This is a genomic window from Aquabacterium sp. (assembly GCF_036279655.1).
Lineage (GTDB): Bacteria > Pseudomonadota > Gammaproteobacteria > Burkholderiales > Burkholderiaceae_C > Aquabacterium.
Genome location: NZ_DASUIT010000017.1, coordinates 1 through 57,671, shown reverse-complemented (window position 1 = coordinate 57,671; position 57,671 = coordinate 1). Strand labels below are relative to the sequence as shown.

48 protein-coding genes and 1 tRNA gene (1 of these 49 running past the window's edge) are annotated in these 57,671 nt (G+C 65.4%); 16 read left to right on the top strand and 33 right to left on the bottom strand.

What is annotated here, in order from left to right:
• Positions 1–405 carry the 5' portion of a response regulator gene (locus VFW84_RS02005; protein ID WP_329678757.1) on the bottom strand. The gene continues 3,630 nt to the left of window position 1, outside the view, so only the first 405 of its 4,035 coding nucleotides appear in the window; its start codon is at positions 403–405; the stop codon falls past the left edge of the window.
• A 295-nt stretch (positions 406–700) separates the two neighbouring features.
• Between VFW84_RS02005 and VFW84_RS02000 the strand changes: the two genes are divergently transcribed.
• On the top strand, positions 701–2,014 hold the full coding sequence (locus VFW84_RS02000) for a sensor histidine kinase (RefSeq protein ID WP_329678756.1): 1,314 nt from the start codon (positions 701–703) through the stop codon (positions 2,012–2,014).
• Here VFW84_RS02000 and VFW84_RS01995 read toward each other — a convergent pair.
• The 3 genes from VFW84_RS01995 to apbC all read right to left on the bottom strand — a co-directional run bounded on the left by VFW84_RS01995 (position 2,008) and on the right by apbC (position 6,119).
• Positions 2,008–2,631 (bottom strand): response regulator, encoded by a 624-nt coding sequence (locus tag VFW84_RS01995; RefSeq protein WP_329678755.1) that lies wholly within the window; start codon positions 2,629–2,631, stop codon positions 2,008–2,010. The two genes, VFW84_RS02000 and VFW84_RS01995, sit on opposite strands and share 7 nt — an antisense overlap.
• A gap of 95 nt (positions 2,632–2,726) precedes the next feature.
• Positions 2,727–4,949 (bottom strand): sensor histidine kinase, encoded by a 2,223-nt coding sequence (locus VFW84_RS01990; protein WP_329678754.1) that lies wholly within the window; start codon positions 4,947–4,949, stop codon positions 2,727–2,729.
• Between the two features lie 42 nt (positions 4,950–4,991).
• Complete coding sequence (apbC, locus tag VFW84_RS01985) at positions 4,992–6,119, bottom strand: iron-sulfur cluster carrier protein ApbC (protein WP_329678753.1); 1,128 nt, start codon at positions 6,117–6,119, stop codon at positions 4,992–4,994.
• Between the two features lie 145 nt (positions 6,120–6,264).
• On the opposite strand from apbC, the gene metG reads away from it, so the two are divergent.
• A complete protein-coding gene (gene metG / locus VFW84_RS01980) occupies positions 6,265–8,364 on the top strand; it encodes a methionine--tRNA ligase (RefSeq protein ID WP_329678752.1) in 2,100 nt (699 codons plus the stop codon).
• A gap of 54 nt (positions 8,365–8,418) precedes the next feature.
• On the top strand, positions 8,419–10,188 hold the full coding sequence (locus tag VFW84_RS01975) for a SulP family inorganic anion transporter (protein WP_329678751.1): 1,770 nt from the start codon (positions 8,419–8,421) through the stop codon (positions 10,186–10,188).
• A 2-nt stretch (positions 10,189–10,190) separates the two neighbouring features.
• Here the strand turns inward: VFW84_RS01975 and VFW84_RS01970 are convergent, their stop codons facing one another.
• On the bottom strand, positions 10,191–11,231 hold the full coding sequence (locus VFW84_RS01970) for a CYTH domain-containing protein (RefSeq protein WP_329678750.1): 1,041 nt from the start codon (positions 11,229–11,231) through the stop codon (positions 10,191–10,193).
• Between the two features lie 86 nt (positions 11,232–11,317).
• Between VFW84_RS01970 and VFW84_RS01965 the strand changes: the two genes are divergently transcribed.
• The 5 genes from VFW84_RS01965 to panC all read left to right on the top strand — a co-directional run bounded on the left by VFW84_RS01965 (position 11,318) and on the right by panC (position 14,961).
• Positions 11,318–11,992 carry a hypothetical protein gene (locus VFW84_RS01965; RefSeq protein ID WP_329678749.1) on the top strand — a complete coding sequence of 225 codons (675 nt, stop codon included), beginning with the start codon at positions 11,318–11,320 and terminating at the stop codon, positions 11,990–11,992.
• A 58-nt stretch (positions 11,993–12,050) separates the two neighbouring features.
• Entirely contained in the window at positions 12,051–12,251 is a 201-nt protein-coding gene (locus VFW84_RS01960) for a DUF3460 family protein (RefSeq protein WP_329678748.1), read from the top strand.
• A gap of 47 nt (positions 12,252–12,298) precedes the next feature.
• Positions 12,299–13,147: a ScpA family protein gene (locus VFW84_RS01955; protein WP_329678763.1), complete on the top strand. Its 849-nt coding sequence runs from the start codon at positions 12,299–12,301 to the stop codon at positions 13,145–13,147.
• Positions 13,148–13,236: 89 nt separating this feature from the next.
• Positions 13,237–14,076, top strand: a complete 840-nt coding sequence (gene panB, locus VFW84_RS01950; RefSeq protein WP_329678747.1) for a 3-methyl-2-oxobutanoate hydroxymethyltransferase — start codon at positions 13,237–13,239, stop codon at positions 14,074–14,076.
• A 9-nt stretch (positions 14,077–14,085) separates the two neighbouring features.
• Positions 14,086–14,961 carry a pantoate--beta-alanine ligase gene (gene panC / locus VFW84_RS01945; RefSeq protein WP_329678746.1) on the top strand — a complete coding sequence of 292 codons (876 nt, stop codon included), beginning with the start codon at positions 14,086–14,088 and terminating at the stop codon, positions 14,959–14,961.
• A gap of 6 nt (positions 14,962–14,967) precedes the next feature.
• Here the strand turns inward: panC and VFW84_RS01940 are convergent, their stop codons facing one another.
• The 19 genes from VFW84_RS01940 to VFW84_RS01850 form a co-directional block, all read right to left on the bottom strand.
• Complete coding sequence (locus tag VFW84_RS01940; protein ID WP_329678745.1) at positions 14,968–16,227, bottom strand: putative Na+/H+ antiporter; 1,260 nt, start codon at positions 16,225–16,227, stop codon at positions 14,968–14,970.
• A 140-nt stretch (positions 16,228–16,367) separates the two neighbouring features.
• Entirely contained in the window at positions 16,368–17,102 is a 735-nt protein-coding gene (locus VFW84_RS01935; RefSeq protein ID WP_329678744.1) for a glutamine amidotransferase, read from the bottom strand.
• Complete coding sequence (locus tag VFW84_RS01930) at positions 17,099–19,165, bottom strand: ATP-dependent DNA helicase (RefSeq protein ID WP_329678743.1); 2,067 nt, start codon at positions 19,163–19,165, stop codon at positions 17,099–17,101. The genes VFW84_RS01935 and VFW84_RS01930 overlap by 4 nt, the downstream gene beginning before the upstream one ends.
• Positions 19,166–19,174: 9 nt before the next feature.
• Positions 19,175–21,910: a zinc-dependent metalloprotease gene (locus VFW84_RS01925; RefSeq protein WP_329678742.1), complete on the bottom strand. Its 2,736-nt coding sequence runs from the start codon at positions 21,908–21,910 to the stop codon at positions 19,175–19,177.
• Between the two features lie 128 nt (positions 21,911–22,038).
• Positions 22,039–24,192, bottom strand: coding sequence for a TRAP transporter large permease subunit (locus VFW84_RS01920; protein WP_329678741.1), 2,154 nt, complete (start codon positions 24,190–24,192; stop codon positions 22,039–22,041).
• 115 nt (positions 24,193–24,307) lie between these two features.
• Entirely contained in the window at positions 24,308–25,363 is a 1,056-nt protein-coding gene (locus VFW84_RS01915; RefSeq protein WP_329678740.1) for a putative solute-binding protein, read from the bottom strand.
• A 182-nt stretch (positions 25,364–25,545) separates the two neighbouring features.
• Positions 25,546–26,562, bottom strand: coding sequence for a hypothetical protein (locus VFW84_RS01910; RefSeq protein WP_329678739.1), 1,017 nt, complete (start codon positions 26,560–26,562; stop codon positions 25,546–25,548).
• A gap of 531 nt (positions 26,563–27,093) precedes the next feature.
• The gene (ettA, locus tag VFW84_RS01905; protein WP_329678738.1) at positions 27,094–28,758 is read right to left on the bottom strand and encodes an energy-dependent translational throttle protein EttA; all 1,665 of its coding nucleotides are present in this window, start codon (positions 28,756–28,758) and stop codon (positions 27,094–27,096) included.
• A gap of 100 nt (positions 28,759–28,858) precedes the next feature.
• A complete protein-coding gene (locus VFW84_RS01900; protein WP_329678737.1) occupies positions 28,859–30,646 on the bottom strand; it encodes a long-chain-acyl-CoA synthetase in 1,788 nt (595 codons plus the stop codon).
• Between the two features lie 147 nt (positions 30,647–30,793).
• On the bottom strand, positions 30,794–30,997 hold the full coding sequence (locus VFW84_RS01895) for a hypothetical protein (protein ID WP_329678736.1): 204 nt from the start codon (positions 30,995–30,997) through the stop codon (positions 30,794–30,796).
• A 174-nt stretch (positions 30,998–31,171) separates the two neighbouring features.
• Positions 31,172–31,510 carry a DUF167 domain-containing protein gene (locus VFW84_RS01890; RefSeq protein ID WP_329678735.1) on the bottom strand — a complete coding sequence of 113 codons (339 nt, stop codon included), beginning with the start codon at positions 31,508–31,510 and terminating at the stop codon, positions 31,172–31,174.
• A gap of 76 nt (positions 31,511–31,586) precedes the next feature.
• Positions 31,587–32,099 carry a histone gene (locus VFW84_RS01885; protein ID WP_329678734.1) on the bottom strand — a complete coding sequence of 171 codons (513 nt, stop codon included), beginning with the start codon at positions 32,097–32,099 and terminating at the stop codon, positions 31,587–31,589.
• A gap of 163 nt (positions 32,100–32,262) precedes the next feature.
• The gene (locus VFW84_RS01880) at positions 32,263–33,444 is read right to left on the bottom strand and encodes a ribonucleotide-diphosphate reductase subunit beta (protein WP_329678733.1); all 1,182 of its coding nucleotides are present in this window, start codon (positions 33,442–33,444) and stop codon (positions 32,263–32,265) included.
• A 192-nt stretch (positions 33,445–33,636) separates the two neighbouring features.
• Positions 33,637–36,531, bottom strand: a complete 2,895-nt coding sequence (locus tag VFW84_RS01875) for a ribonucleoside-diphosphate reductase subunit alpha (RefSeq protein WP_329678732.1) — start codon at positions 36,529–36,531, stop codon at positions 33,637–33,639.
• 270 nt (positions 36,532–36,801) lie between these two features.
• Positions 36,802–37,395: a 1,6-anhydro-N-acetylmuramyl-L-alanine amidase AmpD gene (gene ampD, locus VFW84_RS01870; RefSeq protein WP_329678731.1), complete on the bottom strand. Its 594-nt coding sequence runs from the start codon at positions 37,393–37,395 to the stop codon at positions 36,802–36,804.
• Positions 37,392–39,035, bottom strand: a complete 1,644-nt coding sequence (locus VFW84_RS01865) for a sigma-54 dependent transcriptional regulator (protein WP_329678730.1) — start codon at positions 39,033–39,035, stop codon at positions 37,392–37,394. Before VFW84_RS01865 ends, ampD begins: the two co-directional genes overlap by 4 nt.
• Positions 39,032–40,882, bottom strand: coding sequence for a sensor histidine kinase (locus VFW84_RS01860; protein ID WP_329678729.1), 1,851 nt, complete (start codon positions 40,880–40,882; stop codon positions 39,032–39,034). Before VFW84_RS01860 ends, VFW84_RS01865 begins: the two co-directional genes overlap by 4 nt.
• Before the next feature lie 6 nt (positions 40,883–40,888).
• On the bottom strand, positions 40,889–41,155 hold the full coding sequence (locus tag VFW84_RS01855) for a PP0621 family protein (RefSeq protein WP_329678728.1): 267 nt from the start codon (positions 41,153–41,155) through the stop codon (positions 40,889–40,891).
• Positions 41,156–41,173: 18 nt separating this feature from the next.
• On the bottom strand, positions 41,174–42,040 hold the full coding sequence (locus VFW84_RS01850; RefSeq protein WP_329678727.1) for a cytochrome C assembly family protein: 867 nt from the start codon (positions 42,038–42,040) through the stop codon (positions 41,174–41,176).
• Between the two features lie 64 nt (positions 42,041–42,104).
• Between VFW84_RS01850 and ffh the strand changes: the two genes are divergently transcribed.
• Positions 42,105–43,469, top strand: coding sequence for a signal recognition particle protein (gene ffh, locus VFW84_RS01845; RefSeq protein ID WP_329678726.1), 1,365 nt, complete (start codon positions 42,105–42,107; stop codon positions 43,467–43,469).
• 57 nt (positions 43,470–43,526) lie between these two features.
• The gene (locus VFW84_RS01840; protein WP_329678725.1) at positions 43,527–44,321 is read left to right on the top strand and encodes a DUF2726 domain-containing protein; all 795 of its coding nucleotides are present in this window, start codon (positions 43,527–43,529) and stop codon (positions 44,319–44,321) included.
• 22 nt (positions 44,322–44,343) lie between these two features.
• Here VFW84_RS01840 and ftsY read toward each other — a convergent pair whose 3' ends face one another.
• The gene (gene ftsY, locus VFW84_RS01835; protein WP_329678724.1) at positions 44,344–45,474 is read right to left on the bottom strand and encodes a signal recognition particle-docking protein FtsY; all 1,131 of its coding nucleotides are present in this window, start codon (positions 45,472–45,474) and stop codon (positions 44,344–44,346) included.
• A 61-nt stretch (positions 45,475–45,535) separates the two neighbouring features.
• Here ftsY and rsmD point away from each other — a divergent pair, with 61 nt between their 5' ends.
• From rsmD to VFW84_RS01820, 3 genes are read left to right on the top strand one after another with little or no spacing between them, the layout of a single operon-like run.
• Positions 45,536–46,231, top strand: coding sequence for a 16S rRNA (guanine(966)-N(2))-methyltransferase RsmD (gene rsmD, locus VFW84_RS01830; RefSeq protein ID WP_329678723.1), 696 nt, complete (start codon positions 45,536–45,538; stop codon positions 46,229–46,231).
• A 51-nt stretch (positions 46,232–46,282) separates the two neighbouring features.
• Positions 46,283–46,780, top strand: a complete 498-nt coding sequence (gene coaD / locus VFW84_RS01825) for a pantetheine-phosphate adenylyltransferase (protein ID WP_329678722.1) — start codon at positions 46,283–46,285, stop codon at positions 46,778–46,780.
• 10 nt (positions 46,781–46,790) lie between these two features.
• Positions 46,791–47,084: a YfhL family 4Fe-4S dicluster ferredoxin gene (locus VFW84_RS01820; protein ID WP_329678721.1), complete on the top strand. Its 294-nt coding sequence runs from the start codon at positions 46,791–46,793 to the stop codon at positions 47,082–47,084.
• On the opposite strand, the gene VFW84_RS01815 is transcribed toward VFW84_RS01820, so the two are convergent.
• From VFW84_RS01815 to VFW84_RS01780, 8 genes are all read right to left on the bottom strand, one after another.
• The gene (locus tag VFW84_RS01815) at positions 47,051–47,533 is read right to left on the bottom strand and encodes a hypothetical protein (RefSeq protein WP_329678720.1); all 483 of its coding nucleotides are present in this window, start codon (positions 47,531–47,533) and stop codon (positions 47,051–47,053) included. The genes VFW84_RS01820 and VFW84_RS01815 overlap by 34 nt on opposite strands.
• 83 nt (positions 47,534–47,616) lie before the next feature.
• Complete coding sequence (pth, locus tag VFW84_RS01810) at positions 47,617–48,252, bottom strand: aminoacyl-tRNA hydrolase (protein WP_329678719.1); 636 nt, start codon at positions 48,250–48,252, stop codon at positions 47,617–47,619.
• 99 nt (positions 48,253–48,351) lie between these two features.
• A complete protein-coding gene (locus VFW84_RS01805) occupies positions 48,352–48,972 on the bottom strand; it encodes a 50S ribosomal protein L25/general stress protein Ctc (protein WP_329678718.1) in 621 nt (206 codons plus the stop codon).
• An 81-nt stretch (positions 48,973–49,053) separates the two neighbouring features.
• A complete protein-coding gene (locus VFW84_RS01800) occupies positions 49,054–50,016 on the bottom strand; it encodes a ribose-phosphate pyrophosphokinase (RefSeq protein ID WP_329678717.1) in 963 nt (320 codons plus the stop codon).
• A gap of 123 nt (positions 50,017–50,139) precedes the next feature.
• Positions 50,140–50,216, bottom strand: a tRNA-Gln gene (locus tag VFW84_RS01795).
• Positions 50,217–50,323: 107 nt separating this feature from the next.
• Positions 50,324–51,202, bottom strand: coding sequence for a 4-(cytidine 5'-diphospho)-2-C-methyl-D-erythritol kinase (gene ispE / locus VFW84_RS01790; protein WP_329678716.1), 879 nt, complete (start codon positions 51,200–51,202; stop codon positions 50,324–50,326).
• A 29-nt stretch (positions 51,203–51,231) separates the two neighbouring features.
• Positions 51,232–51,822 carry an outer membrane lipoprotein LolB gene (locus VFW84_RS01785; protein WP_329678715.1) on the bottom strand — a complete coding sequence of 197 codons (591 nt, stop codon included), beginning with the start codon at positions 51,820–51,822 and terminating at the stop codon, positions 51,232–51,234.
• The gene (locus VFW84_RS01780) at positions 51,819–53,660 is read right to left on the bottom strand and encodes a tetratricopeptide repeat protein (protein ID WP_329678714.1); all 1,842 of its coding nucleotides are present in this window, start codon (positions 53,658–53,660) and stop codon (positions 51,819–51,821) included. Before VFW84_RS01780 ends, VFW84_RS01785 begins: the two co-directional genes overlap by 4 nt.
• 152 nt (positions 53,661–53,812) lie before the next feature.
• On the opposite strand from VFW84_RS01780, the gene mutM reads away from it, so the two are divergent.
• The 3 genes from mutM to mutY form a co-directional block, all read left to right on the top strand.
• Positions 53,813–54,655 (top strand): bifunctional DNA-formamidopyrimidine glycosylase/DNA-(apurinic or apyrimidinic site) lyase, encoded by an 843-nt coding sequence (gene mutM / locus VFW84_RS01775; protein ID WP_329678713.1) that lies wholly within the window; start codon positions 53,813–53,815, stop codon positions 54,653–54,655.
• A gap of 85 nt (positions 54,656–54,740) precedes the next feature.
• Positions 54,741–56,801, top strand: coding sequence for a dynamin family protein (locus VFW84_RS01770; protein WP_329678712.1), 2,061 nt, complete (start codon positions 54,741–54,743; stop codon positions 56,799–56,801).
• Between the two features lie 23 nt (positions 56,802–56,824).
• The coding region (mutY, locus tag VFW84_RS01765) for an A/G-specific adenine glycosylase (RefSeq protein WP_329678711.1) at positions 56,825–57,671 on the top strand (847 nt) is incomplete at its 3' end.

The following is a 57,671-nucleotide window of genomic DNA, read 5'->3' as shown; positions in this document are numbered from 1 at the left end:
CGAGCCCAGGTGTTCATGGAGCATCTGCCCCACATCGTTGAGGGCCTGGGGCAGGGAGCCGGCCTGACGGGCTTTCTCGGCGATGTCGCGCGAGAGATACAGCCAGCGCTGTGTCGGGTGCCTGGGGTCGGGCAGGGTGCTGGGGGGGGCTGTGTCCGGGGCGCTGGGGTCGGGCACTTCGGTGTCCGGCGGCTGGGTGGCGTCCGAGCGGGTGGCCAGCACGGTGGTGCTGAGTTCCTGGGGTGGGAGGTCGTCAACGGCGTCGTTCTGAGGCAGACCATGGCGCACCATGAAGCCAACGCCTGCGGCTGCCCACAGCACAAGTGCCAGGCCCAGACCGCTCCAACCCAGGGGCCATGCCAGTGCGCAGGTGAGCAGCACTCCGAAGATGGCGGCCAGGGTCAACCAAGTTTTTCGCGTCGAATTCTCTGCCTGCGACATCGTGAACCCACGAGTGGGGATTTACACCCCTTTACCCCCGATGAACACGGGGCATACTTCACACCATCTGTCCAAGCGTAGCAATGTAAGGCCTATTGCGGATTTCATACAGTCGAAGAAACCCCGTCCTGCCCTTCTTACAATCAATTTGATGCAGGAAATCCAAGCTCCCGGCAAACCCCCCTCTGAACTGCGCTCTGCGGGCAGGGGGATGGCGTGGCTGATCGTTGTTTCATGCGGCTTGGCGGCCGGTGCGGGGATGTTTCTGCTGAGTTCCATCTGGATTGGCGTTGTATTTTTGCTGCTGTGTGGCGTGGCGCTGCATCAGGCGCTGAGGGTTTCTCCCGCAAAGCCCCATCCGGCATATTCGGCGTCCGTGTCGCCTGGATATTGGCAGGACTGGTTGGCGGGGTGGTACTGGCAAACCGATGCCATGCATCGGCTCGTGGTGCTCAAACCCGATCAGGACACGGCAGAGCACTGGTTGCGGGCGCAAAAACTCACCCAGGACCCACAGCCGCTGTGGTCCTGTTGGACGGGTTCGGTGGGGGCTGCGCCGCCTGAGGGTGTGCAGGCGGCGTTGGCCATGCTGCAGACGCGGCTCAAGGCCGGCCTGCCCATCGACATCATCGGTCTGCCTTGGCCGCTGGGAGGGGGCGCCGACAGCGCTCAGGCGACAATGAACTGCCACCTCCAGGGCATGCCTCGGTTGCAGGCCGACGGCACTTTCATGGGTTTTCATGGCGTCTTGCGCCCTGTTGTGCAAGACAGTGTGTGCGAGTCGCCCTCCGAGACCACCGCACCCGATGCGGCCGAGCAGGCCTCTCTCAACGCCATGACAGAGTCTGAGCAGGAAGTGCTGCGTTACGCCCTGTCGCATGATCTGAGGGCGCCCTTGCGGGTCGTGGACGGCTTCTCTCGCATCCTCAAGGAGGATTACGGCCGCACGCTCGATCGCCTGGGCAACGACCACCTCGATCGGGTGCTGGCTGCCACGGCACGCATGAACGGCATGATCGACGCCATCCTGGCGCAGGCGCAGCTGTCACAGACACCCATCGAGCGCTGCACCATCGACCTCAGTGCGCTGGCCAAAGAAGTGGCGCAGGAGCAACAGGCGGCACGCCACTCCAGCCTGGAGGCCAGCGGGCAGAACCTGGCCGTGGAGTGGGTGATCGCGGAGGGCTTGACCGCTCTGGGCGATCCGCCCCTGGTGCGACGGGTGCTCGACAACCTGATCGGCAATGCCCTGAAGTACAGCGGCAAGGTGGCGCATCCGCGCATCGAGATCGGCATGGTGCCGGCCACCGATCCCACGGTGTACTTCGTGCGCGACAACGGCGCGGGCTTCGACATGCAGCATGCCGACAAGCTGTTCGGGCTGTTCCAGCGTCTGCACAGCACCAAGGAGTTCCCTGGCACCGGCGTGGGCCTGGCGGGCGTGCAGAACATCGTGCGCCGCCATGGCGGTCGGGTCTGGGCGGAGGCCGTGCCCGGCGAAGGTGCCTGCTTCTACTTCACGCTGGCGGGCTCAGGTGCCGTGCAAGCCAAAGGGACGGCGCCGCGTCAGTGAAGCGGGCCCAGTCCCGAGAGCACTTCCTGGGCATCGAGCAGACGCAGGCTGACGGCCTCCAGGGTGCGCCCATCATGCAGGGCCTGGGCCTTGAGCCGCTCCAGCGCAGCGATGCGCGAGAGCGAATGACGATGCATCACGATGCCCACCGCCAATGCCACGGTCTGCTCCAGCGGGTTGTCGTCGTCCAGCGGCAGTGCCGATGCCGTGGTGGATGCGGCGGCCGCGGCGGCAAGGGCCTGCGGACGATTGGCAAAAGCCGCTTCCACCGCCGGCACGATCTGCTGGATGTCCAGCGGCTTGATCAGATAGGTCAGGGCGCCGAGCGCCTTGACCTGGTTGATGGTCGCCTCGTCGGCGAAGGCCGACAGGAACATGAAGGGAATCTGGCAGTACTCGCGCAGGTAGGCCGCCACGTCAAAGCCGGTCTTGCCTTCCATGCGGATGTCCAGCAGCGCCAGATCCGGCTTGTGCTGTCGGGCCAGGAGGATCGCGTCATCACCGTTGTCGGCATCGATCACTTCATACCCGGCCTGGGAAAGCCCGTGCGTGACCGTGGCCAGCACCAGCCGGTCATCATCCACCACCAGGACTTTGCCTTTTGTCGTCGGATTCATCGTGTCAGTCGAACTGCCCCGGCTGCTTTTGTCTCGTAGCCAACCGGATATTTTTGATGTCGTTTAATGATTCGCGTTAACGAATCCCCAAGTCTCTATTGTGGCCAAAGTGCGTACTGTTGACCAGCGGGTTCACCTAGAGTGGGGGGGGGAGCTGACAAACTGATACCAGGAGGCGTCAGTTGCAACTGCGTTAATACCTGCTCACCGGCCTGGGTGATGGTGATGCTGGAGCTGCGCCGAGGCAGCAGGGCGCGCACCAGGCCCAGACCCGACACCCCGCCCCGGATGCGGTCCATGCTGAAGCCCTCGGGCAATTGCGCCGTGTTGTCGATCAGGATGTTGACCGCCTGGTCGTCGCTGCGCAGGGTGCAGTGGATCTCCCTGCCGGGAACGCCGTGCTTGTGGGCATTGGTCAGCAATTCATTGAGGCTCAGGGCGATCGGGATGGATTCGGCTTCGGGCAATCGCCACTCCTGGGCGTGTTCGCCCTCCATCTTCAGGCTGATGGGCCGCCCGAAGGTGCGTTGCACTGACGAGGCAATGGCTTCCACCACGCTGTGCAGCTTGAGCGGGCCGCCGGCGCCGACCTGCAGGCCATAGACCTGGGCGATCGCCTGTACCTGCCCGACCACCTCGGAAATCGCCGAGGCCACTTCGGGCTTGCGCGCAGCGATCTGCTGCAGCAGGCCAGCCACCCCCTGCAGATTGTTCTTGATGCGGTGATGCACTTCGCGCACCAACATCTCGCGCTGGGCGATGGCCGCGTCCAGGCGGGCCTTTTCCGCCGCCCGTTGCTCGGTGACATCCGAGGCGACCATCAGCAACTGATCGGTGGGCTGGCCATCGCTGCTCAAGGGCAGGTAGTTGACATCCCAGATCTGGTCGGAGCCGTTGGCCTGCTCGACGCGGTGCTCGCGGTGCAGGGGTTTGTGGGTGTCCAGCGCGGTCATCATGGCTGCGCGCAGCAGTCGGGCCTGTGGCGCGGGGAAGATGTCTTCGAGCGATTCGCCCAGCGGCAGTTGCAGGTCACGCTGCATGAAGGCGGAGGCGTTCTTGTTGGCCTGCAGCACACGCAGGGTGGGGGCCTCGTGCACGCTGATGGCCATGGGGGCCATCTCGATGATGCGCTTGAGGGTGGCCTCGGCCTCGGCCAGGCGGGATTCGGCCTGGCGGCGGCGGTCGATGTCCAGCAGGGCGTAGGTGAGCTGGCGATGCTTGCCCTCGCCCATGGTGACCACGGCGTTGCCCACCACCCAGAACACCCGGCCATCACGCCCCATGACCTGGCATTCGAAGGTGTGCGACTGCCCATCCTCGAGGTCGTCCAGGTAGTCCGTCATGCGGAAGGGGTGGTCCAGATCCTGGGTGGCCACGGTCGACAGGGGCTGGCCGACGAAGTCGGGCAGATCGCCGCCGAACATGCGGCGAGCCGACCGGTTCATCCAGGAAATGCCGTTGTCATCCAGGGTGACGATGCCCACGAAGACCGAATCGAGGATGGCGCGGGTGCGGTCGGACTGCTGGGCCAGGTGTCGCCCCATGGCCTCCAACTGCGCTTTCTGGGCACGGGTGCGGCTGATGTTGGAGAGCACGGCGATGGCCTCCAGCGGCTTGGTGCTGGAGCCGATGCGCTTGATCGACAGGGCGTACCACATGGAGCGCTGCCCGGGAGAGACGACCTCCAGCTCGCTTTCGTAGTGGCCCTCGTTCTGCAGGCGGGCGATGGATTCGGTGGCCACCTGCTTGATGCGGGGGTCATGCGCTTGCAGGATGTCCAGGCGCTGGCCGGTCAGGGCGCCTGCGGACAGGCCCAGCATGCGCTCGAAGCGGTGGTTGCAGCGCACCAGGGTGTCTCCGCGCAAGTAGGCGATGCCCGCCGGTGAGCTCTCCAGGATGGTGCTGAGTTCGCGCAGCAGGGATTCGCGCAGGCCGCCGTCAGCGTGCGTGGGCCCCTCTGCGGCAGAGGGTGCCGCGATGACGCACAGCAGGCGGCGTGACCCATCGGGGTGGGCCGTGCTGGTGTGAACCTGAGCGCTCAGCAGTCCGGGAGCCGGCCCCGAGGCGCTCGGGAGGGTGGCGCACGTGGGTTGAGGTCCTTCGTCAGGGTGTCGGCCCAGCAAGGCCAGCGGGGAGTCCCAGCCCAGCAGTTGCTGCACATGGGGCGGCAAGGTCGACAGCGACTGCCCTGCCTGTGGGGCCACCTGCAGCAGCGTCTCGAACGCGCGGTTGTGCCTGAGCCAGCGGCCTTGTTCGTCGAACTCGGCCATCGGGGTGGGAACCAGATCAAACCAGGCGTCTGAGGGGCTCGAATCCATGGGGCAGCGTTGCTTGGGCAGATGAACAACAGGGGTGGACACTCAGGCCTGGGGGGGCGTGTTCACCACGGACACGGAGGGGATCTTCGATGAGTAGTCCTTGGGCAACAAGGATAAACGCGCCGCCATGCGTCGGGCGATGTCCTTGTACAGGGCGGCAGGCCGGCTGTCGGGGTCGCTCACCAGGGTGGGGCGACCGCTGTCGGCCTGTTCGCGGATCTTGAGGTCCAGGGGCAGGGCGCCCAGCAGGCTGACGCCACCTTCCTGGGCCAGGCGTTCACCGCCGTGCTCGCCGAAGATGTGGGCCTCGTGTCCGCACTGGGGGCAGTGGTAGACAGCCATGTTCTCGATCACGCCCAGCACCGGCACGCTGACTTTCTCGAACATGCGCAGGCCCTTGCGGGCATCCAGCAAGGCGATGTCCTGTGGCGTGGTGACGACCACGGCGGCGGTGAGCGGGGCGCGCTGGCTGATGGACAGGTGGATGTCGCCCGTGCCCGGGGGCATGTCGACGATCAGGTAGTCCAGGGGCTCGCTGGCGTCGCCCCAGTTGGTCAGGCGCAGCAACTGGTCCAGCGCCTGGGTGGCCATGGGGCCGCGCCAGATGGTGGGGGCCTCGTCGGCCACCAGCAGGCCGATGGACATCATCTGCAGGCCGTGGTTGACCGGCGGGTTGATGGTTTTGCCGTCGGGGCTCTCGGGTTTGCCGCTCAGGCCCAGCATCAGGGGCTGGCTGGGGCCATAAATGTCGGCGTCGAGCATGCCCACGCTGGCCCCTTCGGCGGCCAGGGCCAGGGCCAGGTTGACGGCGGTGGTGCTCTTGCCGACGCCGCCCTTGCCCGAGGCCACGGCGATCAGGTTGCGCACGCCCGGCAAGGGGGCGATGCCCCGGGGGGCGGCATGCGTGAGGATGTGGGTGGACCAGTTCACCTGCACCTCGCGCACGCCCGGCAGGTCGATCAGGGCCTGGCGCACCCGTTCGGTGTAGGCGGGCCACTGGCTGCGGGCCGGGTAGCCCAGGGTGATGTCCAGCGTGGCGAGGCCATCGTGGAGCGACAGGGCCTTGAGTGCTCGGGTGCTGACCCAGTCCCGTTCGGTCAGGGGATCCTGGACGCCCTGGAGGGCATCGATCAAGGCTTGTTCGGCGGGGGAGGGAGAGGTCAGGCTCATGCGAAAAGGGGACTGCGGTTCGGTCTGCGAGATCGGGGTCGGGTGCCTGATGCACCCACTTTGCCAGTCTAGCGCCCTAAAATGGAAGGATTTTCCCTGTACCTGCCTTTACCTCCTGTAAAGAAGGTCAACCCAGACTCGCACCATGCCACGCCAGCTCTTCGTCACCACCGCGCTACCCTATGCCAATGGCCATTTTCACATCGGCCACATCATGGAGTACATCCAGGCCGACATCTGGGTGCGATTCCAGCGCCAGCAGGGGCATCAGGTGCACTTCGTGGGGGCGGACGACGCCCATGGTGCGCCTATCATGATCGCCGCCGAGAAGGCGGGCAAGACGCCGCAGCAGTTCGTGGCGGACATTGCGGCGGGCCGCAAGCCCTATCTGGACGGCTTTCACATCGCCTTTGACCACTGGTCCTCGACCGACAGTCCCGAGAACCACGCCCTGGCGCAGGACATCTACCGTGCCTTGCGCGAGCAGGGGCTGATCGAGGTGCGCGCCATCGAGCAGTTCTTTGATCCGGACAAGGGCATGTTCCTGCCCGATCGCTTCATCAAGGGCGAGTGTCCCAAGTGCGGCGCCAAGGACCAGTACGGCGACTCCTGCGAGGTCTGTGGTGCCGTGTACACGCCCACCGAGCTCAAGAACCCCTACTCGGCCCTGTCGGGTGCCACGCCGGTCATGAAGACCAGCGACCATTACTTCTTCAAACTGTCCGACCCGCGCTGCGCCCAGTTCCTGGAGGCCTGGACCCAGGATGGCAAGCTGCAAAGCGAGGTGGCCAACAAGATCAAGGAGTGGTTCACCAAGGACGAGAACGGTCAGGGCGGCCTGGGCGACTGGGACATCAGCCGCGATGCGCCTTACTTTGGCATCGAGATCCCCGACGCGCCGGGCAAGTACTTCTATGTCTGGCTGGATGCGCCCATCGGCTACCTGGCCTCGCTCAAGAGCTATTTTGCCCATGGCGGCCCCCAGGCCCGCTACGGCGAGACGCGCAGTTTCGACGAGTTCATGGCCGATCCGGCCGTGGAACAGGTGCACTTCATCGGCAAGGACATCACCTACTTCCACACCCTGTTCTGGCCCGCCATGCTCAAGTTCAGTGGCCGCAAGCTGCCCAACCAGGTCCATGTGCATGGATTCATGACCGTCAACAATGGCGAGAAGATGAGCAAGAGCCGCGGCACGGGCCTGGATCCGCTCAAGTACCTTCAGTTGGGCATGAACCCCGAGTGGCTGCGCTACTACATTGCCGCCAAGCTCAACAGCCGCGTCGAGGATGTCGACTTCAACCCCGAGGATTTCACGGCGCGTGTCAACAGCGATCTGGTGGGCAAGTACGTCAACATCGCCAGCCGTTGTTCCAACTTCATCCACAAGTACTTCGAGGGCGCGCTGGTATCCGTGGGCCCGGCCGACGAGGCCCAGTTCCTGGAGATGATCCCGCTGCAGGCGGTGACCAGCCGCGAGGCATCGATTGCCGATGCGCTGGACAAGCGCGAGTTCGGCAAGGCCCTGCGCGAGATCATGGCGGCCGCCGACGAGATCAACCAGTACTTCGACACGGCCAAGCCCTGGGAGCTGGCCAAGGACAGCAGCCAGCATGTGAATGGCAGCGCCCTGCACGAGGTGTTGTCGGCCTGCCTGGAGGGCTTCAAGTACCTGACGCTCTTCCTCAGCCCCATCCTGCCCGATGTCACCCGCCGCGCCTTTGATTTCCTGGGCTTCGATGGCCCTCTGAGCTGGCCTGAGCGCGCCAGCCGTGTGAGCACCATCCGCAAGTACGAGCACCTGATGACCCGCGTCGATCCCAAGTTGCTCGACGCCCTGTTCGAGGCGCCCCCAGCGCCAGTGGCTGAGGCCGCTCCGCTGCCCGGCGGCGAGGCGATCGCCCCCACCATCACCATCGACGACTTCGTCAAGGTGGACCTGCGCATAGCCAAGATCGTCAATGCCGAGCACGTGGAGGGCAGCACCAAGCTGCTGCGCCTGACCCTGGATGTGGGTGAGGGCCGCACGCGCAATGTCTTCAGCGGCATCAAAGAGGCCTACCAGCCGGCAGACCTGATCGGCAAGCACACCGTGATGGTGGCCAATCTGGCGCCGCGCAAGATGAAGTTCGGCGTCAGCGAGGGCATGGTGCTGGCCGCCTCGCATGCCGATGAAAAGGGCACGCCCGGCATCTATGTGCTGGAGCCCGTGGCGGGCGCTCAGCCCGGCATGCGCGTGCGCTGAGTCAGGGGCATGCCAGCTTGACCTGGCATCCCCCTTGCTGTGCAATGGTCACTCATGGCGCAGCATCCCATTCCACCGAACGATCCCGGTGCCTCCCAGGGCCGCTCATCCATCGGGCGCAAGCCTGCCTGGCTTGCCGCCCTGGATCTCGCGCCGTTTCGTCCCCGTTTGCTGGATGCGCTTCGCGGCTACAACCGCGAGCGCTGCCTGAGCGACGTCGGTGCCGGCCTGACCGTGGGCATCGTGGCCCTGCCACTGGCCATGGCCTTTGCCATCGCCTCCGGGGTCAAGCCTGAAGCGGGGCTCTTCACGGCCATCATCGCGGGCTTCCTGATCTCCGCCCTGGGCGGCTCGGCCGTGCAGATCGGTGGGCCGGCGGGGGCCTTCATCGTCATCGTCTACGGCATCATCGAGCGCTATGGCCTGGCCAATCTGCTGATCTCGACCGCGCTGGCCGGTGGGCTGATGTTTCTGCTCGGCCTGTTCCGTCTGGGCGCCCTGGTGCGCTACATCCCCGTCAGCATCGTCATCGGCTTCACCAATGGCATCGCCGTGCTGATCGCCCTGTCGCAACTCAAGGACCTGCTGGGCCTGAGCCCGCCGCGGATGCCGGCCGATTTTGTCGGCCAGATCCGCACCTTGTGGGCCTACCAGGATCAGTTCAATCCCCATGCCCTGGCGCTGGGGGCACTCACGGTCCTGGGCCTGATCCTCTGGCCCCGGCTGGCGGCCATGCACCGGCGTCTGCCCATGCCCTTGCGAGACAGCTGGCCGGTGCGTGTCGCCGCGCGTCTGCCGGGGGCCATCGTCACCCTGATCACCCTGGGCATGCTGACCGCGCTGCTGGAGCTGCCTGTGGCGACCATCGGCACGCGCTTTGGCGGTGTCCCTCAGGCCTTGCCCAGCCTGGCCTGGCCGGACTTCACCTGGGATGGCGTGCGTCAATTGTTCATCCCCACGGTGACGATCGCGTTGCTGGGCGCCATCGAGTCGCTGCTGTGCGCCCGTGTCGCCGACAACATGACGGATCTGCCCCGCCATGACCCCAATCAGGAACTGATGGCCCAGGGTGTGGCCAATATGGTCACGCCCTTCTTTGGTGGCATCCCGGCCACCGGCACCATCGCGCGCACGGTGACCAATGTGCGCTCGGGCGCCACCAGTCCGGTGGCAGGCATCGTGCACGCCCTGGCGCTGCTGCTGGTCGTCTTGCTGGCGGCGCCCTGGGCCTCGCATGTGCCCTTGCCCGTGTTGTCAGGGGTGCTGCTGTATGTGGCCTGGAACATGGGCGAGTGGCACGAGTTCGCCAAGCTGCGGCAGTTCAACTACACCTATCGCATCATCCTGCTGGGCACCTTCTTTCTGACAGTGGTGTTCGATCTGACGGTGGCCGTCGAGGTGGGGCTGGTGCTGGCCTGCCTGTTCTTCATCTACCGCATGAGCCACCTGTTCACGATCGAGGCCATTGATCTGGGGGATCGGTCGTTGCACTCGGGCGTGTGTGCCTGGCGGCTTTATGGGTCGCTCTTTTTCGGTGCCGTGGGCAAGGTGGAGCAACTGGAAGAGCAGTTGCACCAAGACACCAGGGTGGTGGTGCTGGCGCTGGATCGCCTCATTTCGCTGGACACCTCGGGCCTGGATGCGCTGGTGCAACTGCGTCGCACGCTGGAGCGGCGGGATGCCGTCCTGATCCTGTGCGAGCTCAACCATCAGCCCCTGAGCCTGATCCAGCGCAGCCGGCAGGACGTGCTGTTTGGCCTGAGCAATCTGCAGCCCACGCTGGAGGCGGCCCTGTCGCAGGCCCGGCGGGTGGCCGAGCGCTGAACTCAGGCGGCCGGGTGGGCCGTGTTCAGCCGGGTGCCGACCAGCGCTGACAGCACATCCAGACTCCACTGCGTGGTCTGCGGATCGCGGGCCAGAGCCTGGGCGCCCTGGAGGTCGCCGCTCGCGACCAGGGTGTTCAGGCGGTGGGCCAGGTGGCGGGTGTCCTCTGCAAAGTGAGGTGGCAGGGCCTCACTCAGGAGCGGTGAGGAGTTCAGTGCGTCCAGCAGTTGAGCGATGCACTGGCGCCAGGCCGTCAGGACCGCCGCACCGCCGGGGCGCTCCGTGGCCAGTTCGGCCCCATGGCCAGCGCAGGCATCGAGCATGGCCGAGAGCCATGCACGCCAGCCAGCGGGATCGTCCTGCTCGGGCACCGTGCCCGGGGCCGGCACCACCTGGGCAGCCACGATGTGCCCCGAGGCGGCCTGAGCGGACAGGCGTGTGCCCTTCATGGCCTTGGACTGCACGTCCAGCCACAGATCGTGGCGCGCCACCCAGGTGCGTGCCTGAGCGATGACCGCCAGGGGGTGGCCCGACAGCAGTTCCAGCTCCAGCTCGGCCAGGGGCTCGCGCAGGACCCCGGCGCGGATCTCACCACGGTCCAGGCAGACCTGGACCCGGCCCTCGGCGCTGTCGCGGTCGGCCTGCCAGCGATCGAAACAGGTCTCATACAGGGCGCCCAGGCCCACCTGCAGCCCCTGCGGATCGGTGGCTGGAGACCACTGAGGCAAGACACGCTGCAGGGCCGCCTGCACCTCGGCGCCATGGCGGGACAGGTCGGGCCGAGGGCGGCCATCCGCCGGGGGGGGCACCGGCACGTTCTCTTCCAGGCGCGTCATGGCATCGGCGCCTGCGCCCTTGAACGTCTGCACCCAGGCATCGCCTTCCCGCCGCACGCGCAGGGCCATGCGGTGGCGGGCCAGCCGGTGCTCGCCGGTGTCGAAATAGGCAGCATGCAAAGGCAGGGCCTGTGCGGCACCGATGTCGGCATGGATGGCCTTCACCTGCGCAGCCGGGATCTGGAATTTCAGCTCGATTTCATTCATGTGTGCATTGTGGCGCCAGCAGGATGCGTTGCCAGGGCAGGCTTGCGTTATGCTGAAAGCTGTCAATCATTCATGCGAGAGACAACGTGGGACTTCTTGATGATCTGAAAAAGCAGGCCGAGCAACTGCGTGTGAACCAGGGCCAGGACAGCGCCGCCCTGAAGGCCAATATCGAGACCACCGAGGTGGCCTGCCAGATGGTCTTCAATTACTGGGTGGAGCTGGCCAAGCAGCTCAGCGTGATCAAGCCGACCTCCAAGGGCCGCTACACCTTCGACGCCCGGCTGGCCACCTTCGAAGGTCTGACCTTCACCAATTTCCGCTCGGACATCCGCATGCGGGATTTGAACAGCCGCCAGGTCACCGATCACATCACGCTGTTTTTCGATCTGCGCACGGGCCAGGATGTTCGCCTGACGGTGGATTTCCCCCCCGAGATGGAGCGTCTGGAGGCCCGCATCCGCCAGTCCGGCGTACGCTGCATCCCCGATGTGGTCCGCAACCACGAGACCAGCAAGATCGTCGAGGTGCATTACGAGTTCAGGGCCGACATGCAGGGCCAGGTGTGCATGCGCGCCTACCACGAGGAGGCCCGGGTCGAGTTCATCGTCGACAACGTCGATGGCCTGGTGCACTGGGTGATTGGTTTCCATGCGGCCGACATCCACACCGAACTGCTGGATGAGCTGGCCAAGTGGCTGCTGGGACAGCCGCACCACTTCCGTGACAAAGGCAAGGTCCTCGAGATCCGCGAGTTGTGATCCCCACGCCCGGCATCGTAAAATGCCGGTTTCCCATCGTCCTTGACGCACGACCACCATGCCGCTGTTCTGGAAACCCTACAAGTCCGATGCCACGCAGTTCATCGAGAGCCTCAAGCAGCGTGACCCTCAACTGGAGTCGCGGCAGCGTGAAGGCCGCGGCCTGCTGTGGGACCAGGAGATCGACCGCCAGGCGCAGGCCGAGTGGCGTGATGCCCGTGTGGCCCAGAAGCCCTACGTTTATCACAACAAGGGCTGAGGCCCGCCTCGACACCTCCTTCCCAAGCTGGCGTGAGCGAAAACGTTCTGGCCCCGGAAGCGGGCGACACACCGCCGCCACCGCTGGACGATCTGGGTCAGCCGGAGGTGGTTGATCACGTCGCCGTGGCCCGCCTGTATGGCGAGCCGCTGTTCGCACTGCCCACGGATCTTTACATCCCGCCCGATGCGCTGGAGGTCTTCCTCGACTCCTTCGAGGGGCCGCTCGATCTGCTGCTCTACCTGATTCGCAAGCAGAACTTCAACATCCTGGACATCCCGCTGGCCGACGTCACGCGCCAGTACCTGACCTACGTCGAGCAGATCCGCAAGACCAATCTGGAACTGGCCTCCGAGTATCTGCTGATGGCGGCGATGCTCATCGAGATCAAGTCCCGGATGCTGCTGCCACCCAAGAAGGTGGAGGGCGCCGACGAGCCGGAGGATCCGCGTGCCGAGCTGGTGCGCCGCCTGATCGAATACGAGCAGATGAAGCTGGCCGCCGCAGGCCTGGATCGGTTACCGCTGCTGGGCCGCGATTTTTTGCGCGTGCAAGTGCACCACGATCCTTCCGCCCGTGTGCGCCACCCCGATGTGGCACTGCCCGAGCTGCGCGAGGCCTGGATGGAGATCCTCAAGCGCGCCAAACTCCATACCCACCACACCATCACGCGCGAGGAGCTGTCTGTGCGCGAGCACATGAGCATGGTGTTGCGCACCCTGCAGGGGCGGCGCTTCGTCGAGTTCGAAGAGCTGTTCGACCCGTCGCGCGGGTCTCAGGTGCTGGTGGTGACCTTCATCGCCATGCTGGAGCTGGCGCGTGAGCGTCTGCTCGAAGTCACCCAGGCGGAGGCCTTTGCGCCCATCTACGTGCGTCTGGCTTACCAGCCGGCCTAGAATCAGGTCAAACCCGAGGCCATGCATCTTGTGGATGCGATGCCCGCCCAGGGGCGCCCCAGGTGCTCAACGCTGAGGACAAGCAGGACATGACAACCGCCACTCCCACCCCTCCGGGCGCCCCCGTGCGCAAGCCCATGACCCTGCATCGCCTGCGGGAGATGCACACCCAGGGCGAGAAGATCACCATGCTGACCAGCTACGACGCCATGTTCACCCGCCTGGTGGACGAGTGCGGCGTCGACTGCATCCTGGTCGGTGATTCACTGGGCATGCTGGTGCAAGGTCACAGCAGCACCGTGCCGGTCAGCATGGACGACATGGTCTATCACACCCGCTGCGTGGCCCGAGGCAACCGCTGCGCGTGGATCGTGGGGGATCTGCCTTTTGGCAGCTACCAGGAAAACCGCGAGCAGGCCCTGCGCTCCAGCGTGGCCCTGATGCAGGCCGGCGCCCACATGGTCAAGCTCGAAGGTGGCGGCTGGACGGCCGAGACCGTGCACTTCCTGACCGAGCGCGGCATCCCCGTGTGCGCCCACCTGGGTCTGACCCCGCAGAGCGTGCACGCGCTGGGGGGCTTTCGCATCCAGGGCCGTGACCAGGCTGGAGCCGATACCCTGCGCCGCCATGCCAGCGAGCTGGCCCAGGCCGGCGCCGCCATGATGGTGCTGGAGTTGATGCCCTCGGCCGTGGCCGCCCAGGTGCAGGCCGACAACCCCGGCGTGATCACCATCGGCATCGGGGCGGGGGCCTCCACGGCCGGTCAGGTGCTGGTGCTGCACGACATGCTGCACGTCACGCGGGGCAAGCTGCCACGCTTCGTGCGCAATTTCATGGCCGAAGGCGGCTCCATTGAGGACGCCATCCGCCGCTATGTGGCCGAGGTCAAGGGCGGGCGCTTCCCCGACGAGACCCTCCACGGATACTGAGTGAGCCCCATGCACATCACCCACACCATCGCTGACTTGCGCGAGCGTCTGGCCGCCGCGCCGGCCCGTCCCGTCTTCGTGCCCACCATGGGCAATCTGCATGCCGGGCACCTGGACCTGATCCGTCGCGCCCGCGAGATCGCCGCCCCCACGGGCGCCCCCGTGGTGGCCAGCATCTTCGTCAACCGCTTGCAGTTCGGCCCCAACGAGGATTTCGACACCTACCCCCGCACCTTGGCGCGTGATGCCGAGTTGCTGGCCGAGGTGGGCTGTGATCTGGTGTTTGCCCCGTCCGAGGCTGAGCTCTACCCCGAGCCCCAGGGCTACAAGGTGGTGCCCCCGACAGAGCTGGCCGACATCCTGGAAGGCGCCTTCCGCCCCGGCTTCTTCACGGGTGTGAGCACCGTGGTGCACAAGCTGTTCAACCTGGTGGGGCCACAGGCTGCGGTGTTTGGCAAGAAGGACTACCAGCAGCTCATGATCCTGCGCAACATGGTGCGCCAGATGGGCCTGCCCATCGAGGTCCATGGCGCCGACACCTTGCGCGCCGAGGATGGCCTGGCGCTGTCCTCGCGCAACGGCTATCTCAGTGCCGAGGAGCGGGCCGAGGCGGTGCAGTTGATCACCTTGCTGCGCTGCGTGCGTGATCAGGTGGGGGCCTTGCGTGCGGCCGGCACCCTGTCCCATGCGGCGGTGGCCCAGATCGAGGCACGGGCCATGGAGGCCCTGCGTGCACGCCAATGGCAGCCCGACTATGTGGTGGTGCGTCGCCAGCGTGATCTGCTGGTGCCCACCGAGGCCGACCTGGCCCAGGCGGAGCCCCTGGTCAGCTTGACGGCGGCCCGGCTGGGCAAGACGCGCCTGATCGACAACCTGGAGCTCTGAAGCGCTTCACAGCAGCCGGAACGCCAGCACGGCCACCAGGGTCGGTGGCAAGGCGGCGATCAGCAGCCCCAGCGGCTGGATGGCGTGGTCGGAGAACTTCTCTTTCAGGATCGCCGCTCCCGCGGGGTTGGGGGCGTTCGCAATCAGGGTCAGGCCGCCACCGGTCACCGCCCCGGCCACCAGCGCGGTCTTGAAGTCGAGGCTCAAGCCATCCACCAGCGAGCCCAGATAAGTCAGGGCGGCGTTGTCCGTGATGGCCGTCAGGGCCACGGCACCGAAGAACACGGAGTTGGCGTCCATGCTCATCAGCACGGGCTCCAGCCACCACTGCTGAACGCCTCCCAGGACGACCAGGCCCGCGAGGAAGAAGGCGACCAGGAAGGCTTCGCGCAGGATGAGCGGATTCTGATGGCGCAGGTAGGCTGAGGCGAAGCCCAGAAAGAACAGGAACAGCCCCATGAACACGGCCGGATGGTGTGCAAAGACCACGACGCCCAGCAGGAACATCAGGTGCACCGCGATCATGGCCACGGGCACCAGCGCAGCCTGCTCCTTGGGCTGGGCGGCCATGTGCCCCAGCTCCCGGCGAAACAGCAGCATCGCGGAGCCCGCGTTGAACAGGACGGCGATGGCGGCCTTCCATCCGAAGTTGGCGATCATGAACCAGATGTCCCAGTTCCATTGGCCTGCCACCATGAGCACCGGGGGCGCAGCAAAGGGGGTCAGCGTCCCACCGATCGAGATGTTCACAAACAGCACACCCAGCGTGCCGTACTTCAGCTGGGTGGACACCTCGCGCGAGAAAAGGGTGTCGCGCAACATCAGCGCCGCCAGGGTCATCGCAGCGGGTTCGGTGATGAAGGAGCCCAGCAGGGGCACGAACGACAGCAGCAGGAAATACAGCGCCATGCCGTGCGGCAAGGGCAGATAGCGCGCCATGAAGCGAACCGCCGCACCGGCGAACTGCAAGATGGGCCGGGTCGCCGCGATCACCATGATGGCGAACACGAACATCGGTTCTGTGAAATTACGGGAATCCAGATAGGCGGTGGCCTCTTGTGTGCCGCTGATGCCGAACATGAACAGCATCAGCACCATGGCCCAGAAGCCGAAGACGACCTCCACCTCGCCCAGAAGATGCCACAGGCCCGCATGACGATGCTGCGTGTGGGCGAGGCGCTCGAAGTACTTGGTGGAGAAGGTGTGCAGGACAGCCAGGCCAAACAGCGTGGCGCCGATCACTTGGATCAGGGTGGGGGTGTTCATGGTGCGTGTTCAAGCCGCGAGGCGGCCCGACCTTCGCATGAACCTGCCGAGCCCCTGTGGCTGCGACACCCTGGTCTTATTCTATCCAGGGATGATGGGCACGACCACCCTGAGTCTGGGTCTCGACAGGCATGGGTGCCTCAACCGAGGGCGCCGGCCAGCCAGCGGGACCAGACCTGGTGCGCCGCCGTCTGCAGTGCCGGGCCATGCCGGGCGTTGTCGGCGCGCAAGGCATGCACATCGATGTGGGCCGCGGTCAATTCCGCCGTGTGGCCAATGAGCCAGCGCTCTAGATCCCGGGGTTGAGCCTCCAGATGGCATTGCAGCCCCAGGACCTTGGGGCCCAGGCTGAAGACCTGGTGTGCCACCACATCGGTGGAGGCCAGCAGCGTGGCACCCTCGGGCAGGTCAAAGGTGTCGCCATGCCAGTGCAGGACCTGGTGGCCGCAGGCCTGCAAGGCACTCAGGGGCGATTGCTGGCCTGCCTCGCTGAGGATCAGGGGTTTGAAGCCGATCTCCTTGGCGGGACCAGGGTAGACACGCTGACCGCTGGCGGCCGCCATCATCTGGGCCCCCAGGCAGATGCCCACAAGGGGCCGTCCGCTGTCCAGCCGCTCCTTGACGCGCGCCAGCTCGTCCGGGATGAAGGGATAGCGATCGCCCTCGTACACACCGATGGGGCCACCCAGCACCACCACGAGATCGGCCTCTGCCCATTCGGCCTTTGCTTCGGGGCTGGCCAGATCATCGACCCCGGCCTGGCGGTAGCGGATCTGGAAACCGCGGTCGATCAGCACATCGCCCAGCGTGCCCAGGTCTTCAAAACTCACATGCTGCAGGGCCAGGCAGGTGCGGGGAATGTGGCGCTTGTTCATGGTGTGGGCTCCTTGATGGCGTGCAGAAAGGCGATGGCCTCATCCTGCACCCGGCTGCGACGCATGGGCGGCAGGCTTTGCCAGATGCGGCGGCCGTAGGGTTTGTCGATCAGACGGGTGTCGCAGATCATGAGCACGCCGTGGTCCGTCTCGCTGCGGATCAGGCGACCCGCGCCCTGCTTGAGCGCGATGATGGCCTGGGGCACCTGATGCTCCATGAAGGGGTTGCCGCCCTGCTGGGCCAGCAGCTCCAGGCGCTTGGCCAGCACCGGGTCGTCCGGTGGCGCAAAGGGCAGCTTGTCGATCACCACCAGGGTCAGGGCATCGCCCTTGACGTCGATGCCTTCCCAGAAGCTGTGGCTGCCCACCAGCACGGCACGCCGGATGCGACGGAAGTCGTCGAGCAGCATGGGTCGAGGCGCATCGCCCTGCATCAGCACACTCAGACCCAGGCCTTCGGCCTCAATGCGCTGGCGCAGACGCTCGGCTGCACGTTGCACGGCGCGGTGGCTGGTGCACAGCAGGAAGGCACGGCCCTCGTTGGCCACGATCAAGGGCAGCGCGGCGTCGACGACCGCATCGGTGAAGTGCGGTGCATTGGGTGCCGGCAGATCCTTGGGCACATAGAGCATGGCCTGCGTGGGGTAGTCGTAGGGGCTGGACCAGGCCTGGCAATGGGCATCGTGCAGGCCCAGTGCATCCTGGAAGTGCTTGAAGTCCTGCTTGACGGCCAGGGTGGCCGAGGTGAAGACCCAGGTTTTGCGCGGGCGATCCTGCGGCTGGGCGGGGGGGTCGTCGTCCCAGGCCGGCGCCTCGCCATCCAGATCGGCGGTGGGTGGTGCATCGTCACCCAGGCGCTGGCGCCGGAACACATCGGCCACGGAGATGGGGGTGCGGTGCAGTTGCACGCCCAACTGGGACACATCGATCCAGCACAGCTCGGGCTGGTCTGCGCGCTCGGGGTGCCCCCACAGGCACAGGCGCTGCATGAGCTCGTCCGCGCGGCGATGCAACTGGGCCAGGTCGGGGCTGCGCTCGGCCTGGGCCTCCAGCGTGTCACGCAACTCGCGCAGCGCACCGCGCAACGTGTCCAGGGCCGCCCACACGCCATGCGTGGCGGGCAACTGGCCCTGCGCCCATTTGGACAGTCCGGCGTCGAAACACAGGCGCAAATCCTTCAGGGCCTTGTCGGTGGGGGCGATGGCGTCGGGCCACTGCACGGCATCGCGTGCATGCGCCAGGCCGATGGCCTTGGTGTCGCGCAGCAGGTCCATGATCTGGGCGCTCGACACCGTGTCCCCAAAGAACATGGTGGCCGTGTCGGGCAACTGGTGCGCCTCGTCGAAGATGATGGTCTGCGCGTTGGGCAGCAGCTCGGGCACGCCTTCTTCGCGCAGCATCAGGTCGGCAAAGAAGAGGTGGTGGTTGACCACGACGATGTCGGCATCCTGCGCCTCGCGACGGGCCTTGAGCACGAAGCAGTCGTTGTAGCGCTCGCAATCGCTGCCCAGGCAGTTCTCGCGGGTGGATGTGACGCGCATCCAAATCGGTGCGGTCTCGGGTACCGACGCACACTCGGCCTTGTCGCCCGTGGGCGTGAGGTGGATGAAGCGGTTGATCATGCCCAGGTCACGCACCTCCTGGCGGCTGCCCAGCAAGGTGGCATCCTGGTTGGTGCGCTCCAGGTGGTGCCAGCACAGGTAGTTGCTGCGGCCCTTGAGCAGGGCCACCTTGACCGGCAGGGCCAGCGCATCGCGGATGTGGGGCAGGTCGCGGTTGAAGAGCTGGTCCTGCAGGGCCTTGGTGCCCGTGGAGACGATGACCTTGCCGCCGGCCAGCAGGGCAGGCACCAGGTAGGCTGCGGTCTTGCCCACGCCCGTGCCGGCTTCCAGCACGGCGGAGTGGCCTTCTTCGATGGCCTGCAGGATGGCCTGCGACATCTCGATCTGCTCGGTGCGCACGTGGTAGCCGGGCAGGGCGCGCGCCAGCGGGCCGCTGGCGGCAAACAGGCCGGGCAGATCGATGCCGCTGCGGCTGCCTCGGCGGGGCGCAATCTCACTCATGTCCATCACTCAAGGGGTGCTGCGCACGACGCTGGCGTCCAGGGCGCGCTGCAGGGTGTCCAGGCAATCTCGGTGGTGGGCCTGCGCCGTGCCGTCGGGATCACCGCCGCGCGACGCACGCCGCAGTTGTTCGATCAGCAGGCGAGCCTGCTGACGCAACTGGGCGCGCACATCGGCGCGCGTGCCGCCACGCAGGATGCCCAGGCTCAGGCGATTGACGTGGTCGCGTTGCAGATTGCGTCGCCAGGAGGCCGTGGCCTCTCGGTTGGCGTCGATCCGTGGGCCCGGAGGGGACCAGATGGCCTCGCGCACACGGCGGTGCAGCTCGCGCACTGTCAGGGGCTGAGGTTCGCGGTCACGGGTCTTGTCGATGTTGTCCAGCAGCCGCTCGGCCAGTGCCTCGTTCATGAGGCTGCCCAGCACATCGCGTTGCAGGCGTGCGAGCTGATCGGCCACGGAAAAATCGGTCTGGATCATCTGACCATGGGCATCGAGCACCCCCTCGCCCCGCTCGAAGTAGTCCGGCGCCAGCTGGCGCTGCAGGGCGGGCGGCAGGTTCAGGGAGCGTGGCGACAGGAACTCGTCGAGCAGGAGCGTGAGCGCGGCGCGCTGCTGCTCGGCGGGCAGCGGGTCCAGCAGGGCGCGGCCGCTGCCTGGGGCATCACGGCGTGTGACGAGGCCGCCCACCTGCCGGGTCAGCACGGTCGAGGTGCGGGCGATGTCACGCAAGGCGTAGCTGATGCGGCGTCGGGGCAAGGTGGCGTCGTCCTCGGTGCTCCAGGAGCCTGCGGCCTGACGGGCGATCAGCGCGCGAGCCAGGTCCAGCCGGTGGCGGGCGAAGGCAACCGGATCACGCCCCAGATCGAACGCCAGGGCCTGCGGGTCGATGCCCAGCGCGTTGTCCTCGTCGGTGCCGTAGTCCAGCGCGATCTGCCAGGCCGGGTCGGCCTGACGTTGAGCGATGCGGCGCAGGGCCTGCGCCTGCTCTGCGGGCGGGCCGTCCAGCGGCTTGTAGCCGTACTCGATGGCCCAGTGGTCATACGGCCCCAGCGTGGTCTGGAAGGGGTCGCCCCAGGGCTGGCCCGGGCGGCCCAGATTGATGGGCACATAGTCCATCACGGAGGCGCTGTTGCCCTCGGGCTGCGGGCGTTGCAGCTCGGCCTGGCTGCGCCAGCGCGAGGCCCGGAAGTTGTGACGCAGGCCCAGGGTGTGACCCACCTCGTGCATGGTGGTGTCTTTCAGGTAGGCCAGCACAAAGGCCTTGACCTCGGCGCTGTCGGGCGGCAGATGGCCTTGCGCCATCAGCAGGTCGAGTCCGTAGGCCAGTTGTTCGGCGGCCAGCTCACCGTGCTCGCAGCGCTCAGGGTGCATGGCCTCATTCGCATCGGTGTGTGTGCCGCCGTCGATGCCGGGGGCAGCCTGCAGGATCTGCGCACGCGCACTGCGGATGGCCCGCGAAGACAGGCTCTCCAGGGCGATGTCGGCGGTGAGGATCTCACCGCTGCGCGGATCCACATGGGTGGGCCCGATGGCGCCGAAGCTGGGCTGATGGTTGGTCATCCAGCGGATGATGGCCTGCCCCTTGCCGACGATGTCCAGAGGTTGCTGGGCCGGATCGTCGCGCACCTCGATGGCCTGCTGGATGCCGATGGCCTCGAAGGCCTTGTTCCAGGCCAGGATGCCCTCGGTGATGGCACCCCGGTAGTCCTTGGGAATGCTGCCATCAAGCCAGTACACCAGCGGGCGCACAGGGGGCGAGAGCGGGGCCTTGGGGTCTTTTTTCTCGATCTGCCAGCGGTTGATGAAGCGCTGGCGGGGTGTGCGTGCCAGGTCGTCGCTGAAGTCGGCCACCGTGGTGGTGAAGTAGCCCACGCGGGCATCGGCCAGGCGGGGTGTCATGGCCTGGGTGGGCAGCGGCGACAGCGTGTACTGCACGGTGATGAACAGGCTGCGCGGATCCGGCAGGGCGGTGGGCACGCTGGGTTGAGGCCCGGTACTGCCGGAGGGCGCCGCCAGGGTGCCGGTGGCAAAGTGCTGCTGCACCTGCAGCACCAGCCCGGCGGGGCTGCCGCGGGTCTGGGTGATGGCGGTGTTGCGCGCATCCAGGTTGTAGCTTTGCCGGAAGGCGCGCTGCAACTGCTGCCCCAGGCCCAGCACATCGCCCGTCAACAGGCTGGACACCTCGACCAGCACACTGCCCCGTTGGGGGTGTGCGGCGCTGGCCACAGCCACACTGGCGAGCATGCTGGGAGAAAAGGCGGCTTGCACGGCCTGCGCCTGCGGCGTGTCCGGGCTGGCTCTGAACGAGCCATTGATGGCCACCAGTTGCACCTGCTGGTTGACGCGACGGAACTCCACCCACTGCGGGCGCCCGATCTGGGCCCAGCGACTGGACAGCAAGCCCCCCAACAGCCCAGCCTCACCGACGCCGGTGACCAGCTTGGGCGACAGGAAGAAGGCCCGCCCGAAGTCCTTCGGACTCAATTCGATCCAGACCTTGTCCTGGCGCTTCCACAGCGGCAGCAGCCCCTCTTGCCGTTCCGCATCCTTGATGACCACATCGAAAGCCGGCGGGGCGCCGGGGGCCTGTGTGGCCGGGGGGGACGACGGGGCCGTCTTGGGAGGTGCGCCGGGCGTGGGCGATGCCGACGGATGGACCGCACGCAGATGCGTGCAGCCGCTCATCAGGATGACAGTGGCCAGCGCGAGGGTGGTGGGTAGGCCAGGAAAGGGGCGTCCGATCATGGGCGTCACCTTACCATTTGAGTGGTGCGTCGCCGTGCGTTCACCCTTAGGGAGGTGTTGTGCAAGGCCCAAGAAAAAGCCGCCCGGTCTTCGCGACGGGGCGGCGGGTGTGGCTGGCAGCGCGATGCTTACAGCGCGGGGGGCTGCGGGAACAGATCCTTGATGAAATGCAGGCTGGGAATGTCTTGCACCAGCAGGGGGCCAAAGGCCACCAGCATCAGGCCGGCCAGCATCACCGTCGAGGGCAGGATCCAGCGCTCGTAGCGGCGGTAGAAGCCCAGGTGGCGCACTTCGGCATCGGCCTTGTCGATCTCATCCTCACCAATCACCTGACGGGTCAGCAACTGGTTCAGGGCCACGGGGGGCGACAGATAACCCAGCTCGAAGGCCACCAGCACCACCATCCAGAAGTGCAGGGGGTCGATGTGGTTGGCATAGGCGATGGGGGCCAGTGTGCCGGACACCAGGATCACGGCGCCGAAGGGGTCCATGACCATGCCCAGGAAGATCAGGATCAACAGCAGGAAGCCCATGGCCAGCCAGACGTTGTCGAACACGGACGGTGCCAGGCTCATGACCTCGGAGCGCTCGATCACGCCGCCGATGGCCAGCGACAAGGTCATCAGGGTGATCAGGGCACCGATGTGACCGATGGTCTCGTTGGTGGCATAGCGGATGGACGACTCCACACCGGGTTGACGATGGCTGGCGTAGTCAGGCGTGATCTCGGCCTTGCCCTTGTTGATGATCTTGTCGAAGATCAGGATGATCAGCAGCATGATGGGCATGATGATCGGCGCCGTGATCTCGTTGAGCTTGGTGTCCAGACCATACTCATAGAGGGCAATGACCACCGCGACGACGGCCACGAAGGGCAGCAGGGGCGGGATCTGGCGCAGCATGGCCGGGATGGCCACGGCCGGCGACTCGATGTTGGCGCGCTGGGTGCGCAGCATCTGCGAGGCCAGGAAGAACATCGTCGAGGTCACCAGGAAGACATAGAAGCCCCAGTGATACAGGCCGTTGGTGGTGACCTGCTTGTTCAGCGCGGCGATCAGCACCACCAGCAGGCAGGGGCGCAGCACCACGCCCAGCGAACCCGACATGGCCGTGGCGGCCGCCGCGAACTGACGGGCACCACCCGAGGCGCGCACCTCGTGGTAGATGATGCCGCCCGCAGCGATCACGAAGATGCCCGAGGCGCCGGTGTAGGCGGTGGGCAGGGCTGCGGCCAGCAGGATGATGTAGGTCAGCAACTGGGGCGACAGGCGCCAGGGGCGCAGCAGGTTCATGAACAGGTCGACCACGCGGCTCTGCTTGAGCATCATGCCGGCCAGGATGAACAGGCCCAGGTTCAGGAAGATGGCAGGCAGCTCCATCAATTGGCTGATGTAGATGGCCAGACCGGCCTTGTGCCCATTGAGCAGGAAGTAGATGCCCGCGATCAGGCTCATCTGGGCGAACAGCGGCACGGCCAGTGTGGCCAGACCCCAGCTGCCAGCGCCATCCGGGCAGGCGGGCGGCATGATCAAGCGCTTGACATTGATGGCCAGCATCACGCCAAAGAAGATCCACCACAGATAGTGCAGGTGCACATGTTCAACCACGGTGCCCGTGGCCAGCAGGATCTGGTAGTAGCTGACACAGGAGTACAGCAGCAGACCCGAGGCGATGGCCATGATCAGGGCCGACAGCACATGGTCCTTGGTGTAGCGCGGGGGGCGGATGCCGATGTGGTGGTTGCCCAGGGTGGTGGTGATGCCCGCGATGACGACCATCAGCAGCAGGATGAGGGGACGATTGGACGTGCCCATCTCGAACAGCGCGAAGAAGCTGGTCTCCAGCATGCGGTAAGCCTTGACCTCGGGAGTCTGGTGGTCAAGGATGCGCTTGTACATGTCGTGCTTGGTCTGGCAGATGCCATTGGCCTGCTCGATGGACTTGCGCAACTCTGCCGGGTCGACCTTGGTCTCTCCAAAGAGATCGTCGATGTCATCGCCCCCGCCACCGCCGGATGTTTCTGCCACTCGCTTCTGGACTTCGGCGTCGATGTCCTTGATGGGGACACAATCGGGCCGGGTGGGTTCTGCGCGCAGCATGAAGTACTGAACTCCAGCCGCTTTGTTGCCAAACATGGATTCGCCAGCCTTGAGCAACTGGCCGTGCACCATTTCACCAGTGCCGATGATCAGGGTCATCAGGAGGAGCGCGAACACTGGCAGGCTGGAAAACCACTCCAGCAGGGTGCGGCCCAGAATCTTGGGGGAGGACGAGGTGTGCATGCGATCTCGCAAATGTTCGGCGCGTGAACGCGACCAAACTCAAGAAAACGGGGGCGTGTACTGCCCCCCGTGGAGCGCGCAGGATGCGCGCTGGATCCGGACGTGAGCGGAAGGCTTACTTCCAGTCCTCTTCCGACTTGGTGGAGCACTCAGGGTCCGCGGCGTTCACGGCGCAACGGATCTTCTTGATCACCTTGAGGCCGCGCTTGTCGTACAGGCCCTTCTGTGCAATGTCGATGCGAGACTCGCGCAACATCAGCGTGTATTTGTAGGCATTTTCGGGGCTCAGTTCCATCCAGGTGCTGGCTGGCACGGTGGAATCGGCCTGCTTGATCAATTGCATGGAGCGGTCGAACTGGGTCAGCCAGTAATCACGCGACTTGTCACCGAAGCCCTCGGGGAACTTGGTGCGGTTGATGATCATCTGGTAGGTCAGGATCATGATCGGGAAGCGGGCGATGGCACCTTTGGTGCCGATGCCCTTGTACAGCTCCAGCGGCTTGTAGGCCAGCGTGGGCGCTGCGATCATGTCGAGCGAGCCATTGTTGAACTTGGTCGAGAAGTTCGTGATGTCGGCGGACACAGGCTGCGCACCAATGCGCTGGATCATGACGGCCTGGGCACGATCGTAGTCGAACGACGCGATGCGCTTGCCTGCCAGGGCTTCGACGGTGTTGATCCGGCGGTCGTTGACGATGGGATAGGCCGCGCCGATGGGCACGATGCCGCCCACTTCATAGTTGCCTTCCACCATCAGTTTGGCGACCAGAGGTGAAGATGCTGAATAGGTCTGGACCAGCTTGCGAACCACGTCGTAGCTGCTGGCCATGTCGATCTTGCCGTCGCGCACGATGGTGGTGGCGCCCAGAGTGTCGGTGGATGCTGCGACAGAGTTGAATTGGCGGGTGCGGAAAGCGGTGGCGATCACAGCATCACACTGGCCGGTGCGGAAGTCTTCGGTGGCCACGCCTTCGTTGTTGTAGGCCTTGAGCTCGACCGTCACGCCATGACGCTGCATGGCCACGACATAGTCCTTGGCCATGTTGAACAGATCACCCGAGGCCCCCAGCATGTCATAGGCACAGACCTTCTGTGCAGCCTGTGCGGTCAGGCTCGTGGTCAAGGCAAGCGCGGCCCATGCCAGCTTGCTCGAAGTCTTCGTCAGCGTCATAAGTCTCCTAGATACCAGAGAGAGGGGGTGGCCCCCTTGCGGATCACCAGACAGGTCGTTCAAGGCAGCCTGACGGCTGCCGGATTTGAACGACTGTATGAAAAGAGTAACTATATCTTTCGCGCACTTTCAAAAGGCAAACCCTCCCCCGCACAGAGGGGGGAGGGTTTGCCCGGGGACGCTCAGTTCAGGAAGTTGTCGGTGTTGACATCGCTGCCGGCCGCCTTGTCATCCCAGAACTTGCCCAGGCTGTTGAACGGGGTGCGCGAGCCGGTGGCTTGCGTCCACATGCGGTCGGAGATGAACTGCAGTTGCATCTTGGCGATCGCATCGAAGATGCGGTAGTCAGGGTTCTGCTTGAAGTTCTCGACATTGGCAAAGCGCTTGATGGTCTGGCGCACGGTGGCCGTGTCATCCGCCGACGAGGCGGCCACGGTGGCGAGCACGTGGGACAGGCGCACGCCCTTGGCTTCACCCAGGGCCATCGAGTTCTCGAAGGTGCCCTTGACATCCTTACCCTCGGAGCCGCCAGGCAGCAGCGACCACACCGCCGCACGAACGGCCTGAGGCACACCCCACCACTTGGCGTTGTCCAGGCAGGTCATGGCGAACTCGCTCAGTGGTGCGATGTCGGTGGGCACGCCCACCGATTGCTGTGAGGACATGTCGTTGGTGATGGCCAGCAGGCCCGACAGGGTGCCGGCCAGATAGGTCAGCTCGTCGAAGTCACGCTTGAAACGGGGGCAGGTCTTGCCGTACTTGAAGAAGTACTTCTGTTCCAGCTTGTCGCGCATGCGTTTGAACGCGGTGTACTGGCGGTCGGTGGACAGAGCCAGGTAGCGCTTCTGGGCGATGCGGGCATCCTGGGCTTCGTCGGGGCGCTTGTCACGTACGGCGCGCATGTAGCGCAGCTCTTCGTTCAGTGCGTTGGTGTCCGAACAGACGGCCGCAGTGGTGTATAGCGTGGCTTCCATCAGCGAGGGGTCGCCATGGAAGGCTCGGGCTGCACCCACCAGCGGTGCATTGACGGTGGCGAAGTTGCAGACCATGTCCGCGTCGGTCAGCTTCAGCGCGGGGGGGGTGAAGCCTTCTTCGAGGATGTTCAGCGTCACGCCGCTGGCGCCCGATTGCAGCAAGGCGCAACCGCTCATGGTCATGGCTGAGACGGCCATCACGGTGGCGGTCAGAAGTCGGGTCATCCTCGGAATCATTGATCAGTCTCCACTAAGGGGCTCCGACCAGCAGAGCGGCAGATCACGCCGCAGCTTGGCTGGTGATGGGGCAGGGGGTGAGGGTTGGCAAGTACTTGTAACGCTCGGCGGCATTCCGCCAAAAAGTCCTCAAAATTCTAGCGGCCCATACGCTGGTGACCGCCCCAACAAACCCTAGGGTTCTCCCGAAAAACTCAAGCCACACAAGGCCTTGCGGACGTCTGGATGAAAAAAGCCTCATCACGTATTTTCAGGGGTTGTTGTGTCACCTGATGTGCGCTTTGTCGATGCATCGCGGGGCGTGGGCTGAGCCAACTTCCGGGTGGGCTTCAATGTGGGTGGTCCCGTCTTCGACGGAACCACCCACATTGAAGCCCGGCCGCGTGCCCCTTCACCCCGCGCCCCGCGCTGCACCGCAAGAACACAAGATCTCGGCGCATGAAAAGCGACCTAGAAACTCCGCGAAGAAGCAGAAAAAAGCCCGGTGCGGTGACCGGGCTTCGTGGTGAGGCAATGTGCTTACTTGATGGGCTTGAAGCGCACACGCTTGGGACGTGCGCCTTCTTCGCCCAGGCGCTTCTTCTTGTCGGCTTCGTACTCCTGGTAGTTGCCGTCATAGAAGAACCACTGCGAGTCGCCTTCGCACGCCAGGATGTGCGTGCAGATGCGGTCAAGGAACCAGCGATCGTGGGAGATGATCATGGCCGAGCCTGCGAACTCCAGCAGGGCGTCTTCCAGGGCGCGCAGGGTTTCGACGTCCAGGTCGTTGGAGGGTTCGTCCAGCATCAGCACGTTGCCGCCCTGGGCCAGGGTCTTGGCCAGGTGCAGGCGGCCGCGCTCACCGCCGGAGAGGTTGCCCACCAGCTTTTGCTGGTCGTTGCCCTTGAAGTTGAAGCGGCCGATGTAGGCGCGCGAGGGCATCACGAACTTGCCCACCACGATGTTGTCCAGACCGCCGGAGACGTCTTCCCACACGGTCTTGTCGGCGGCCAGGCCTTCGCGGCTCTGGTCGACGAAGGCCAGTTGGGCGGTCTTGCCGATGGTCACTTCACCGCTGTCGGGCTTCTCGACGCCCTGGATCATGCGGAACAGCGTCGACTTGCCGGCGCCGTTGGGGCCGATGATGCCGACGATGGCACCTGCCGGCACCTTGAACGACAGGTTGTCGATCAGGCAGCGGTCGCCGAAGGACTTGGTGACGTTCTTGAACTCGATGACCTCATTGCCCAGACGCTCGGCCACGGGGATGAAGATTTCGTTGGTCTCGTTGCGCTTCTGGTATTCGACGTCGCTCAGCTCTTCGAAGCGGGCCAGACGGGCCTTGCTCTTGGCCTGGCGGCCCTTGGTGTTCTTGCGAACCCATTCCAGTTCCTGCTTCAGGGCCTTGGCGCGGGCGTCTTCGGTCTTCTGTTCGGCCTCCAGGCGCTTTTCCTTGGCCTCCAGCCAGTCGGAGTAGTTGCCCTTGTAAGGGTGGCCTGCGCCGCTGTCGAGTTCGAGGATCCACTCGGCGGCGTTGTCCAGGAAGTAGCGATCGTGGGTGATGGCCACCACGGTGCCCGAGAAGCGCTGCAGGAACTGCTCCAGCCAGTCGACGGACTCGGCGTCCAAGTGGTTGGTGGGTTCGTCCAGCAGCAGCATGTCGGGCTTGGACAGCAGCAGGCGGCACAGGGCCACGCGGCGCTTTTCACCACCGGAGAGGTTGCCGATCACGGCATCCCAGGCGGGCAGGCGCAGTGCGTCGGCGGCCAGTTCGAGTTGCAGGTCGGTGTTCTCGGAGCCGCCTGCAGCGATGATGGCTTCCAGCTCACCCTGTTCGGCGGCCAGGGCGTCGAAGTCGGCGTCGGGTTCGGCATAGGCCGCATAGACCTCGTCCAGGCGCTTCTTGGCGGCCAGCACCCCGCCGATGCCTTCCTCCACGGCTTCGCGCACCGTCTGTTCGGGGTTCATGACGGGCTCCTGGGGCAGGTAGCCGATCTTGATGCCGGGCATCGGGACGGCTTCGCCCTCGATTTCCTTGTCCACGCCTGCCATGATCTTGAGGAAGGTGGACTTGCCCGAGCCGTTCACACCCAGCACGCCAATCTTGGCGCCGGGGAAGAAGCTGAGGGTGATGTCCTTGAGGATCTGCCGTTTCGGGGGAACAATCTTCCCCACTCGGTTCATCGTGAATACGTATTGGGCCATGGTGGTGCCTGCATGCCCGAAGCGTCATCGCCCCGGCATGGGATGTAAGGTGCAAAAGCGTAAGCTTAGCAGCCGGGTCAAGCCCCCCGCCAGCCGAGCCTCACCAGCGCCACTGCTGTTGGTGGATCTGCTCGGCGATTTCCGGCGTCAGCGGCACATAGCCCTGGTGGCTGTCGTGGAGCACGAACACGGGTTCGCCGCACTGTGCCGGATCGAAACCCGCTGTCTTGAGGTCGCCCTTGCGGTGCTTGAAGGTGTCCGTGACGGACTGGTCCTTGCGTAAGCGCAGGAAGAGTGGCACGGCATAGCGGGGCAGTCGTGCGCGCAGGTGCTGTGCGAGTGCTTCGCCGTGCAGGGTCGGCTCGTCGTCTCGCAGGCGCAGGGCCGCCATGCCTGCGCGGCCTTCGCACCCGGGGACCTGCACGCCATAGACCACGCTTTCTTGCACCTGCGGGAAACCGTCGATGGCGCTTTCGACCTCCCGTGTGGCCACGTTCTCGCCCTTCCAGCGGAAGGTGTCCCCCAGGCGATCGACGAACTGCACATGCCGCCAGCCTTGGTCGCGCACCAGATCCCCCGTGTTGAACCAGCAGTCGCCTGGCTCGATCAGGTCGCGCAGCACCTTCTGTTCGCTGGCACGTGCATCGGTGTAGCCGTCAAAGGGCTTGCGATCATCGATCTGTGTGACCAGCAGGCCCACGCCGCCAGGTGGGACGCTCCTGGCGCGTCCCCGAGGATCCCGCAGGGGCTCGCTGCTGTCGGTATCGACCTCGATGATGGCGTAGGTCAAGGGGCAAAAGCCCGCGGTGGCCTGCAGATTGAAGACGTTGACGAAGACCAGATTGCATTCGCTGGCGGCGTAGAACTCTCCGACCCGTTCGATGCCGAAGCGCTCCTGGAACTGCGGCCAGAGGTCGGCGCGCAGACCGTTGCCCAAGGCCAGCGTGACCTGATGGCTTCGATCCTGGGGTGTGGGCGGGCGCTCCAGGAGGTAGCGACAGATCTCGCCGATGTAGCAGAAGGCGGTGGCGCCATGGCGATGCGCTTCGTCCCAGAAGCGGCTGGCGCTGAAGCGGCGCGACAGGGCCAGACAGGCGCCGCCTGCCAATGCCGCGCCCCAACTGATGGTCAGGGCGTTGTTGTGATACAGCGGCAGCGGCAGGTAGAGCACGTCCTCGGGGCCCAGGCGCGCGGTGGTGTGGCCCACGCCCGCCATGGCGCGCATCCAGCGGTAATGCGTCATCACCGAGGCCTTGGGGAGTCCGGAGGTGCCTGAGGTGAAGATGTAGAAACAGCGTTGGCGCAGCAGGACCTGAGCCGTCTCGGGCGGGTTGTCTGAGCTGGCCGTGGCGCAGGCCTGGGCCAGGGCGATCACATCCAGGCAAGGCGTGCGGTGGTGCGCCGATGCGGGGTCATGCTCGGTGCTCGACAGGGCGGCCGTGCCGGCCTCGTCCACCAGAAACAAGGCGGGGTGGATGGCCTGGATGCTGTGCGCCAGAACCTGGCCACGCTGGTGGTGGTTGAGCATGCCGGCCACGGCGCCCAGCTTCACCGTGGCTGCGACGCAGGCCAGGCATTCGGGGCTGTTGTCCATGAGGATGCCCACCACATCGCCAGCGCGGATGCCGCGATCACGCAGCACGGCGGCCAACTGATTGACCCAGGCATTGAACTGCGCGTAGGTCCACTGGCGATCCTGAAAGCGCAGAGCGAGGTGCTCGGGCCAGCGGCTGGCGCGGTCTTCCAGCAGGGCACCGATCGAGTGGGGCATGTCGGGCTTGAGGCGCAGCAGCCACCACAAGCCCTTGAGGATGGATGCGCTGCCTGTCAGGGAGCTGGCGACACCCTTGAGCAGGGAGGGGAGGCTGATCCTTGACGTGTCGGGCATGGTGAGTGGTGGCCTCTTGTGTTCAGAGGTCTGCAGCATCGCACAGTGTGGGTGGCGCGATGCGGGTGACCATTGATCATGGGCAAGGAGTGTGCCCCAAGAAAAAACCCGGCCAATGGCCGGGTCTGTTTTCAGGAGCGAGGCGGTTCACGCTGCGCGGCGCAGGCGGTTGAGCAGCTTGTCGGTTTCGAGCTGGGCCTCGCAGGCGGCGAGCTCCTGATCATGCAGTTGAGCGAGCTCCTGCAGGGAGGCCTTGAGGCTCATCAGGCCGCTGTGCAACTCGAACAGGGCGTTCTGCACATCATTGAGCTCGAAGGAGGTGGACTGGGCGGCCGGTTGCTGGCTGGACATGAGAGACTCCAAGCCTCCGATCACAAGAGAGGACTCCACCGGGGTGAAGTCTGGCTGCGCCTGGAGGCACAGGCTGTGCAGCCATGCAAGCACTGTAGCCCTGCCGAGCTGTCTGACCAAGCGCCCGATTGAGGGGGCGGCCCTCGCTTGAGGGGGGGCTGGTGGCCAGTCTTTTCAAAGGGTGAGAACGCTCTGCCGGGTGAGCCAGTCCACCACGGCCGCCTCATCGATCTCCAAGGCCCATTGCTTGCGTCGGCCACTGGCGCCACGCAGCAATTCCACGCGCGACTGCGGGATGCTCAGCTCTTGCGAGAGCCAGCGCCTCAAGGCCTCATTGGCCGCGCCATCCACGGGTGGGGCCGATAGCCGGACCCGCAGGGCACCGTCGTGCCAGCCGACCAGTTCGGTCTTCTTGGCATTGGGCGAGACGCTGATGTCGAGGATGACGCGTGCGCCTTTGCCATCGACTCTCAGGCAGGGCCAGCTTTGGGGTGAGTGGGAGCTCATGTCCATGTGCCAATGAAAAAACCCGGCCGAAGCCGGGTGGAGAGCGGGGGCCGGAGCCCCCGTTCATGCAAGCCTTGAGGGATCAGGGCTTGTTGCCAGTCGGGAAGGGCCAGGCAGCCTGAGGGCTGAGTGTGGTCTTCGCGGCAGGCGCGGCAGGCTTCTTGGCCGCAGGGGCAGGCTTGCTGGCGGCAGGCTTCTTGGCTGCGGCCTTCTTGGCAGCAGGCTTGGCAGCAGCCTTCTTGGCGGCGGGCTTGGCCGCAACCTTCTTGACAGCAACCTTCTTGGCAGCGGGCTTGGCGGCAGGCTTGGCAGCTGCCTTCTTGACCGGTGCTGCAGCCTTCTTGGCGGGAGCGGCCTTCTTGGCGGGTGCTGCTGCCTTCTTGGCAGGAGCCGCCTTCTTGGCCGGAGCGGCCTTCTTGGCGGGCGCTGCCTTCTTCGCAGGAGCGGCCTTCTTGGCGGGTGCTGCCTTCTTCGCAGGAGCAGCAGCCTTCTTGGCGGGAGCCGCCTTCTTGGCCGGAGCCGCAGCCTTCTTCACGGGAGCGGCCTTCTTGGCCGGCGCTGCCTTTTTGGGAGCGACCTTTTTCGCAGTTGCCATACGTATCTCCTTGATCAAGTTGCAAAGCGCACTGCACCACAGCATGCGGTACAGCGATTCCTCACCCAACGCCCCCTAGGATCTGAGCGTGGTGTGATGAATGAGGTAGGTCGGGAGTTCATGTCTTGTTGAGTGGTCCGGCCGTGCAGTGCGCTGCTCAGACTCAATCCCAGGACAGGGCACCGCCCGACTGGTATTCGATGACGCGGGTTTCGAAGAAATTGCGTTCCTTCTTCAAGTCAATCATTTCGCTCATCCACGGGAAGGGGTTCTCCTCGTTGGGGAAGAGCTCTTCCAGGCCGATCTGCGTCGCACGGCGGTTGGCGATGTAGCGCAGGTAGCCCTTGAACATGGATGCATTGAGACCCAGCACACCACGGGGCATGGTGTCCTCGGCATAGCGGTATTCCAGCTCGACGGCCTTGATGAACAGGGCCTTGATCTCGGCCTTGAACTGAGGGGTCCACAGATGCGGGTTCTCGAGCTTGAGCTGGTTGATCAGGTCGATGCCGAAGTTGCAGTGCATGGACTCATCGCGCAGGATGTACTGGTACTGCTCGGCCGCACCGGTCATCTTGTTCTGACGGCCCAGTGCCAGGATCTGCGTGAAGCCGACGTAGAAGAACAGGCCTTCCATCAGGCAGGCGAACACGATCAGCGACTTGAGCAGGGTCTGATCGGTCTCGGGGGTGCCGGTCTTGAAGTCGGGGTTCATGATCGCTTCGATGAAGGGGATCAGGAACTCGTCCTTGTCGCGGATGGACTGCACCTCGTTGTAGGCGTTGAAGATCTCGGACTCGTCCAGGCCCAGCGATTCAACGATGTATTGATAGGCGTGGGTGTGGATGGCTTCTTCAAAGGCCTGGCGCAGCAGGAACTGGCGGCACTCGGGCGCCGTGATGTGGCGGTAGGTGCCCAGCACGATGTTGTTGGCGGCCAGGGAGTCGGCGGTCACGAAGAAGCCGAGGTTGCGCTTGATGATGCGGCGCTCGTCTTCGCTCAGGCCATTGGGGTCCTTCCAGAGGGCGATGTCGCGAGACATGTTGACCTCTTGAGGCATCCAGTGATTGGCGCACGTGGCGAGGTACTTCTCCCAGGCCCATTTGTACTTGAAGGGCACCAGTTGGTTGACGTCGGTCTGACCATTGATGATGCGCTTGTCAGCGACGTTGACACGACGTTGCGTGGCAGTGGGTGGTGTCGATGCCGTGGTGGCGGGCGTGACAGCGTGAACGGGTGACGGATGCGTGTCCCGTGCGATACCAGCGAGTGGTGGCACAGAACCGGAGAGCGCATTCAATGGCGCATTAGAAGGGGTCGGTGTGTTGTCTTCCCAGACCAACATGGTGTGCATCCTATGGGGTTGGATTATGGAAGGGTGTTGTTAAAAACACCAAGCACTTCTTGACATCAACAGCCCATGTTTGTTGCGGGCGTGCATCGAAATATCGATCAAGTCGTGAAGAGTGGTGTTGATCAACGGATCGGTGAAGCACTTGATGAGCAACGAGGCCTCATCGTGGAGGCCTCGTGCTCATCACTGACAGGCTTCGCAGTCAGGGTTGTCGATCGAGCAGAACTTGATGTCGGTGGCCGGCTCTGCGCTCAAGGCATCCGCGCTGGCTTGCGGTGCAGCAGCCATCGAAGTCGAGCCCGAGGACACAGCGTTGAGCTGGCCGCGCGAGACCGTGGACTTCTCTGCATGTGTGGCGCCCACCGTGCGCAGGTAGTAGGTGGTCTTGAGACCACGCACCCATGCGAGCTTGTAGGTCTCATCGAGCTTCTTGCCCGATGCGCCGGCCATGTAGATGTTGAGCGACTGGGCCTGATCAATCCACTTCTGGCGACGCGATGCGGCTTCGACCAGCCACACCGGCTCGACTTCGAAGGCCGTGGCGTACAGGGCCTTGAGCTCTTCGGGCACGCGGTCGATGCGACGCAGCGAACCATCGAAGTGCTTGAGGTCCATGACCATCACGTCGTCCCACAGGCCCAGCTTCTTGAGATCACGCACGAGGTACTCGTTGATCACGGTGAACTCGCCCGACAGGTTGGACTTGACCGAGAGGTTGCCGAAGCAGGGCTCGATCGAGGCATCCACGCCGATGATGTTGGAGATGGTGGCGGTGGGGGCGATGGCCACGCAGTTGGAGTTGCGCATGCCGTGGGTGGCGATGCGAGCGCGCAGACTGTCCCAGTCCATCGAGGTCGAGGTATCGACTTCGACGTAGCCACCACGTTGTTCAGCCAGCAGCTTGAGCGAGTCGATGGGCAGGATGCCGCGGTCCCACAGCGAGCCACGGTAGCTGGAGTAGCGGCCACGCTCCTGCGCCAGTTCGGTCGAAGCCCAGTAGGCGTAGTAGCAGACGGCTTCCATGGAGCGGTCGGCGAACTCGACGGCTTCCTGGCTGGCATAGGGCGTGCGCAGCTGGTAGAGCGCATCCTGGAAGGCCATGATGCCCAGGCCCACGGGGCGGTGACGCAGGTTGGAGTCGCGTGCCTTCTTGACGGCGTAGTAGTTGATGTCGATCACGTTGTCGAGCATGCGCATCGCCGTGGTGACCGTCTTTTTGAGCTTGTCGTGGTCGATGCCGCCGTCCTTGATGTGCTGGGACAAGTTGACCGAGCCGAGGTTGCACACGGCGATCTCGCCCCCATTCGTGTTGAGCGTGATCTCGGTGCACAGGTTGGAGGAGTGCACCACACCGACGTGCTGCTGGGGCGAGCGCACGTTGCAGGCATCCTTGAAGGTGATCCAGGGGTGGCCGGTTTCGAACAGCATCGACAGCATCTTGCGCCACAGGTCCACGGCCTTGATGCGCTTGAAGGGCTTGATCTCGCCGCGGTCGGCCTTGGCCTCGTAGGCCACATAGGCTTCTTCAAAGGCGATGCCGAACTTGTCGTGCAGGTCGATGCAGGTCGAGGGCGAGAACAAGGTCCAGTCGCCACCTTCCATCACGCGACGCATGAACAGGTCGGGGATCCAGTTGGCGGTGTTCATGTCGTGGGTGCGACGGCGGTCATCACCGGTGTTCTTGCGCAGCTCCAGGAACTCTTCGATGTCCAGGTGCCAGGATTCCAGGTAGGCGCAGACGGCGCCCTTGCGCTTGCCGCCCTGGTTCACGGCCACGGCCGTGTCGTTGACCACTTTGAGGAAGGGAACCACGCCTTGCGACTTGCCGTTGGTGCCCTTGATGTGCGAGCCCAGGGCGCGCACCGGGGTCCAGTCGTTGCCCAGGCCGCCGGCGAATTTGGACAGCAGGGCGTTTTCCTTGAGAGCTTCGTAGATGCCTTCGAGGTCGTCGGGCACCGTGGTCAGGTAACAGCTCGACAGCTGCGAGCGGCGGGTGCCGGAATTGAACAGCGTCGGGGTGGAGGACATGAAGTCGAAGGAGGACAGGACTTCATAGAACTCGATGGCGCGCGCTTCGCGGTCGATTTCATTGAGGGCCAGACCCATGGCCACGCGCATGAAGAAGGCCTGGGGCATCTCGATGCGTTCGCCATGCACGTGCAGGAAGTAGCGGTCGTACAGGGTCTGCAGGCCCAGGTAGTCGAAGTTCAGGTCGCGCTCGTGCTTCATGGCCGCGCCCAGGCGGGCCAGGTCGTACTGGGCCAGGCGCTCGTCGAGCAGTTCGGCTTCAATGCCGCGCTTGATGAAGGTGGGGAAGTACTCGGCGTAACGCGTGGCCATGGCGGCATGCGTGACTTCTTCGCCCAGGATCTCGCGGCGGATGGTGTGCATCAGCAGGCGGGCGGTGGCGCGGGTGTAGGCCGGGTCGTGCTCGATGCGGGTGCGGGCGGCCAGGATGGCGGCCTTGTAGACCTCGTCGATGGAGACGCCGTCATACAGATTGCGTTGGGTCTCGGCCAGGATGGGGGCGGCCTGGACATCGTTGCCCAGCCCTTCGCAGGACGATTCGATCAGGGCCTTGAGCGCTGCCAGGTCCAGGGGCACGCGCTGACCGCGATCGATCACGGTCAGGGTGGGCTGGGCCTGGGCCTGCTGGGTCTCGGCCTGCTTGGCTCGCTCTTGCGTGCGGCGCTCGCGGTACAGCACGTAGGCCCGTGCGACTTCATGGTGGCCGCTGCGCATCAGGCCCAGCTCGACCTGGTCCTGCACGTCTTCGATGTGGAAGGTGCCGCCTGCGGGGCGCGAGCGCATCAGGGCGCGGACCACGTTTTCGGTCAGACCATCGACCACTTCACGCACGCTGGCGGAGGCCGCACCCTGGGTGCCATGCACGGCCAGGAAGGCCTTCATGAGGGCCACGGCGATCTTGCTGGGTTCGAAGGACACGACCGCGCCATTGCGTCGGATGATCTGGTAGTTGGCGTAGGCCGTCTGGCGGGCGGGTGCGCCCTGGTCGGCGCTCAGGCCGGTCGGCGTGAAAGCCTGGGAGGAGGGGGCGCTGGTCGTGGTCGATTGCATGGGAATCCCTTCGAGAAAACAGCCCCGGTTCAAGCTGCGCGGGGCTGTGAGGCACATCGGAGCGCCTGTTTGGCGCAAATGCTGCAGACACTAGATGTGGTGTTTTTTGGCTGGTGAAGCACTACCTGTAGTGTCTGGGCTCGACTATAGCGTGTTTTTCCCTGTCCCCCACGTTCAAGGGGTCAAAGAGGGAAAATGCTGATGGGGCAAGCCAGGGTAGACCGGCATCGCGGCCTTTGTTCCTGCCCGTGAACAGGGCCTTGTCGCGGCTCAGGTCGAGGGCAACAACCCTGACGGGAACGCGGTGTCGGGCCAATCCAACATCCGCTGCAGGCCTGCCCAGTCAAAGGCCTGGCCGGGGTCTTTCTTGCGCCCTGGCGCCACGTGCTCATGGCCTGCGACATGGGTGAGCGGGCAGGTCTGCCGCAGCGCCTGGAGCAGGGAAGTCAGGGCCAGGTATTGCGCCTGTTCGAAGGGGTGATCTTCCAGGCCTTCGAGTTCGATGCCCACGCCGTAGTCGTTGCAGTTGTCCCGCCCCAGCCAGGAGGAGCGACCGGCATGCCATGCGCGGTCGAGCACCGAGACGAACTGCACGACCTCGCCGTCGCGGCGGATCACGAAGTGGGAGGACACCTCCAGGCCGCGGATCTGCTCGAAGTAGGGGTGGGCCGACCAGTCGAGCTGGTTGGTGAACAACTGCTCGATCTCCGGGCCCCCATATTCACCGGGTGGCAGGCTGATGGAATGGATCACGGCCAGGGTGATGGCCGCATCAAGCGGTCGAGGGCCGAAGTTGGGCGAGTGCACATGCCGGGCTTGTGCCCACCAGCCCGCCGACCAGTCCGGGTGCTCGGGCCCACTCATGCCGGGTGGTCGGGATCGGGCAGATCCGGATCGAAGCGCTCACCGATTTCCACGCCATCGCCGGTGACTTGCACACCCAGTCGGGCCATGCGGTAGCGCATCTGTCGCAAGGACAGTCCGAGGCTGGCGCCTGCGGCTGTGCGGTTGAGTCGATGTTTTTCAAGCGCCCGCACCAGGATGTCTCGCTCGATCTGATCCAGGTGGCTGACAAGATCGGATGGCAGGCAGGGGCTGGCGGCAGACTCGGGGAGAGGGATGGGTGTGCGTGGTGTCGTGGGCAGGAAGGGGGAGCTCTCGGGCACCAGGGGCAGCGGGGCGGACGAGGTGCTGGGGCTGCTGCCAGCTCGGCCAGCCAGCGCCAGATCGTCGGCCTCGATTTCGTCGCCGCCGCTCAGGGCCACTGCGCGTTGCAGGATGTTTTCCAGTTCGCGCACATTGCCGGGGAAGGCGTAATGCTGCAGGGCGCGTTCGGCCGAGGGCTGCAGGATGGGCACCTGGGTCTGGCCCGATTCCTGGGCGATGCGGCGCAGCACCTGATCGCAGATCAGGGGCAGGTCGTCCAGGCGGTCGCGCAGGGCCGGCAGGGTGATCAGGATCACATTGAGGCGGTAGAACAGATCCTGACGGAAGTGGCCGACGCTGACCTCGTGACCGAGGTCCTTGTGCGAGGCGCTGATGATGCGCACGTCCACGGGCACTTCCGCCACGGCGCCCACGGGGCGCACGGCACGCTCCTGAATGGCGCGCAGCAGCTTGGACTGCATGGACAGGGGCAGATCGCCGATCTCGTCGAGAAACAATGTGCCGCCCTGGGCGGCCTGGAAGAAACCTTCGCGGTCATCATGGGCGCCGGTGAAGGCGCCCTTGCGGTAACCAAAGAACTCGGCTTCCAGCAACTGCTCTGGAATGGCGCCGCAGTTGACGGCCACGAAGGGACGATCTCGGCGCACGCTGACATCATGGATGGCGCGCGCGACCAGCTCCTTGCCGGTGCCCGATTCGCCCCAGAGCAGCACGGGCGCCATGCTGCGAGCCACTTTCTCGATCAGGTCGCGCACCTCCTGGATCGCGCGCGACTGACCCACCAGCCGGGCCATGGCAGCACTGGGTACGGTGGGCGGTGTCGGTGTCGGCGTTGGCGTGGTGGCTGCGGTGGTGTCGAGCGCGGCGTCCCGTTGACTGTCGCGTTCGGCGCTGGCCGCACGGGTGGCGTCGGCGCGTCGCAGGGCTGAGAGGTCCTTGAGCACCGGCGTGGCTTGTCCCGCCGAGGCCAGTGCCGATGCCACGGCCGTGCGGAACTGCTTGAGGTCGACGGGCTTGGTCAGGTAGTCGAAGGCGCCCATCTTGAGCGCCTCGACAGCATTCTCGGCCGAGCCGTAGGCCGTGATCACGATGGCCTTGGTGCCGCGTCCTTGTGTCTCGATGTGCCGGAGCACGTCCAGACCGCTGCCATCGGGCAGGCGCATGTCGGTGATGACGGCGTCGAAAGCGTGTTCGTCGAGGGTCAGGCAGGCATCGTCGACGCAGGAGGCGGTTTCAACGTGGTAGCCCTCGCGCAGCAGGGTCAGCTCGTACAAGGTCCGCAGATCGGGCTCGTCATCGACCACCAGCAGGCGAAGGGATGAGGCGGGCGTGTTCATGGCAGCGGGCTGTTGGGTTCGGCCACAGGCATCAGGATGTAGAACTCGGTGCGGTGTTTCTGCGTGGGCGGGTGGCTGCGGTAGTCGATCGTCGCGCCATGCTGCTCGCACAACTCTCGGCAAATGTACAGGCCCAGGCCAGTGCCGCGGCTGCGGGTGGAGAAAAACGGTTCAAACAATGAGCGTTCGACGTCGGTGGCCATGGGGGTGCCATCGCTGAACACGGACACCATGATCTGGGGGACTGTGTCCGGGTTGCCGATCCACTGCGCGCTGACCACGATGGACTCCGTGTGACCACTGCCATGTCGCAGGGCGTTGTCCAGCAGATTGACCATCACGCGGCGCAGGTGATCGGGCTCGAAGCGGACCATGGCGGGGGGGCCCAGCTCGCGTGGCGGCAGGCCATGCAGGTCCAGCTTGAGCAGTTGTCCTGCACGGACCTGGGGGTGCAAGCCCTGCCATTCGTCGATCAGGGCGCGCAGCACGGTTTCCAGGTCGATGGCGGGCGAGGGCGGGCGCAGGCCCGGGGCGACCGTCAGGATGTCGTCGACGATGCGTTTGAGGCGCTCGACATTGTCGGCCACCATGGTGGTCAGGCGCTGCTGCGTGGGCTGGGTAGCGTCTTCGGCCAGCAGGGCATTGGCCTGGGCAATGGCGGCCAGAGGGTTGCGGATCTCATGGGCCACCCCGGCCGACATGCGACCCATGGCCGCGAGCTTGTCCTGACGGGCGCGGGCATGGATCAGTCGCAGATCCTCCAGAAAGACCACGCAGACATCGTCGTGGTGCTGCTGGTGGCGGCTGCGGGTGAACTTGAGTCGCAGGCGCAGACCGCGTCGGGTCTGGTCGTCGAAGGTCAGGAGGATCTCCCGGCTGTCGTCGTGCAGCCGCCTTGTGCCGGCGAAGGCCTCTTCGATGGTCTTGACCAGGGGCGCCCAGGCGGGCACCCCTCGCAACTGGAAGGGGGCGGGTGCTGTGTGGCCATGGGCCGACAGCAGTTTGCGTGCCGATGGGTTGGCGGTGCGCACCTGACCTTGTCGATCGACCACCAACACGCCTTCGGGCATTTCGTCGATCACCAGGCGGTTGAGTTGTGCCTGCTGGCGTGCCAGGGCCATATTGCCGCGGGCACTGCGTTGCTCTCGTGCCAGACGCGAGGACAGCTCGCTGACCACCAGGGCCACAGCGAACAGGCCGAAGCCGGTCAGGCCCGCGGAGGGCAGGGAGCTGCCCAGGTTGTTGCGCAGCAGGTTGTCGACAATGGCGGTTCCCAGCAGGATCAGGGTGGCCGCAGCGGCGGCCCCCAGGGCCATGAAGCGCGGCATGAGCACCGAGGCCATGAGCACGGGCAAGGCCATCAGGGCTGCTGGGTTGATGTTGATGTTCCTGTCAAGCTGGTTGAGCAGCCCGAAGAACACCAGATCCACACCCACGGTGGCCAGAGACTGCCGGGACGAGAGCCCCAGCTCTCCGGAGCCTCTCAGGGTGCGCTGTGAGGGCCACCACCACCAGACGACCGCCAGGACGGCATAGACCGAGGCCACGGCCATCAGTTGGGGATTGAATTCACCACGCTCCAACAAGGTGGAGGTGGCGATGCCCGCGACGACGATGAGGCCCACGGCGGCGCGTGCGGCCAGAAAGGCCCGATACAGACGGATGTAGGCCGACGGGTCCGACGCGATGCCAGGCAGGTCGGAGGGAGGTCCGATCAGATCGACAGGGTCTTCTGCGCCAAACCACGACGCCTGGCTGTCTGCGGGCCGGGTGCTCTGGTCATCCGCGCCGCGCAAGGTGCTGCGCGTGCTGCCTCGGGTGGTGGCGGTGCGATGGCTGCGGGTCATGGGCCTTCAGCGTGAGCGGCTCGGGCCTCGTTGGAGGTGTTCCTGGCCGCAGTAGTACTCACGCCCTTGCGGCGTGTCGCGGCAGACCGCCTCGGACGCCGGCAGGTGCACGCCGCAGTGGGCGCAGGGCACCATGTTCTGAGCGCCTTCTGCGGGTGGCGAGGGTGAGGGAGGCTGCTCACGGTCGCCGCGGGTGTTCGACGATGAGATCGTGCGCTTGAGCAGCAGCCAGGCCACAAAGGCCAGCAGGGCAAACAGCAGATATCGGGCCATGGTGGCAGGTCCAGAACGTCAGGCAACAGGGGGCGCACGGTGCAGCAGCACTTCGAGCACGAAGCGCGAACCGACATAGGCCAGCAACAGGAGCGCCGAGCCGGCGTACAGCCAGCCGATGGCGGTGCGGCCGCGCCAGCCCAGCCAGTGGCGGCCAGCCAGCAGCACGGCGAACACGGCCCAGGCCATCACCGACAGCACGGTCTTGTGATCCCAGCGCCAGGGCTGGGCAAACCAGGCACCGGCCATCAGGGTGAGCGTCAGCATCACGAAGCCCGCCGACACAAAGCGCAGCGTGAGCGATTCCAGCCTCAGCAAGGGAATGCCGGTGCCCTGCAGGTGGCCGGGGGCACTGCGGTGTCGCAGGCGTCGTTCTGCCAGGCGCATGAAGGTGGCGTGCAGCAGGGCGGCCCCGAACAGTCCATAGGAAGCCAGGCCCATGACCCAGTGCAGTGGTGTCAGGCCATGGCCCATGCGGGGGTGGAGCTGCCCTGGAAACAGCCAGGCCAGCACCACGCTGCCGGCAGCCAGCGCGGCCAGCACCCGGCGCACCACATGGGATTGCAGGCGCAGACGTTCGAGCGCATAGACGGCCAGCACGAACCAGAGCGTGACGGACAAGGCCGGTGCAAAGCCGAAGCGGGCCCGCAACGGTGTGGCGGACCAGTCCACGGCATCGGCGCAGATGGCCACGGCCTGGGCCAGCCAGCCCAGGGCTACCAGCCACCAGGCAGCGTCTGGTCCCTCGACGGCAGGCGCGGGAGACGAGCGGGAAGAGGGGTCGTCGGACGGGGGGCGACGCTGTGGCCACAGGGCCGCCAGCGCATAAGCACCACTGGCCACAAGGGTGGCCAGGGGAGAGAGCAGGGCGGACGATAGAATCATCCAGACAGTGTACGGTTGTTGGCACCCGGTGTTCGTGGTGCCCAGCCCTTACTTGAAACAGTTCATGGCCTCGACCCTTACCGACCGACTCAGCCGCCTCGTCAAGAGCATGCGCGGCCAGTCCCGCATCAGCGAATCCAATGTTCAGGACATGTTGCGCGAAGTGCGCATGGCCCTGCTCGAAGCCGACGTGGCCCTGCCCGTGGTGCGGGACTTCATTGCCCGCGTCAAGGACAAGTCCCTGGGCCAGGAGGTCGTGGGCTCGCTCACGCCAGGCCAGGTGCTCGTCAGCATCGTGCACAAGGAGCTGGCGGCCACCATGGGCGATGGCGTGGCGGACCTCAATCTGTCCACCCAGCCGCCCGCCGTGATCCTGATGTCGGGCCTGCAGGGTTCGGGCAAGACCACGACGACGGCCAAGCTGGCCAAGCACCTGATCGAAAAACGCAAGAAGAAGGTGCTCACGGTCTCGGCGGACGTTTACCGCCCCGCGGCCATCGAGCAGCTCAAGACCGTGACGGGTCAGGCCGGCGCAGAGTGGTTCCCCTCTCAGCCCGACCAGAAGCCCCATGACATTGCGCTGGCGGCACTGGACCACGCGCGACGGCATTACTTTGACGTGCTGCTGGTCGACACGGCCGGCCGTCTGGCGATTGACGAGGCCTTGATGGCCGAGATCAAGGACCTGCACGCCACGCTCAACCCCATCGAAACCCTGTTCGTGGTGGATGCCATGCAGGGGCAGGATGCGGTCAATGTGGCCAAGGCCTTCAAGGAGGCGCTGCCGCTGACCGGCGTGGTGCTGACCAAGATGGACGGCGATTCGCGCGGCGGTGCGGCGCTGTCCGTGCGCCAGATCGCCGGGGCGCCGATCAAGTTCGCCGGGGTCTCCGAGAAGATCGACGGTCTGGAGGTGTTCGACGCCGAGCGTCACGCCGGTCGCGTGTTGGGCATGGGCGACATCGTGGCCCTGGTCGAAGAGGTGCAAAAGGGCGTGGACATCGAGGCCGCCCAGAAGCTGGCCGAGAAGGTCAAGTCCGGTGCCGATTTCGACCTCAATGACTTTCTGTCCCAGATCTCGCAGATGAAGAAGATGGGTGGGCTGTCCACCCTGATTGACAAGTTGCCCGCCGAGATGGCGGCCAAGGCCGGTCAGGCCGACATGGACAAGGCCGAGCGCGATGTGCGTCGCATGGAGGGCATCATCAACGCCATGACGCCGCTGGAGCGCAAAAAGCCCGACCTGATCAAGGCCAGTCGCAAGCGCCGCATCGCGGCAGGCGCTGGCGTGCAGGTGCAGGAGGTCAACCGCCTGCTCAACCAGTTCGAGCAGATGCAGTCCATGATGAAGAAGATGAAGGGTGGCGGCCTGTTCAAGATGATGAAGCGCATGGGGGGCATGAAGGGCGGCTTTCCGGGTCTTCGTTGATTGATTCGGACCCCTTGTGCTGTTAGTGTGGTGAGCCTTGATTGAGCCAATCGCGAGATGTCCTTGGAACTCCTTGCCCCTTACTTGCCGGTGCTGATGCTTTTCCTGGTCCTGATGATCGGGTTGGCGGTGCTGTGGCGCCGTCGGCAACAGGCTCGCCGGCTCCATCACGGTCGCGGCAAGCAGGCCCAGGCGGAAGAACTTGACACCGTCACCTCCTGGGAGCCCACCGCCACGCGGGTGCTCTCGACCCCTGAGCGTGAGGCCTACCACACCCTTCGTCGCGCCTTGCCAGAGCACATGATCCTGGCGCAGGTGCCCCTGGCGCGCTTCTTGAAGGTGCCCACCCGCAACTCCTACGCTGAGTGGATGCGCCGAGTGGGGGCGCTGTGTGCCGACCTGGTCATCTGCGACAGCCAGTCGCAAGTGGTGGCGGTGGTCGAGGTCCGTCAGCCCATGGGGCGGGCCAAGGAGCGCGCTCAACGTCGCCACGATCGCATGGACCGTGTTCTGGCTGCCGCCAACATCCCTGTGCATGTCTGGCTGGATGGGGCCTTGCCCGGCCCGGCCGTGGCTCGGGAAACCATTCTGGGTGCGGCCGTGGTCTTCACCACCAAGTCGGGCGCCACGCTGGTGGACACCGCAGCGCGCGCCAAGGCACCACCGTTGCCCGGTGGCGGGCGGGGGCTTGACGGTCTGGCGGTGAACGAGACGCCGGTGGACTTCGATCTGGATCAGACCGCTGACGAGGATGGGCCGGCATCGCGTCGCATGTCCATGTGGTTCGAGTCGGCCCAGCCGTCCTCAGGCGCCATGCCGCTGGACGAGCACGCTCGCGTTCAGGCCCGCTGAACCCGCGGACCACCGGGTTCGATCACTCGAGCAGTGCGCGCGCGAACTCCCGCGCATTGAAGGTCTGCAGATCTTCCAGCCCTTCGCCCACCCCGATGAAGTAGACCGGCACTGGCGTGCCGCGCTGGCGTGACCACAGCGCGATCGCAGCCAGCACGCCGCCTTTGGCGGTGCCGTCCAGCTTGGTCACGATCAGGCCGGTCAGGCCCAGCGTGTCATCGAAGGCCTTGACCTGGGCGAGTGCGTTCTGGCCCGTGTTGCCATCGACCACGAGCAAGACCTCGTGGGGGGCGCCATCCATGGCCTTGCCGATGACCCGGTGGATCTTGCGCAACTCTTCCATCAGGTGCAATTGCGTGGCCAGCCGGCCCGCGGTGTCGGCGATCACCACATCGCAACCACGGGCTTTGCCAGCGGTCACGGCGTCGAAGGTCACGGCCGCTGGATCGCCCCCTTCCTGGCTGACGATCTGCACGCGGTTGCGATCGGCCCAGACGGCCAGTTGCTCGCGAGCCGCCGCGCGGAAGGTGTCGGCCGCAGCCAGGAGGACGCTGGCGCCGTGTTCGGAGAGGTGTCGGGTGAGTTTGCCGATCGAGGTGGTCTTGCCCGCGCCGTTGACGCCCGCGACCATGATCACCGTGGGGGTGTGCTGTCCCACGACCAGGGACTTCTCCAGCGGGGCGAGCAATTCGGCAATGGCATCGATCAGCAGTGCCTTGACCCCGTCGGGCGTGGTGGCCTTGTGCTCCTTGACGCGGCGCTTGAGGTCGCTCAGCAGGTGCTCCGTTGCGGACACGCCTGCGTCGGCCATGAGCAGGGCGGCTTCGAGCTCTTCGTAGAGTGCGTCGTCGATCTGCGTGCCGGTGAACACCTGGGCGATGGACGAGCCCGTCTTGCGCAGCCCGCTCTTGAGGCGATCCAGCCAGGAGCGGCGGTCGGTCGACTTGCTCTGCGTCTCCGGGGTGGTGGCGCTCAGCGAGGGCGAGGCCTCGTGGGCCGGGCTCGGGGAGGCAGGGGCGGGCGAGGCGGTGGGGGCTGCCACGGCCTCGGGCGCAGCCACAGTGGGGCTGGCGCTGCCGGGGACCTCAGGCTCGGGCGTTGCTGGTGCCGGGGTCTGACCCCAGCCCAGCTTCTTTTTGATGAAACTGAACATGGCCCCGATTGTAGGGGCCCCACTACAATCGCCGCTCTCAGTTTCCTTGCGTCTGTTGCCCATGAGTCGCCGCTCCGACCGAACACCTCCCGCTCAGCCTGGGGCGCCCGCGCGCGCGGCCCAGGCCGTGGCGCGCAGTGCGCCGCAGGAGGTGCGCCTCATCGGTGGGCGGCTCAAGCGCACCCCCTTGAGCGTGCCGACCTGGCCGGGGCTGCGGCCCACGCCCGCTCGGGTGCGCGAGACCTTGTTCAACTGGCTGGGCCAGGATCTGACCGGCTGGCGTGTGCTCGATGCCTTTGCGGGCTCCGGGGCCCTGGGGCTGGAGGCCGCCTCACGCGGAGCGCAGGAGGTCGTCCTGATCGAACGTGAAGGGCCACTGGCGCAGCATCTGCGTGCCACGGTCAGCCGACTCAAGCTGACCGAGGCGCGGGTGCTGCAGGACGATGCCCTGAGCTGGATGCAGCGCTGTGCCCGTGAACAGGCCACCGGGCGCTTTGACCTGATCCTGCTGGACCCCCCTTTTGACGACGACCTCTTTGATCTGGCCCTGACACGGGCCGCTGCCTGCGTGCCGGTGGGCGGGTGGATCTATCTGGAGGCCTCCCATGCCTACGGCGATGCTGGGAGTGAGGGTGTGGCCACTCGCCCCCTGCCGCCAGATTTGCGCCTGCATCGTCAGGGGCGGGCGGGTGCCGTGCACTATCACCTGATTCAGCGCATGGGTGCCCAGGCCACCGCGCCAGCAACGCCAGCCTGAGCCCGTACACTTGCGCCCATCAACCCATCCGATCATCCCGGAGCGATTGCCTTGACCGCCACGACCCCCCTGACCGCTGTCTACCCCGGCACCTTTGACCCCATGACCCTGGGGCACGCCGATCTGATGGCGCGTGCCAGTCAGCTGTTCGGGCGTCTGATCCTGGCGGTGGCGGCCGGACACCACAAGAAGACCTTGTTCAGTCTGGACGAGCGCCTGGCCATGGCGCAGGAGCTGGCGCTTCCCCACCCCAATGTGGAAGTGGTGGCTTTTGAAGGGCTGCTGAGTGATTTTGTGGTGGGGCACCAGGGCAAGGTGGTCGTGCGTGGCCTGCGCGCCGTCAGTGACTTCGAGTACGAGTTCCAGATGGCGGGCATGAATCGTCATCTCATGCCGCAGGTCGAGACGGTGTTCATGACGCCATCGGATCAGTACCAGTTCGTGTCGGGCACCTTTGTGCGCGAGATCGCGATGCTGGGTGGCGATGTGTCGAAGTTTGTGGCGCCGTCGGTGCTCGAGCGCCTGAAGGCGCGCGTGGCCCGTCGCTGAGGTCCATGCCATGGCATTGAAAATCACCGACGAGTGCATCAACTGCGATGTCTGTGAACCCGAGTGCCCCAACCAGGCCATCTCGATGGGGCCCGAGATCTATGTGATCGACCCCAATAAGTGCACCGAGTGTGTGGGGCACTTTGGCGAGCCGCAGTGCGTGCAGGTCTGCCCGGTGGAATGCATCCCCAAGGACCCGCTGCATGTGGAGACACCCGAGCAACTGATGGACAAGTACCATCAGTTGCAAGCCCGCGCTCGGGAGGCCGCTCAGCGTACCGAGCTGGAGACACCCACGAGCTGAGTGTCCGGCACGCGGGCCACGAAGGGGCGCTCTGCACCCGGTTGGCGGCGTTGACGTGGCGGGTGCGGGCGGGTCTGCGCACCTCGGGCGCTGGTCTGGGCTTTGCAGCCCTCAAAGGGCCGCTGCCCCGTTTCGATGCAACTCAGGGCCACGGCCGACGCCTGTTGGCGTGCCATGCGGCGGGCCCAGGCCCGATTGGATTTTTCCGTCTGCGTCAACCAGCGCTGCTGTTGTTGCATCGAGGCCTGTGCCTGCTTCACCTGCAGGGCCTCGCGTGTGTCATCGACCTGGAGTGCGTGGGAGTCCTGGCCAGCGCAGGGTTGCGCCTGATAGAGCGTACCGCACCGGTACACCGTGCCGGCATGGCCGCTGGACGAGCTGATGAGGTAGAGCGCGGCGGCCTGCAAGGCCATGATGGCCGCCGCCAGCGCCATGTGGCGTGGTGTCATGTGAATCTCCCTGATGTGTGTGCAGTCCGATGCTGGCCGGGGCGCTCATGGGTGGCCCCCCTGGTCAGCTCGGGTCGATGGGGTCAAACCTTGGGGGCGGGTGGCTCCTGTGGGGGGGTGGCCGCCGGGCGGGGCGGTTTGGGGCGCTGCGCGCCAGCATGGATGGCGGCGGTGGCCTTGGCCATGTCGCCGCTCAGCAGGGCCTTGGTGGCCGACAGGGCCTTGTCGATGCTCTGCTCGATCAACTCCCGCTCGCTCAGGGGCGGTTTGCGCAGCACATAGGCCGCCACCTCGGACTTCACCCCGGGATGGCCGATGCCCAGGCGCAGCCGCCAGTAATTGGGTGAGCCCAGTTGCGCATGGGTGTCTCGCAGGCCGTTGTGGCCGGCATGGCCACCGCCTTGCTTGAGCTTGACCTGGCCGGGCAGCATGTCGAGTTCATCATGGGCCACGAGGATGTTCTCGGGCGCGATCTTGAAAAAGCGTGCCAGCGAGGCCACGGACTTGCCCGAGAGGTTCATGTAGGTCTGGGGTTGCAGCAGCCACACGGGGCCACCGGGCAGATTGGCCCGACCGACAAAGCCATGGTAGGCGCGGTCCATCGCCAGATTCACGTTCAGGCGACGTGCCAGATGGTCGATGTACCAGAAGCCCGCGTTGTGGCGGGTGTCTTCGTATTCGGTGCCCGGGTTGCCCAGGCCTACAAACAATCGGATCATGATGGTGTCGAATGGTGAGGGCGTTCTTGCCAAAAGAAAAGCCCCGCCAAAGCGGGGCTTGACTGGAAACCCGAAGGCTTCTCGGCGCGAAGCAAAGAATTACTTCTTGCCCTTCTTGCCCTTGGCGGGTTCGGCGGCCACGGGGGCGACGATGATCTCTTCGACCACAGGCTCCACCACGGTGGCGATGACGGGGTTCTTGCGGCCGTGGGTCAGCACCTTCATGCCGGCGTCCAGCTTCAGATCGTCCACGTGCAGCGACTGGCCGCGCGTCAGGGCGCCCAGATCCACGGTCAGGTGCTCAGGCAGCTTCTCGGCCAGGCACTCGATCTCGAGTTCGGAGACCACGTGGTTGATGATGCACTTGTCGAGCTTGACGGCAGGCGCTTCAGCTTCGTTGATGAAGTGCAGGGGGATCTTCTTGTGGATCTTGGTGGTGGCGTCGATGCGCTGGAAGTCCACGTGCAGCACTTGCTGCTTGTAGGGGTGAACCTGGTAGTCGCGCAGCAGGACCTTCTCTGCCTTGCCGCCCAGATCCATCTCGAGGATGGAAGAGTGGAAGGCTTCCTTGCGCATGGCGTGGTACAGCGCGTTGTGATCGAGTTCGATCAGCTTGGGCTCGCCGGCGCCATAAACAATGCCGGGCACCTTGCCGGCGATACGCAGGCGGCGGCTCGCTCCGGTCCCCTGCAGGCTACGCTCAAAAGCGGTGAATTTCATGGATGACTCCAAAAGTGAAGCGCCCGCGACCAGGCGCTTGAGAAAAAGCCCGACGTATGACGGTCGGGCCGGTGAAACGGATCAGAAGTTGTTGTTCTGTTCCGAGAAAAGGGAGGTCACCGAATCGCCATCGGTGATCCGACGGATGGTTTCGGCAAACAGGAAGGCGGTCGAGAGCTGACGGATCTTGGAGGTGCCCTTGGCCGCGTCGTTCATCGGGATGGTGTTGGTGATCACCACCTCGTCGAGGTGCGAGCCCTTGATGCGCTCGATGGCAGGACCCGAGAACACAGCGTGCGTGCAGTAGGCGTACACGCTCTTGGCGCCGCGCTCCTTGAGCACTTCGGCAGCCTTGACCAGGGTGCCGGCGGTGTCGATCATGTCGTCCATGACCACGCAGTTGCGGCCGTCGATCTCGCCGATGACGTGCATCACTTCAGAGACGTTGGCCTTGGGGCGACGCTTGTCGATGATGGCCAGGTCACAGCCGAGCTGCTTGGCCAGGGCGCGTGCGCGCACCACGCCACCGACGTCGGGCGACACCACCACGAGGTCTTCGTAGCGCTTGGACTGCAGGTCCGACAGCAGCACGGGCGAGGCGTAGATGTTGTCGACCGGGATGCGGAAGAAGCCCTGGATCTGGTCGGCGTGCAGGTCCATGGTCAGGACGCGCTCGACTCCCACGGTCTCGAGCATGTCGGCCACGACGCGGGCCGAGATGGCCACACGGGTCGAGCGAGGACGGCGGTCCTGGCGGGCATAGCCGAAGTAGGGGATGACGGCCGTGATGCGCTGAGCGGAAGCGCGCTTGAGCGCGTCGACCATGATCAGCAGTTCCATCAGGTTGTCGTTGGTGGGCGCGCAGGTGGGCTGGACCACGAAGACTTCGCGACCCCGCACGTTCTGCTGGATCTCCACCGTGGTTTCGCCGTCGGAAAAGCGGCCGACGGCCGCCTTGCCCAGCGACAAGCCGAGGTGGGTAACGATTTCCTGGGCCAACGCCGGATTGGCGTTGCCGGTGAACACGACGGTGTCAGAGAGCATGCGGCAAACTCAGAAAAAACCAATGCCGCCCAAGGAATGATCACGAAGATCAAAGGGCGGCACAGCGTGTTTTTTGAATCGGAGAGACTGTTTGTTCAAGCAGAACGGACCGGCGCGTAGTGTTGGCAGGGGAGGAAGGATTCGAACCCTCGTATGTCGGAATCAAAATCCGATGCCTTAACCAACTTGGCGACTCCCCTACACAGGTCTGTCTCTGTTGCCAGAGCAAGACCGTAACCGGTCATCTGCGTGAGCCTCACATTATATGTCGGTTTTTTCTGTCTCTGCCGGGTGTTGTAAAAAATTTTCAAACATTTTTTACGCTGCCTGGCAGCAGGCGACAGAGTCGACCGACCCATGTGGGATCTGCCAGACCGACATCGGCGGGGCTGAAGGACAAGATCGCTGGCGGCTGGTGGATGTTGTCGGGTTCGACCCACGAAAACACCGCACTGCCCGATCCGGTCATTCGGCTGTTGCCGAAGCGGTCTTGCATGATCTCAAGCGCCTGGACCACCTGATCGCTGTAAGCCTTGGCAGGCTCCTGCAGATCGTTGTGTCCGAAGCGCCTGGGCGCTGCAAGAAAGGCCGCAACTGTAGCACACGCTGTGTTGCGTTGGAGCCTGTCGCTCCCAAAAATCGCAGCGGTGGGCACAGCCACAGGGGGCTTGAGCACGGCCAGAGGGGTGCGCAGGACGTCATCGGGCAACGCGATCGGGGTGATCTGCTCACCCACACCCTCGACCCAGGCGTGCTGTCCCCGCACGAAGAAGGGCACATCGGCGCCCAGGCGCAGGCCCAGGGCTTCCAGGCGTGCCTGGGGCCAGTGCAGGCCCCACAGTTCATTGAGGGCCAGAAGCACCGTGGCCGCGTCCGAGCTGCCCCCGCCCATGCCGGCGCCCCAGGGCACCTGCTTGTCGATGTGGATGTCGGCGCCCAGCGCGCAGGCGCTTTCCTGCTGCAGCAGCCGGGCCGCTCTCAGGCACAGGTCGTCCTCGGGCAGGGCGGGACCCAGGTCGTGGCGCAGCAGGCGCCCGTCCTGGCGCGTGTCGATGTGCAGCGTGTCGGCCCAGTCGATCAGCACAAAGACCGATTGCAGCAGGTGGTAGCCGTCCGCACGGCGCCCCGTGACGTGCAGGAACAGATTGAGCTTGGCGGGGGCGCGCAGGTCGTGCAGGCTGGGCATGAGGGCGATCGGTGGAAGCGACGAGGGAATCAGCGGTCCAGCCGCAGGCGCAGGGTGGCGCCGCGCTGGCGGTCGTTGCCCGGGCGTTGGGCGCTCAGGATGCCCTCTGGCAGGGCCGTGGTGTCGACACGCCAGCCGGCCTGTTCAAAACCGGGTGAGGCGGTCTGTCCTGCTTCCGGGGGCAGGGCGATGAAGGGCTGGCCGGCATCGGGTTGCCCGGTCAGCCAGCTCATCAGGGCTTGCACCGGCAGGGGCTCGCCCAGCACCTGTGTGATCAACTCGTCCAGCGAGGCGTAGGTGGCTTGGCCATCGCTGGTGTGCAGCGCCGCCTGTGAGGGTGTCCAGCGGACCGAGGCCACCAGCGTGCCCAGCGGAGTGGACAGATCCAGCGCGCCTTGCCGCGCCTGTCCTTGCAGGTCGAAGCTCAGGCTCGCGCCTTTGGCACCGTCCGCGCCGAAGGGGGCCAGCTTGAGGCTGAGGTGTCCGCTCCAGCGGCCCTCGGACGTTTGTTCGCGTGAGTTGGCGGAGGTGCCGTCTTCCGCAGGGACAGGGCGCGGCGTCAGCGTGGTGCAGCCCGTGGCCAGGGTGGTGGCCACGAGGATGATCGACAGAGACTTCACGGTTGCGCCTGCAGTCGCTTGATGGTGCTTTGCAGGGTGTCGTTGCCCGGGTCGTGGTTCAGCCCTTCGCGCCAGATGCGCAGGGCTTCATCGCGTTGACCCATGGACCACAAGACCTCGCCCAGGTGAGCCGCGATCTCGCTGTCGGCTCGGCCGGCGTAGGCCTGTCGCAGCCATTTGAGGGCCTCTTCGGGCTTGCCGGCGCGGAACTCCAGCCAGCCCAGGCTGTCGGTGATGAAGGGGTCGCCCGGGCGCAGGGACAGTGCCTTCTGGATCAGGGTGCGGGCCTCATCCAGCCGGATGCCTCGGTCGGTCAGGCTGTAGCCCAAGGCGTTGTAGGCGTGCGGGTGGTCCGGGCGCAGGGCGATGACCTGGCGTAGCAGGGCTTCCGACTCGGCGTAGTGCTTGAGTGCGTCGGCTAGCATGGCCCGGTCGTACAGCAACTCGCTGTCGTCCGGGAAGCGCTGGCTGGCTTCGGCCAGCAGCTTGGCTGCGGCTTCCAGTTGTCGGCTGTCGCGCAGCAGCTGCGCTTCGGCATTGATCTTGAGCAGCGCGTCGCGAGGCTCCGTCTCGGGGACTGCGCGGATCAGGGCGCGTGCTTCGGCGAGCTTGCCCTGCGAGCCCATCAGGCGTGCGCGGGCAATCTGGATGCTGAGCTTCTCGTTGCTGGGGTCAGCCTTGCGCAGCCATTCGTCGGATTGCGCGGGTTGTTTGCGCAGTTCGCTGATCTGCGCCATGCGCAGGTAACCCTGGCTGATGTCGAGCGGCTGAGCGGTGACGTCGTCTTTGGGCGCCGCGTCCTGTGCGGTCGCCAGCGCGATGAAGCGACGGATGGCCTGCTCTGCCGCATCGAGTTGCTTGAGCTCGGTGCGCACGGCGCCCAGGGTCAGCCACGCCAGGGCGTTGTCGGGTTGTTGCACCAGGATGGCATCGAGCTGGATGGCGGCGTCGGCCAGACGTTGCAGGGTCACGAGTTTGCGTGCGTAGGCCAGCCGCAGGACCGCGGTGTCCTGTCGGGCCAGTTGCTGCTTGACGATGGTCTCCGTCGTCGGATCGTGTGCCATCAGATCGATGGCCAGCAGGCCCACATTGAGCAGATGCGGGTTGGCCGTGTGGGCGCGCCGCAGGCGCTCCAGTGCCTTGGCGGGGTCTCCTGCGCCGAGCCAGGCTTCGCTGCTGGCGGCCCAGGCTTCTGCCAGCCCGGGCAAGGGGGTCCGCCAGGACTCGGTGACGTCGTCCACCACGGTGGCGGCGGCCTTGCGGTCGCTCAGCCGACTGAGCGAGCGAGGCAGGGTGGCGATGATCTGCGCCTGCTGTGGCTGAGGTGCCAGGGTGATCAGGCTTTTCAGGGGTTCGGCGAGATCGCTGCTGCGACCCAGGGCCATGAGGATCTGGGCGGTGTACTCTGAAGCCTGTCGGTCCTGGGGCAGGGCCGTGTGCCAGGAGCGGGCGGCCGCCAGCGCCTGTTCGCCGGCCCGCGCCGACAGGGCGATCTCGACGCTGCGCTGGAACAATTGACTGTGGCGGTGTTGACGCGCCACTTCCAGATAGACCTGGTAGGCATAGCCCGGGTCGTTCTGGCGCAGGTGCAGCTCGCTGAGCAGGATCTGGTAGAACAGCTCGGCATCCATGGCCGAGTTGTTGATCACCTTGGCTGACGGACTGGCCGGTGCCGCAGCGGGCGCCGAGGCTTCTGGCGGTGGAGGGGTCTGCGCATGGGCCAGGCCATGCATCGAGGCCTGGGCGATCAGCAGGCATGCGGCCACGACCGCGAACTGGGTGAGTCGGGCCAGGGCGGGCGAGGGCGCGGTCAGGCGCGCGAGGGGGCGAAGGTGCATGAACACTCCATCTATGCAGTGCATTCTAGGCAAGGCTGAACGACTTGCGAGGGGGGTGTTGATCAAGCTTCGCACCCCAGATCTTCTTTTTGTGATGGCTTGTGAGCGATGATGGCGCAGCCTGGATCGACCACAGAGGATGGAGTGGGTGCATGCCCGAGTTGCCTGAAGTTGAAGTGACACGTCTGAGTCTGGCACCCATCATTGGTTCCCGGGTGCTGGCGGCGCGTGTGGGCAAGCCCTTGCGTTGGCCCATGGGTTGCGATCCCCAGGCCTTGTGTGGCCGGGTGGTGGGGGCGGTGTCGCGTCGCGGCAAATATCTCTGGCTGCCGCTGTCGGCGCCTGAGGGGCCTGAGTCTGGCGGGGTGCCCGGGGGCTTGCTGATCCATCTGGGGATGTCCGGCTCCTTGTCCTTCGAGGCGAAGCCCGCCCAGGCCGGGCCGCATGACCATGTCGACCTGGTCACAACGGAGGGCTGTCTGCGGCTGCACGATCCCCGCCGTTTCGGTGCCGTGGTCTGGGGCGAGGCGCAGGATCAGGGGCTGGTGGGGCGCTTGCTGGCGGGTCTGGGCGTCGAGCCCTTTTCCGATGCATGGACGCCCGAGCATCTGCGCGCAGGCCTGGTGGGGCGACGTGTGTCCATCAAACAGGCGTTGCTGGCGGGCGACATCGTGGTGGGGGTGGGCAATATCTATGCGAGCGAGGCCTTGTTTCGCGCGGGCATTCATCCCGCGACACCGGCCGACCGTGTCGGGCCACGCCGCTGCGCCCGCCTGGTGGCGGTGGTACGCGAGGTGCTGGCGGAGGCCGTTCAGGCGGGCGGCTCGAGCCTCAAGGATTTCCGCAATGCGCAGGGCCAGCAGGGGCATTTCCAACTGACGACCCGGGTCTACGACCGGGAGGGGCAGCCCTGCCGGACCTGCTGCACACCCATCCGCCGGCTGGTGCAGGGGCAGCGCTCCACCTTCTTTTGTCCACGCTGTCAGCGTCGCTGAGATACCTTTTGTGGCACTTTTGAGCCATGGACCGCTCATTTTTCCTCTCTTGGCCGGCCCGGCGATGAGCTAGGATGCAACGACGATGATGCCTACTTTTGCCAGTCACCTCGACGCCCTGGGACAGTGGCGCCTTGCCACCGATGCCCGCCTTGCCGATCTGGCGCGCTTCGTGCGCGAGCACGACCTGCTCGACGATGGCCTGTCCGAATGGTTCGAGGCCATGCGCTACCGCCTGTCCGGCGAAAAGCTCATGGTGGCTTTCGTGGCGGAGTTCTCGCGCGGCAAGTCCGAACTGATCAACGCCATCTTCTTCTCGGACAAGGGGCGGCGGATGATGCCGGCCTCGGCGGGGCGCACCACCATGTGCCCGGTCGAGCTGGGGTATGACGCAGACGATCCGGTGGGCCTGAGCCTGCTGCCGATCGACACTCGCCTGGAGCCGACCTCGCTGGTCGAGTTCCGCCGCATGCCCTCGGCCTGGACCCTGATCGAGCTGGATCTGACCAACCCCGATGGCATGGCCCAGGCGTTGGCCGAGGTCATGCGCACGCGCCACGTCAGCGTGGACGAGGCCATGCAACTGGGTTTCTGGGATCCGGAGCGTCCCGATGACAACCCCCCGTTGAGCAGCGACGGCTTTGTCGAGATCCCGCAGTGGCGACACGCGCGGATCAATCTGCCGCACCCCTTGCTCAAGCGCGGTCTGGTGGTGCTGGACACCCCGGGCCTGAATGCCATCGGCACCGAGCCCGAACTGACCCTGGGTCTGCTGCCTCAGGCGCATGCGACGGTGTTCATTCTGGGCGCGGACACCGGGGTGACTCGCTCGGATCTGAGCATCTGGAAGGACCACCTGTCCGGCCCCGCTCTGGCCCGCTTTGTGGCGCTCAACAAGATCGATGCCCTGGCCGATCCGCTGAGCACCCCGGAACAGGTCCACGAGACCATCGCACGGCAGTGCGACAGCGTGGCGCACACGCTGGAGATCCCGGTCGACCATGTGTTCCCGATTTCGGCGCGCCAGGCCCTGGCCGCGCGCCTGCATGGCGACCCCGTCGGGCTGGCTGCCAGCCGTCTGCCGGCGTTTGAAGAGGCGCTGTCCGAGGGTTTGTTGCCGCGTCGGCGCGAGACCCTGGCCCAGGGGGCCATCGACGGCGCCCGTGCGCTGCAGCATCAGCTGACGCGTCGCTTTGGCGAGCTGCGTCGGCAGTACGCCGAGCAGATGCAGGAATTGCGCGGTCTGCGCGGCAAGAGCAGTGGCAAGGTGCAACTGATGTTGCAGCGCGTGCAGGCCGAGGCCACCGAGTTTGAGCAATGCACGGCCCGCCTGACCGCCATGCGCAGCGTTCACGCCCGCATGCTCAAGGAGTTGCTGCGTGACCTGTCGTCCGAGCGCTTGCGCCAGGAGGTCGATGTCCTGCAGCAGGTGCTGGGTGGTTCCTGGTTGCCACTGGGGGCCAAGAAGGCCTTCATCGAACTGTGCGCGCGCCTGCGTCAACTGATCGAGCAGTCCCAGTCGAGCAATGAAGAAATCCATTCGATGCTGCAGGCCTCGTTTGTCAAGCTCAATGCCGAATTTGGTTTCAGCCTGGCGGCCGACCCTCCCATCGATGTGCGCAAGTACCTCGATGACCTCGACCTGATCGAGCGCAATTACGTGCAGTACCTGGGCCTGGGGCAGGCCTTCCGGTTGGCGCAACCCGGCTTTCAGGAGCAGTTCCGCCGCATGCTGATCTCGCGTCTGCGGGTGGTCTTCGAGACCGTGAGCAATGACATCGAGTTGTGGAACAAGACGGCGTCTGCTCAGGTGGACAGCCAGTTGCGCGAGCGGCGTCGCAACTTCAAGCGGCGTTATGAGTCGCTGGACCGGATCCAGTCAGCCTCCAATGAGCTCGATGTTCGTTTGCAGGAGGTGCAGGCGCAAGATGAGCGCGTGCTGCAGTTGCAGACCCGTCTGGCGACCCTGATCGATGAGCTGGTGGCGCAAGCGTCCAGTGACACGATGGTGCCGGAGCGCCGTGACACGGTGGCAGCCCCCGCAGCTGTACCCACCGAGCCGAGTTTCGAGACCTCGGTGGCCGTGCCCGGGCTGATGACCTTCAAGGCCTTGCCGGTCTCCCTCGATCCGTCGGCCTCCTCATGACCGTGTCGGCGTCTGATCGGCTGATGCGCTCAGCCGATGCGCTGGCGTGTGATCTCGCGCCTGCGCTGGTGCAGTGGCAGCGTGCGCAGGGGCGGCACCATCTGCCCTGGCAGGGCACGCGCGATCCCTACCGTGTCTGGCTGTCCGAGATCATGCTGCAGCAGACCCAGGTCAGCACGGTGCTGGGTTATTACGACCGATTTCTGGCCCGATTCCCGGATGTGGCGGCCCTGGCTGCCGCACCGCTGGACGAGGTGCTGACGCTGTGGAGCGGGCTGGGCTACTACAGCCGGGCGCGCAATCTGCATCGTTGTGCGCAGGCGGTGGTGGACTTGCATGGCGGCGTCTTCCCTGGTGATGCGCAGTCCTTGCAGTCCTTGCCGGGCATCGGGCCCTCCACGGCCTCGGCCATCGCGGCCTTCTGCTTTCATGAGCGCATCTCCATCATGGATGGCAATGTCAAGCGTGTGCTGGGGCGGGTGCTGGCCTGGGGCGAGGATCTGTCCGTGGCTGCCCACGAGCGGGCGCTGTGGCAGGCCGCGGCGCGGCTGGTGCCTGAGCAGGCTGGCGACATGCCCGCCTACACGCAAGGGCTGATGGATCTGGGCGCCACGGTGTGCACACCGCGCAAGCCCTCCTGTCTGGTGTGTCCGTGGGCGGCATGCTGTCGCGCACGGATCGAAGGCACGCCCGAAGCCTATCCGGTCAAGACACGCAAGCTCAAGCGCAGCCAGCGTGAGAACTGGTGGCTGTGGCTGGAGCACGAGGGGCACATCTGGCTGACACAGCGCCCCGAGACCGGGGTGTGGGCGGGTTTGTGGACCTTGCCTTTGCTGGAAGACGAAGCTGCGGTCTCACGGGTGGTGTCGG

Bases quoted from the DNA above. Each gene is read 5' to 3' on its own strand.
- VFW84_RS02000 (WP_329678756.1), top strand. From the start codon at position 701: ATGTTTCTGCTGAGTTCCATCTGGATTGGCGTTGTATTTTTGCTGCTG.
- VFW84_RS01995 (WP_329678755.1), bottom strand. From the start codon at position 2,631: ATGAATCCGACGACAAAAGGCAAAGTCCTGGTGGTGGATGATGACCGG.
- VFW84_RS01990 (WP_329678754.1), bottom strand. From the start codon at position 4,949: ATGGATTCGAGCCCCTCAGACGCCTGGTTTGATCTGGTTCCCACCCCG.
- apbC (WP_329678753.1), bottom strand. From the start codon at position 6,119: ATGAGCCTGACCTCTCCCTCCCCCGCCGAACAAGCCTTGATCGATGCC.
- metG (WP_329678752.1), top strand. From the start codon at position 6,265: ATGCCACGCCAGCTCTTCGTCACCACCGCGCTACCCTATGCCAATGGC.
- VFW84_RS01975 (WP_329678751.1), top strand. From the start codon at position 8,419: ATGGCGCAGCATCCCATTCCACCGAACGATCCCGGTGCCTCCCAGGGC.
- VFW84_RS01970 (WP_329678750.1), bottom strand. From the start codon at position 11,231: ATGAATGAAATCGAGCTGAAATTCCAGATCCCGGCTGCGCAGGTGAAG.
- VFW84_RS01960 (WP_329678748.1), top strand. From the start codon at position 12,051: ATGCCGCTGTTCTGGAAACCCTACAAGTCCGATGCCACGCAGTTCATC.
- panB (WP_329678747.1), top strand. From the start codon at position 13,237: ATGACAACCGCCACTCCCACCCCTCCGGGCGCCCCCGTGCGCAAGCCC.
- panC (WP_329678746.1), top strand. From the start codon at position 14,086: ATGCACATCACCCACACCATCGCTGACTTGCGCGAGCGTCTGGCCGCC.
- VFW84_RS01940 (WP_329678745.1), bottom strand. From the start codon at position 16,227: ATGAACACCCCCACCCTGATCCAAGTGATCGGCGCCACGCTGTTTGGC.
- VFW84_RS01935 (WP_329678744.1), bottom strand. From the start codon at position 17,102: ATGAACAAGCGCCACATTCCCCGCACCTGCCTGGCCCTGCAGCATGTG.
- VFW84_RS01930 (WP_329678743.1), bottom strand. From the start codon at position 19,165: ATGAGTGAGATTGCGCCCCGCCGAGGCAGCCGCAGCGGCATCGATCTG.
- VFW84_RS01925 (WP_329678742.1), bottom strand. From the start codon at position 21,910: ATGATCGGACGCCCCTTTCCTGGCCTACCCACCACCCTCGCGCTGGCC.
- VFW84_RS01920 (WP_329678741.1), bottom strand. From the start codon at position 24,192: ATGCACACCTCGTCCTCCCCCAAGATTCTGGGCCGCACCCTGCTGGAG.
- VFW84_RS01915 (WP_329678740.1), bottom strand. From the start codon at position 25,363: ATGACGCTGACGAAGACTTCGAGCAAGCTGGCATGGGCCGCGCTTGCC.
- VFW84_RS01910 (WP_329678739.1), bottom strand. From the start codon at position 26,562: ATGACCCGACTTCTGACCGCCACCGTGATGGCCGTCTCAGCCATGACC.
- ettA (WP_329678738.1), bottom strand. From the start codon at position 28,758: ATGGCCCAATACGTATTCACGATGAACCGAGTGGGGAAGATTGTTCCC.
- VFW84_RS01900 (WP_329678737.1), bottom strand. From the start codon at position 30,646: ATGCCCGACACGTCAAGGATCAGCCTCCCCTCCCTGCTCAAGGGTGTC.
- VFW84_RS01895 (WP_329678736.1), bottom strand. From the start codon at position 30,997: ATGTCCAGCCAGCAACCGGCCGCCCAGTCCACCTCCTTCGAGCTCAAT.
- VFW84_RS01890 (WP_329678735.1), bottom strand. From the start codon at position 31,510: ATGGACATGAGCTCCCACTCACCCCAAAGCTGGCCCTGCCTGAGAGTC.
- VFW84_RS01885 (WP_329678734.1), bottom strand. From the start codon at position 32,099: ATGGCAACTGCGAAAAAGGTCGCTCCCAAAAAGGCAGCGCCGGCCAAG.
- VFW84_RS01880 (WP_329678733.1), bottom strand. From the start codon at position 33,444: ATGTTGGTCTGGGAAGACAACACACCGACCCCTTCTAATGCGCCATTG.
- VFW84_RS01875 (WP_329678732.1), bottom strand. From the start codon at position 36,531: ATGCAATCGACCACGACCAGCGCCCCCTCCTCCCAGGCTTTCACGCCG.
- ampD (WP_329678731.1), bottom strand. From the start codon at position 37,395: ATGAGTGGGCCCGAGCACCCGGACTGGTCGGCGGGCTGGTGGGCACAA.
- VFW84_RS01865 (WP_329678730.1), bottom strand. From the start codon at position 39,035: ATGAACACGCCCGCCTCATCCCTTCGCCTGCTGGTGGTCGATGACGAG.
- VFW84_RS01860 (WP_329678729.1), bottom strand. From the start codon at position 40,882: ATGACCCGCAGCCATCGCACCGCCACCACCCGAGGCAGCACGCGCAGC.
- VFW84_RS01855 (WP_329678728.1), bottom strand. From the start codon at position 41,155: ATGGCCCGATATCTGCTGTTTGCCCTGCTGGCCTTTGTGGCCTGGCTG.
- VFW84_RS01850 (WP_329678727.1), bottom strand. From the start codon at position 42,040: ATGATTCTATCGTCCGCCCTGCTCTCTCCCCTGGCCACCCTTGTGGCC.
- ffh (WP_329678726.1), top strand. From the start codon at position 42,105: ATGGCCTCGACCCTTACCGACCGACTCAGCCGCCTCGTCAAGAGCATG.
- VFW84_RS01840 (WP_329678725.1), top strand. From the start codon at position 43,527: ATGTCCTTGGAACTCCTTGCCCCTTACTTGCCGGTGCTGATGCTTTTC.
- ftsY (WP_329678724.1), bottom strand. From the start codon at position 45,474: ATGTTCAGTTTCATCAAAAAGAAGCTGGGCTGGGGTCAGACCCCGGCA.
- rsmD (WP_329678723.1), top strand. From the start codon at position 45,536: ATGAGTCGCCGCTCCGACCGAACACCTCCCGCTCAGCCTGGGGCGCCC.
- VFW84_RS01820 (WP_329678721.1), top strand. From the start codon at position 46,791: ATGGCATTGAAAATCACCGACGAGTGCATCAACTGCGATGTCTGTGAA.
- VFW84_RS01815 (WP_329678720.1), bottom strand. From the start codon at position 47,533: ATGACACCACGCCACATGGCGCTGGCGGCGGCCATCATGGCCTTGCAG.
- pth (WP_329678719.1), bottom strand. From the start codon at position 48,252: ATGATCCGATTGTTTGTAGGCCTGGGCAACCCGGGCACCGAATACGAA.
- VFW84_RS01805 (WP_329678718.1), bottom strand. From the start codon at position 48,972: ATGAAATTCACCGCTTTTGAGCGTAGCCTGCAGGGGACCGGAGCGAGC.
- VFW84_RS01800 (WP_329678717.1), bottom strand. From the start codon at position 50,016: ATGCTCTCTGACACCGTCGTGTTCACCGGCAACGCCAATCCGGCGTTG.
- ispE (WP_329678716.1), bottom strand. From the start codon at position 51,202: ATGCCCAGCCTGCACGACCTGCGCGCCCCCGCCAAGCTCAATCTGTTC.
- VFW84_RS01780 (WP_329678714.1), bottom strand. From the start codon at position 53,660: ATGCACCTTCGCCCCCTCGCGCGCCTGACCGCGCCCTCGCCCGCCCTG.
- mutM (WP_329678713.1), top strand. From the start codon at position 53,813: ATGCCCGAGTTGCCTGAAGTTGAAGTGACACGTCTGAGTCTGGCACCC.
- VFW84_RS01770 (WP_329678712.1), top strand. From the start codon at position 54,741: ATGATGCCTACTTTTGCCAGTCACCTCGACGCCCTGGGACAGTGGCGC.